Raw genomic sequence first — 55,255 nt, forward strand, 5'->3', positions numbered from 1 at the left:
GAAGGTCTGGTTCACCTCGTCGAGGTGGTTCATGCGGTAGTTATCGCGAATCACCTGGCCCAGGTGCGAACTGCATTTACCCACCAGACCGTCGTTGGCAGTGCTGCCGAAGGTCAGGGAGGAGGCGCCTAGCAAGAGGTCGCTAGGGTCCAGCGCGTTGGTCAATGGGCTGGTGCCGCCCCACGAGTAGTAGCGCACGCCGTTGACGCTGTAAGCCCCTTCGCCGCACGCACTGGTGGGAATGCCTTGTGGGTACTTGGCATTGAACCGCGCTGCGCCTGCGCTGTTCAGCGACTCCAGGCTGCCCAGGGCGTTTTGCGGGGTGGTGCTGGAGCTGGCGGAGAGAAAGTTGATCAACGTGCCCAGGCCATTGACGATGCCAGCGACGATGGTTTCCCCGGCCGAACCCGGTGGGATCTGGCGCAGGAAGTCAGCGGTGGCCGAGCCTTTGTGCGGCGCACCGACGCTGGTCGCCGAGGCCACCAGATCCGGGCGCACGGCGGCCACGTAGCGGATGGTCGGGCCGCCGTGGCTGTGGCCAATCAGGTTGACCTTGGGTTTGCCACTGATGGCGACGATCTCTTCCACTTGGGCCAGCAATTGTTCGCCGCGTTTTTCCGAGGTGTCGAGCTGGCTGACTTCGGTGATGTACACCTTGGCGCCGTCGCTGCGCAGGGCTTTGGGTATGCCGTACCAGTAATCGACCCCCAGAATGCTGTCGAAGCCAAGCATGCCGTGGGCCAGCACTACCGGGTATTTGGTCTGGGTATAACCGGTTGCTGCATCGACCTGGTTGGAAATCAGCAAACCAGAGGCGAGGCAGAGGGCGAGCAGAGTTTTATTGTTGTTCATATGCGCTCTCGCAAGGGATGAATAAGGCAATTGTCGCCATCCAGGGCAAGCCCCAACGCCCGTCCCGGGCGTGTACAGCAGCGCAAGCGGTAGTACAGGATTCATGCCACTACAAGCGTAACGCCCGGGTGCGCTCTAGCTCGGCGTGTTGCCGCGATGTTGTAGACATTGTCCGACAATTTGCGCTGTTTCCCCTGTTACTGGCTGAAACGGATGGCGCGGTGATTGGCCACTTATGCCTCTCGGCCACAGGCCCTGAAAAGCCAAGCGGCGCTGAGAAATTTTCTCGCTAACGTAGGCAACCTAACCAAAGGATGGGTTGGCAGCCGGCAAGGCCCAGGGTTGACAGCCTGGCGCCCGCTTCCCTAGGATTGCCGCCAGCGCCGATTTAAACAGCTACTTGCGGGGCGCTCAGCGAAGCCAGATGCACCTGAACAGGGGCCTGCTTCGAAATACCGCTAAAGCGCTGGTTCGGTGCCGCCTCTCACCGCTTCCTGCGAAGCTTTTGAGGCGAGAGACCCGTACATGAATGCTTCTACGCTGTTGACTACGCCTGCATCCCTGGCCGCCGCGCCAACTCCTGCTGCCCCAATCAATCTTCGCCCATTGCTGCGTCTGGCCCCGATTACCAGCGGCCTGGCATTGCGCAATCCAAAAATTCTGCTCGGCGGCAACCACCAGCCCACCTTGTTGCGCTACCTGGAAGGCTGGCCGAAACGCTGGGGCAGGCCGCGTACGTTCCAGGTTCAGTTCGTTGGCAGCGACGAGACGCTGCAGCGCTTTGCCCGCGACAGCTTCGACCTGGCCGTGGTGCAGGCGCCAAAGGCTGAAAACCTGGAAAGTTGCGTGCGTGAGTTGGTGCGGGTGGCGCGTCAGGGGTTGATTACTCGCCGTTGATACCTCGTCGTTTCCGTGTAGGCGGCGGTTTGCACTCCAGCGTTTTGAGTGAGATCGCGCAAGCCAGAACATTCTGGATTCCCGCCTGCGCGGGAATGACGGTAGTCAGGTTGATAACCTCAGTCAGCCGCTGACCGAATACGTCAACCGCCCTTGAGCACATGCGTCATTGAGCCCTTAACCGAGCGGCGCCTACCCTGCGGAACAATAAATTCGCAGGAAGCCACCTCATGCAACGCATCCATTTCGAAACCGAGCACAACCTGTTTCGCGAAGCCTTTCGCGCCTTTTTGCAAAAGGAAGTTGTGCCCCATCAGGACGCCTGGGAAGAGGCCGGGGTGGTCAGCCGCGAAGTGTGGCTCAAGGCGGGCGAAATGGGCTTTCTGCTGCCCTGGGCCGATGAGGAATACGGCGGCAGCGGCCTGAAAGACTTCCGCTACGAGCAGATCATGTGCGAGGAGCTGGCCAACATCAACGAGGCCGGTTTTATGCTGCCGCTGCACTCGGCGCTGTGTGGCCCTTATATCGCCGACTACGGCAACGCCGAACAGAAAGCCCGTTTTCTGCCGGGCATCATTCGCGGCGAATGCATTCTGGCCGTTGCCATGACCGAGCCCAGCGCCGGCTCTGACCTGGCCGGCATGCGCACCACCGCTGTCGACAAGGGCGACCACTACGAGCTCAACGGCTCCAAGGTGTTTATCTCCAACGGCCTGCTGGCTGACGTGGTGATCGTTGCCGCCAAAACCGATCCGGCCAACAAACACGCCATGGGCCTGTTTTTGGTGGAGCGCGGCATGGAAGGCTTCGAGCGCGGGCGTAACCTGAAAAAACTCGGGATGAAAAGCCAGGACACCGCCGAGCTGTTTTTCAACAACGTCAAAGTGCCCAAGGAAAACCTGCTGGGCGATGCCAAGGGCGGCTTCTTCTACCTGATGAATATGCTCGCCCAGGAGCGCCTGACCAACGCCTGTGGCGCGGTGGGCGGTGCCGAGGCAGCGCTGCAGGTGACCATCGATTACGTGAAAGAGCGCAAAGCGTTCGACCGGCCGATTTCGCACTTCCAGAACACCCGCTTCAAGCTGGCCGAAATGCGCACCCAGGTGGACGTGGCGCAAGTGTTTGTCGACCGCTGCGTGATGGACCACAACCAGAAAAAACTCACCCCCGAAGTCGCCGCCGAGGCCAAACTCTTTACCACCGAATTGCTCGGCAAAGTCGTCGATGAAGGCGTGCAGCTGCATGGCGGCTGGGGTTACATGTGGGAATACCCGATCTGCAAGATGTACGCGAACGCCCGTATCCAGCGGATATTCGCCGGCACGTCGGAAATCATGAAAGAGATCATCAGCCGCGGTATGAAACTCTGACACCCGCAGGAGCGTTGCATGAACGCCATTGACGCCTGGGCGCAAATCGCCACCGGCCGTACCCACATCGAGTTGCCGGAAGTGGCGCGCCTGTTCGAGAAATCCGGCTCGGCGCAGTTGCTGAGCCGGCATCTGGACCCGGCGCAAACCGTGGCGCTGATGGACCAGGGCGGCGTCGACAAACTGATGCTCGCTGCCTGGTGCCGCCCCGAACGCTGGTTGTGCACCAACGATGAAGTGGCCGTGTTTACCCGCGCCTATCCCGAGCGTTTTGTCGGCGTGGCGACGGTGGATTTGAGCAAGCCGATGGCTGCCGTGCAGGAGTTGGACAGGGCGGTCAACGAGCTCGGCTGCAAGGCCCTGCGCATTGTGCCGTGGCTATGGAAACTGCCGCCCAACCACCGCCTGTATTACCCGCTGTATGTGAAATGCATCGAGCTGGATATTCCATTCTGCACCCAGGTGGGCCACACCGGGCCGCTGATGCCATCGGAAACCGGGCGGCCAGTGCCGTATCTGGATGAAGTGGCGCTGGACTTCCCCGAGCTGCGTATCGTCGCCGGCCATATCGGCCACCCGTGGACCGACGAGATGATCGGGCTGGCCTGGAAGCACGACAATATCTTTATCGACACCTCAGCCTACCTGCCGCGCTACTACCCGCCGCAGTTGCTGCACTTTGTGCAGACGTATGGGCAGGACAAAGTGCTGTTTGGCAGCAACTTCCCGCAGCTGTCGCTGGAAAAATGCATGAGCCAGGTGCAGGACCTGAACCTCAGCGAGGAGGTGCTGGCCAAGTTCCTCCACGGCAATGCGCGCCAGGTGTTCAAACTCTAGGCTTGGCCCACGAACAATAAAAAAGGAAACGTCATGAAAGGCCCGCTCTCGTCCCTGAAAGTCCTGGATTTTTCCACGCTGCTGCCCGGTCCCTTTGCTTCGTTGCTGCTCGCCGATATGGGCGCCGAGGTGCTGCGGGTGGAGTCGCCCAGCCGCATGGATTTGGTACGCGTATTGCCGCCCCACGACAACGGCGTGGCCGCCAGCCATGCCTACCTCAACCGCAACAAGCGCGCGATTGCCCTGGACCTGAAGCAGGCAGCGGCGGTGGAAGTGGTCAAGCAACTGGTGCAGGACTACGACATCGTGCTTGAGCAATTCCGCCCGGGCGTGATGGACAAACTCGGCGTGGGCTATGCCGCGCTCAAGGCTATCAACCCCAAGCTGATTTATGTGTCCATCACCGGCTACGGCCAGACCGGCCCCTACAAAGACCGCGCCGGCCACGACATCAACTACCTGGCACTGTCCGGCATCGCCGACCAGACGGGGCGGCTGGACAGCGGCCCGTTGCCCCTGGGTATTCAGGCGGCCGACATTGCCGGTGGTTCGCTGCACGGCGTGATCGGCCTGCTCGCCGCGGTGATTCAACGCCAGCACACGGGGCAAGGGCAGCAGGTGGATATCAGCATGACCGACTGCATCTTTAGCCTGCACGCCATGGCCGGTGCAGGTTACCTGGCCTGTGGCGAGCAGCCGAAGATGGAGAGCCAGGCGCTCAATGGCGGCAGCTTTTACGACTACTACCGTACCCGCGACGGCCGCTGGTTTTCGGTGGGCAGCCTGGAGCCGCAGTTTATGCAACCGTTCTGCGCCGCCATCGGCCGCCCGGAACTGGCCGCCCACGGGCTGTCGCCCAAGCCTGAACAACAGCGCGCCTTGAAACAGCAGATTCAGCTGGAATTCGAAAAGCGCAATTGCGCCGAATGGAGCGAGATCTTCGCCGCGCTCGATGTCTGTGTTGAACCCACGCTGTCCCTGGCCGAAGCGGTCGAGCATCCGCAATTGCAGGCACGCGAGCTGGTGGTGGAGGTGCCGCGCGAAGGCCTGGCACCGCAACGGCAGATCGCCAGCCCGATCAAGTTCTCCAGCGGCTCCCCGGAGTACCGGCATATCGGTGCGCCCCTTGGCGCGCATACCGCCGAGGTCCTGGCTGAGCTGGGATACAGCGCCGAGCAGATTGCTGCGCTGCGCGCGGGCAAGGTCGTGGCCTGATCTAGCGCCCTGTGCTAAAAAGCGGACCTCGTAGGGCGAATACGCTTATGCGTATCCGCCGTTTCGCTATTCTCACGGAGCAACACATGGGCAAGCAATCACGGACAGGCATCGCGCTGGCACTGCTGTTAAGCACCGGCCTGGCCTGCGCCGAAGAGCCGGCAGGCGAGGGCAGCACCCTCAAGGAATCGGCCAAGGCCGCCGTGTCGACCGCCATCTCCGCCGGCAAGAACCTGCTGGGCGGCGCTTCCGAAGGCGTCACCGAGGGCCGCGAGGCAACCCAGGGCGCCGATGGCGCGCTGATCATCTCCCAGTACGAGCAGTTGGCCGACAAGGTGGACGTCAAAGTGCTGAAGGCCGAGGCGGTCGAGGGCAATCTCAGCGTGCTGTTCGGCTTCAAAAACCTGACCGACAAACCGGTACGCCTGATCAACCTCTGGGACAACGGCGCCTTGCTGGCCATCGACCAGGAAGACTACGCCAGCGGTCTCGCCCCCGACAGCGCCAACCCCGAAGAAGTGACTGTGCCGGCGAAAATCGGTGTGCGGCAGAAATTTATTTTCGAAGGGCCGGTAGAAGGGCCCAAGGCCGTGCGCCTGTGGGGCAAGGATTTTCCCCTGAACAAATGACAGGGAGGGCAAATGACAGACAGGGCGAAAACGATGGTCACGTGTTATCTGCGCTACGTGCTGGACCCCAACAAGCTCAAGGAATTCGAGCACTACGGCAAACTGTGGATACCCCTGGTCGAGCGCTTTGGCGGCCAGCACCACGGTTATTTTTTGCCGTCTGAAGGCGCCAACAATATCGCCCTGGCGCTGTTCACCTTTCCGAGCCTGGCCAGCTACGAGCAATACCGCCACGACTCCCGGCAAGACCCGGAATGCCTGGCCGCGTTTCAGTACGCGCAAGACACCCAGTGCATTCTCAGCTACGAACGCAGCTTTTTCCGGCCGGTGTTCGAGTAGGCAGCAAGCAGCTGTCGCAGGCTTGGAGGCTCAGGCCTCAACGCCTATAGCGCTCACACACTTAGGTTGATCAACTCGTCCTCAGTGTCGCCATGATCAGCGCGGTACTCCTGCGTATTTTCATGCACCTGCTGGGCAAACAGCGTCTGCACCTTCTCGGCAATGCCGGCTTCCACATTCTGCCGCGCCTCTGGCGTCATATTCGCCAGGTCCTCCTCGGTAATGCCCAGTTCTTCAAGGATCGAGGCCCGCAGCTTTTCGCCGGGCGTCATGCTCATCCACTCATGGAATTCTTCCGAAGCGCTCTTGCACGTCCTGGCGCTATCGCTTGCGCTCATTTCACTGTCGCTGCTGTCAGAACCAGAGGTGATGGCATTCAGCGCCACCTTGAGTTTGGCAAAGGCTTCTTCGTCATAACTGCTGCCAGAGTCGGCCACTACCTTGGCATCGACCGTGGCGCTGGCCTCCTTGGCCGCCTGCTTTTCAGCAGCGAGTTCGAACTGCTCTTGATTGGTGGGGTTGGCGCGGGTGTGCCATAGCTGGGCGGCATAGCTGCCGAGGGAACCGATGGTGCTCATGGGGCATGTCCTTCGCGTGGCCATTCGATTGAGTCCGTATAGGAGCAACGGCCGTGCCAGCAGATCGTGTGAAAACTACTGCGCTCGGTTTAGCTGCGTTAAAAACAGTCGGAAAATGCTCATTGACTACGTGTCAACTCCGCTTTTCCGCCTGTTTTTGCCTTGCTAAACCTTCGCTCGCTACGTTTTCACACGATCTGCCAGGTATCTGATTTGTAAAGAAAACGAAAAAAATCGCAGCGGCATCGAGCGGCAAGCACTGGCCGGTAACCGGCGAACACTTGCCGCCCGCACAGGACAAAATAAAAGGGGAAACGAATGGATTATCTCGACCTACTGCAATGGCCCGTCATGATCGTCACCGTGGCAGCCGCCTGGCTGATCGGCGCGCAGAGCGCCCGGCGGCGGATGGTCGGCTTTTGGGTTTTTATTCTGAGCAACGTGCTGTGGGTAATCTGGGGGCTGCATAGCCATGCCTACGCGTTGATCCTGCTGCAGTTCTGTTTGTGTGCGATGAACTGTCGGGGGTTGAAGAAGAATGCGGATACGGTGAGTGATAAGTAGAAAAAGTGAGTGCTGGCGGAGCAAGTAGGCGGGCTTTATCGTGAAGTCGGCCAAGCGCCGCCATGTAGTGCCAGGGGGCTTGGAGTAAAGGTTTGGAGAGATCTTCATAAATATTTGACGGTGTCAGCACATTCCTAGATAACAGGCCCGTAGCCCAGGAGGGCAAGCAGATTTTGCAATGAAATCTATGCCTGACTTGATGGGCGTTATCTGATGGACCAGAGGACTTCATGTCTCCACATTCTTTCCTGCAAGGCGCAAAAGCGCTGCTTTTTGCTTTGATTTTTGTCCCTCCTGCTTTCGCTGACGAGGCCTTAAATGGCCCCGGGGTAAATCGCGACTTCGCCGGAAATGGGCTGTTCGATTCGATCAATCCTTTTTCAGGCTCTCTTAGGATCGTCACGAAGGATCTCAAGTTGCCGGGTAACGGCGGGCTGGATGACGCACGTTGTCGAGCCGGGTGCTGCCATTGATCGTGGTAAAAACTTAAATGAGCTGATTCATCGAGGAACGATGAAAGATGGTCGGCACGCAGATTTCAGAGTGAAGAAGATGACTGCTAAAACGTTTATTGTTAGTGATATGCGAGAGCTGATGGTGATGCAACGTGTCTTCAGGGAGGCAAAGTTTTGCACTGTTCCCGATGATGATGAAATCTCGGATAGCGATATAGTGGCTGCACTGTTTTCTCGTCTTATGAATGCCTTAATTGAGGTTGAGGTTGAGGTTATGGGAGAAAGTGCTCGCGCGGATTGGCAAGCCTGGTTAACGATGGATGATCCTATGCGAAGTGAATGGAGCGCGGTACGTCTGCGCGCGCAAAGGAAAAAAACTTGGCCCGTAATGAGTGATATGGAACGAAATGAGTACGTTAGGCTTTTGTTCGCTCCTTTTATTATGTCTCAAAAAGAAATTGATCAGTTTGTTGGAGAGGTTAATGGAGAGTAAGCCTGTAAAAAGTTGGTGATCAGGTTCTTTGGTTTTTAACCGCTTTTTACGATTTAAGCTGGTTCGTAAAAATGGAACATTTGGCGCAGGCTAATGTATATATTGTATTGCGTCCATTGCCTAAATGGTTGCGATTTGGGATTGATGCAGGTTCCGAATGAATGAAGAAAAACTATTCAATTGAACAGTGTGTCGGCCTATCTATTGAGGGGCGGTTCTTTGACCTACATAATTGCTTTGATTTCAAAGGCTTTGATTTTCATGTCGAGGATAGGCGGGTTTGCCTTGTTTTTGAGATAAATGGGATTTTTCGACCGAGTGTGATATAGCGGTTTTGTGGATCAAGTTTGATGAAGTTAGCCTGTTCGAGTTAAGTGATAATTTTTTCTCTTGTGTTTCAGATTTCTTGGTTGAAATTGGGCAGATCAATATGATTGGGCGTTTTTCCACTTCTATCGCTTGCCGCCAGAAAAAGTGGAAGGCGTGGACGATATCGAGTTAATCAAATCGTCGGAGCTAACCGTTCGCCTAGTTGATGGCGAGTATTTTTATGTCTATTCATATGACGTTAGAGTTTTGGATGAGATTAGGAAAAAATATTCTGTGACGGAGTTATTCTTTTCGAGCTTGAATGACTTGGATATACCCTATTAATTTGGGTTTTTGAAATTACGATTTGTTCTTCGGAAGAACGCACAGGGCGGCGACGTCTATATTGTGGACCTGACAGCGAAAAAGGGGGGGGCAACCTCTACCCTTTGGTGTTGTACTCACTAACCGTCAAACGAAATTTCTGGAGGGGCATGATGGCTCACTCAAGCTTTACTTACGAGCAGTTCTTGGAGTCCAATTCAGGGATGAGAAAGAACGGATTTGACTACTTGCAATTAGTAAGTAAAGCCACGTCATTGCCCGCAGATTTCTTCCGTTATTTGGCCATTTTGTTTTCGCCCGAGTTTGTAATGCGGGATGAAAAAATATACTTATTAGAAACTTTTGATGATCAGGCTTATGCTGAATATAAGCAAAGTGGTATGCCTGATGCAGAGTTGCAGTTTTGGATGAACTTAGTTGAGATTACTGGGGTTTTTGATGTGCTAGGGACTGACGATGCGCTGCATTTCGCCGGCACGCTAGCAAAGGCTTGGAATTTAAAGTTGACGTCTGAGTTTGGGGAGGGCGTCGAAAAAGCGAGGGTTATTCATGACGAGGATACTGGCGAGGTTTTCGTGACTATCGGTTTGCATAAGGCAGCTAAGTGAGTAAACCTAAATTTGATGATCCGCTGTTAGGCGTCTACTGCTGCTGACATCTGTTTCGCCGGGAACGACCGGTGTTTTTAGTCGTTCGCGAGGGTGGTGACTGGCAGTTTTTGTGTGGGGGCATGGATCACAATGATCCAAATGAGCTTTATCACGTAAGTATTGGTGCTCTTATCGATGCCGACCTGACCTTGCACCAAATCTCAGATCTTTCGGCGGAGAGGGAGGCGGAGCGTACAGAAATTGACGGTGAGTGGATTAGAACGCTAGGAATTCAGTAGTAGCGAGATGTGCCCCACGTTCCAAATGCAAAGCCTTGACCTCCAACCCAGCCCCTCGCTATCAGCAGCTATAGTCATGTCTTACTGCCGAAACAAACGAGGTCCGTCTTATGGACTGGCTGGTCACCTATAAATACGAGAATGTCGAACGCCACCTCAAGCTCCAGGCCCGTACGGTGCCCAATATTCAGGTGGTGGCTTTTCGGGCGGTGATGGAGGTGTTTGGGGAGGCGCCGCCGGTGTCCAAGGTGGCCGGGCAGCCGGTGCTGGAGTGGATGCGCGCGTGTGGGGTGGATATCACTGATGTGATTCTGTTGCGCCGCACCAGTCGCCGGGCCAGCGAGGGAGAAGAGGGGCACGCCCCTTAAAGCCGCTTTGGCCTGCGGCTATTGAGCGGGCTGTTGGCGCCCCGTCTCCCCAGCCCCCATCCGGTTACGCCACACCATGGGGTTTACCCCTTCGGTCTTGGTGAACGTCCGCGAGAAATGGGCTTGGTCGCAAAACCCGCATTCGGCGCTGATTTGCGTCAGGGTCATGTCTGACTCCTGAATCAATCGCTTGGCCTGTTCAATTCGTTGCCGGTGAATCCAGTCCTGTGGTGACAACCCGGTGCTGCGTTTGAAGGCGCGGGAAAAGTGGCTGCGGCTCAGGGCGCAAGCCTGGGCCAGTTGCGGCACGGTGATTTTCTCGCCGAGCAGGGTGTGGATCAGCTTTTTCGCCAGGCGTTCGCGCCAGGGCGTCAGGCCACCCGTTACCAGGTGTTGGGTATCGTTTTCGTCGTCATGCGCAGGGGCGCAGCGGGGCATCCATTGATAGCCGGCCATGTTCTGTCCTCTGTCCAAAGCTGCGATTGATTCTCGCAGCCGCTTCGCTTGGGACAAAGGCGCAACCAAGGCCCATACCGGCCAACAGGGTGCGCAATACGGACATGTCTAGAACGGACGTTCTAGCCAAACTGTTGGCGGTATTGAATTGGCGTCAAGCCCAGTTTTTCGCTGAAGAGAACCCGCATATGCCGGGTGCTGCCCAGGCCGGCGCGGTAGGCCACCGTTTTCAGGGGCAAATCGGTGGACTCCAGCAGGCTGCGGGCGCGGTCGATGCGGGCGTGCTGGAGAAACTCCATGGGCGTCATTTGTGTTTCGCGGCTGAAGACGCGGGCGAAGTGGCGTGCGCTCATGCCGGCCATGCTGGCCATGCGTTCCACCGGGAATTCTTCGTCCAGGTGCGCGAGTACGTAGGTCTGCACCTTGTTGATCGGGGTGTCTTGCTCGGCCAGGGCCGCGAGCATGGGGCTGAATTGCGCTTGGCCGCCCTGGCGTTTCATGGCTACCAGCAGCACTTTGGCAACGTCTACGGCGACGGCTTTGCCGTGGTCTTCGGCCACTACCGCCAGCGCCATGTCGATGCCGGCCGTCACGCCGCCGGACGTCAGCAGGCGGCGGTCTTTGATAAAGATCTGATCGGTGCCGATGCGTGCCAGTGGATAGCGTTTGGCCAGGCGGTCGGTGTAGTTCCAGTGGGTGGTCACCTGGTGGTGGTCGAGCAAACCCGCTTCGCCAAGAATAAACGCGCCGGTGCAAATGGAGCCGTAGAGCGGGCTGCGTTGCACGGCGGTTTTCAGCCAGCGGGTAACGGCAGGGTAGCGCTCGTTGTAGGCGCCGGGGCCGCCGGGAACCAGAAGCAGGTCGTACGGGTCGCAACCATCGTCGATGCTCAGGTTGGTTTGCACCGTTATGCCGTTGGAGGCGCGAATCTGGCGCTGATCGCTGCCAATGGTCAGCACTTGATACCACTCGTTTTGCGGTAGAAAACGATTGGCCACCGAAAACACTTCAAAGGGGCCGGCCATGTCGAGCAATAAAAAATCGGGGAACAACACCATCGCCACGGTTTTCATTGATTAACCCGTTGGGTAGTTAACATGCAGTAAGGCGCTGGTATCGCATGAAGCCGGTTGTTTTTAAAGAGAAAAGTTAATTATGTGCAAGCGCGTCGTCGAGATCTGTGCGCTGGCTTGAAAACGTCGGAGGAGGGAGTGCCGTGGTGGCCGGCAAAGGCGCGCATACTCAGGGCTTGTGCTGGCTACCTGTCAGCGCACGACACAAGGAACATCCCATGAGTCAGCGCACTTTTGCCCATCATCTGGTCTGGAACGCGGCGAAACTGGTCGGTAAGGAGCCCCAGGCTTTCCTGGCCATTCGCCGGCAGAAAGGCGGCGAGGACGCGGTGTATCACCGCATCCTGGCCGAACAGCGTTTCGAGTACAAAATCGATGCGGAAACCGCCGCCCTCGCCGAACTGGCCAAAGTGGTCAGCATCGACAAGGACGACAAGCCGGTGTTCTGAGCCGGTGTGGTTATTCGCTTAGTGTCATGAGGATGTCCGAATACCAGGCGCAGTTCAGGCCCAGGGCTTCGTCTATTTCCAGGTCGCGGTTTACGTCCAGGCGCGAGGAGTGCACGCCCAGCAGCAGCCAGGGCAGCTCGCGGGTGTCGTCGGCCGGCAGACGCATCACGATCGGCGCACCACTGGAACCGCGGTGGGTGCGCGCATCGGTCAGAAAATACCCTTCACCCTTGAATCGCAGGCCAAAGGCCGAGGCGATGCTGGCCTGCCGCGCAACGGGCATATGGTGCAGGGTGTCGTGGAAACCCAGTGGGAAGCCAACGACCAGCAAGGCGCTGCCAATTTCGATGCCTTTGTTCAGGTCGGCCAGGTGGTCGGGGGTGAAGGCTTGGTACACAGTGGTTTCGGGCAGGGCGCTGCGGTCGATTTCCACCAGGGCGATATCGATTTCGCCACCCGAATCGGTGCCTTGGCGCCACAGGCTTTTGCCGTCTTGAAATAACGGAATATTGAAACCGGTGGATTCGGCCAGGTTGTCTTCGTTGGTGTGCAGCTCTATCTGCAGGTGGCTGGGGTGATGGTCTGTGGGTTCGTCGACCACCACATGACGGCTTGTGACCAGAAACAGACGGTCGTCGCGCGCGAAGAAAAAGCCGCTGGCGTTGGTCAGCGGGCGTTCGAGGTCGAAGGTGGATACGCGGGTGGCGGCGAGCAGAAGAGGTTCCAGCATGGTGCGGTACGTCCTGTAAGGGAGGGGCGGCGGTGTTAGTTAAGAAGGCCGTCCTGGCTGGAAGGTTCGAGGGGAATTTTTCGGCTCTGCGCGGCGATGTAGGGCGAATACCGCCGAGGGCGGTATCCGCCGTTGCGAAGGTTGGGCGCATACCGAGTATCGGCGGATATCCGCTATGCGGATATTCGCCCTACGACACCCAACAAAGCGGTTATTTGTCGACGACGGGCCGGTGCATATGAAAGCGTTGGGCTTCACTGATGCTGAAGTAATCGGTAGGGCCACCGCCGCGCATGATGGGCTGCGCCAGCACGGTGTTGTATACCCCATCTTCGAGCATGGCGGTGTCGATATGCACGGCCACCACTTCACCGAGTACCAGCCAGGTGTCGATTAGCCCACCGTTGGCGTTTTGCAGCTGCACGATATCGCTCAAGCGGCATTCGAATGACACCGGGCTCTCCAGTACCCGCGGCGGTTTTACCAGGCGCGAAGGCGCGGTGGCCAGGCCCGCCAGTTCGAATTCGTTCACCTCAGGGGCCACCAGCGCCGAGCTGGTATTCATCTGCTCGGCCAGTGGGCGGCTGGCCAGGTTCCAGACGAATTCCTTGCTGGCGGCAATATTGCGCACGCTGTCCTTCCAGCCGATGCTGGAAAAACCAATGATCGGTGGTGTGTAGTTGAAGGCGTTGAAGAAGCTGTACGGCGCCAGGTTGAGCACGCCCTCGGGGCTTTGCGAGGAAATCCAGCCAATCGGGCGCGGGGCGACGATGGAGTTCAGTGGGTCATGCTTGAGGCCATGGCCCAGCTTGGGTTGGTAGAAGTGAAATTCACGCATCAGGGTAGGCCTCGGTAGGGCGAATATCGCTGCACGCGATATCCGCCGATTCGGCGATGGTTCGTTAACTGTTAATGACGCGGTAGCAGGGCACATACGCCGCGCCGCCTGGCAACTTCATCCGGTGCTGCTCCACAAAGGCTTGCAGCAGTTGGTCGAGCGGCTTCATCACTTCGTGGTCACCGTGAATTTCATAGGGGCCGAATTCTTCGATCAGGCGAATGCCCGTGGCCTTGACGTTGCCGGCGACAATGCCGGAAAACGCCCGGCGCAAATTGGCCGCCAGCTCGTGGGGCGCGATGCTGCGGCTGAGTTGCAGGGACGCCATATTGGCGTGGGTCGGCTCGAACGGGCGCTGAAAGCCTTCGTCGATTTTCAGCAGCCAGTTGAAGTGAAACGCATCGGCGCGCTCGCGGCGGAATTGCTTCACTTCTTTCAGGCCGGCCACCATTTGCCGGGCTACTTCGGCCGGGTCGTCGATGATGATCTGGTAATGCGCCTGTGCGGTTTCGCCCAGGGTCGCGCCGATAAACGCGTGCAACTGTTCGAAATAGGCCTTGGCGCTTCGCGGCCCGGTGAGGATGACGGGGAAGGGCAGGTGCTGGTTGTCCGGGTGCATCAGAATACCCAGCAGGTACAGAAATTCCTCCGCGGTACCGGCACCGCCCGGGAAAATGATGATGCCGTGGCCTACCCGTACAAACGCTTCCAGACGTTTTTCGATGTCCGGCAGAATCACCAGCTCGTTGACGATGGGGTTCGGCGCTTCGGCGGCGATGATGCCGGGCTCGGTCAGGCCCAGGTAGCGGCCGCCGGTGATGCGTTGTTTGGCGTGGCTGATGGTGGCGCCTTTCATCGGGCCTTTCATCACGCCGGGGCCGCATCCGGTGCAGACGTCCAGGCTACGCAGGCCCAGCTCGTGGCCGACCTTCTTGGTGTACTTGTATTCCTCGGTGCTGATGGAGTGGCCGCCCCAGCACACGACGATTTTCGGCTCCACGCCCGGGCGCAGGGTGCGGGCGTTGCGCAGCAGGTGGAAAACGTAGTCGGTGATGCCCTGGGAGGTTTCCAGGTCGATACGTTGGCTGTCGAGTTCGTTCTCGGTGTAGACGATGTCGCGCAGGGCGCTGAACAGCATTTCGCGGGTGCTGGCGATCATCTCGCCGTCGACGAAGGCATCGGCCGGGGCGTTCAGCAATTCCAGGCGCACGCCACGGTCTTGCTGGTGGATACGCACTTCAAAATCCTTGTACGCATCGAGAATGGTTTTGGCGTTATCGATATGGGCGCCGGTGTTAAGGATGGCCAGGGCGCACTGGCGGAACAAGGCGTAGATGCTGCCGGAACCGGATTCGCTGAGTTGCTGCACTTCGCGTTGGGACAATGTCTCCAGGCTACCTTTGGGGCTGACTGAGGCGTTGATTACTTGTCTGTGGCGCATTCTGACTTCCATGAATGAGGTGCGATGGGCCGCAGAACTGCGGCGCCGTATTGAGAGGATAGTGTGCCGTGCGGGAGGGTGGGATGTCACAGCGATTGTGAACAACAGACCGAGGCACGGCGGGGTTGTTCCGTTGGCGTAGGCCGGGCTTGGCCTGCGCAATCTCACGCTTTCGCATTTTTTGACTTTGCAGTCATGGTCGCGTAATCCCTTTCGTGCTTAACTCTTGCGCCCTTAGTAACCAATAACCTCAACCATAAAAAGGAATCCGTTCATGGCCCAAGTAACCCTGCGAGGCAACCCTGTTCAAGTCACTGGCGAGCTGCCGCAAGCTGGCCAGCAAGCCCCGGCGTTCAGCCTGGTTGGCGGCGATCTGAGCGACGTAACCCTGGCCAGCCTGGCCGGCAAACGCAAAGTGCTGAACATTTTCCCAAGCGTTGACACCCCGACCTGCGCCACCTCGGTACGCAAGTTCAACGCCGAAACCAGCAACCTGGCCAACACCGTGGTGCTGTGCATTTCCGCCGACCTGCCGTTCGCCCAAGCGCGTTTCTGCGGCGCTGAAGGCCTGCAAAACGTGGTGAACCTGTCCACCATGCGTGGCGCCGAGTTCCTCGCCGACTACGGCGTGGCAATCGCCAACGGCCCATTGGCCGGCGTTGCCGCCCGTGCCGTCGTGGTGCTGGATGAAAACGACAAAGTGCTACACAGCGAGCTGGTTGCCGAAATCGGTAGCGAGCCGAACTACGAAGCAGCCGTTTCCGTATTGAAATAAGCCCGTAGGAGCGAGCTTGCTCGCGAAACAGGCGACGCGGTCCGACATTTAAGTTGCGTCATCGTTCTTCGCGAGCAAGCTCGCTCCTACAGCCTATCGCTTTGGATTCACGTAATACCCCGCAACACATGAACGGCCCGCTTAGGCGGGCCGTTTTCATTTACGGCTCAGACGGTTAGCAAATAGTCAGAGATAGGTAAAAAGCCGGTAAAGAGGCTTTCCGTTCGTCGTGGCAGTGCTTATCGTGCGGGCTCGAATTGCAATCGATGATGCCCCATGACCTTTCGTACCCTTCGCCCTTGGTTGATCACTGCCGCTGCCTTCGCCGGTGTCGTGCTTCTGGTTATCTGGTTGTCTGCTGCCAAAACCACTGGCGCGCCCGATGGCAAGGTGCGTGGGCGCCCCGGCATGGGGCCGCCGGGTGCTGCCGCCGGCATGACCGTCAGCGTGGCCAAGGTGCAACGCGCTGACCTTGACGTGCACTACCACGCCCTGGGCACCGTGACCGCCTTCAGCACCGTCAACGTCAAGCCGCGGGTCAATGGTGAGCTGGTCAAAGTGCTGTTCACCGAAGGCCAGGAAGTGAAGGCCGGCGACTTGCTCGCCGTGGTCGATCCCCGTCCTTACAAAGCCGCTCTGGCGCAAGCCGAGGGCACCTTGCAGCAAAATCAGGCTCAGCTGAAAAACGCGCAGATCGACCTTGATCGCTACAAGGGCCTGTACGCCGAAGACTCCATCGCCAAGCAAACCCTCGACACCCAGGCCGCCTTGCTCAACCAGTACCAGGGCACGCTGAAAACCAACCAGGGCCAGGTGGACGACGCCAAGCTCAACTTGGCCTTCACCGAAGTGCGCGCACCCATCAGCGGGCGCCTGGGCCTGCGGCAGGTGGATGTCGGCAACCTCGTCACTTCCAGCGACACCACGCCGCTGGTGGTCATCACCCAGGTGAAACCGATTGCCGTGGTATTCAGCCTGCCGCAACAACAGCTGGGCACCGTGGCCGCACAACTGGGCCAGGCCAAGGCAGCGCCGGTGGAGGCGTTGGACCGCAACAAGGACGTGACCCTGGCCACCGGCGAGCTGGTCACCCTCGACAACCAGATCGACACCACCACCGGCACCGTAAAGCTCAAAGCCAAATTCGAAAACGCCGATCGCTCGCTGTTCCCCAACCAGTTCGTCAACGTGCGCCTGCTCGCCGAAACCCTGCACGACGTGCTGCTTATTCCAGCCAACGCCGTGCAGCGTGGCAACGACGGCACTTACGTGTATGTACTGGGCGAGGGCGACAAAGTGGCTCAGCGCGCCGTCACCCTGGGCACCAGCGAAGGCGAGAAAGTGGTGGTGGAGAAGGGCCTCAGCGTCGATGAGCAAGTGGTGGTAGAAGGCACCGACCGCCTGCGCGACGGCATGGCCGTGCGCATTGCCGCGCCCGAGCAAGTGAAGAAGGAAGTGGGGGAAGAAACCGGGCAGAAACCCTTCGGCCAGGGCGACGCTGCGCCGCAAGGCAAGGACGGAGCCGCGCAATGAACCCGTCGCGCCCGTTTATCCTGCGCCCGGTTGCGACCACGTTATTGATGATCGCCATCCTGCTATCGGGGATTATCGCCTACCGCTTTCTGCCGATTTCGGCGTTGCCGGAAGTCGATTACCCGACCATTCAGGTGGTGACCTCGTACCCCGGCGCCAGCCCGGAAATCATGACCTCGTCGGTGACCGCGCCGCTGGAAAACCAGCTGGGGCAGATTGCCGGTCTGAATGAAATGTCTTCCAGCAGCTCGGGTGGCGCCTCGGTGATCACCCTGCAGTTCACCCTGGAAAGCAACCTGGATGTGGTGGAGCAGGAGGTGCAGGCCGCCATTAATACCGCCAGCAGCCTGTTGCCCAATGACCTGCCGTACCAGCCTTCTTACAGCAAGGTGAACCCGGCCGATGCGCCGATCCTGACGTTGGCCATCACCTCCAGCAACCTGCCGTTGCCGCAGGTGCAGGACCTGGTGGACACGCGCTTGGCGCAGAAAATTTCGCAGATCTCCGGCGTTGGCCTGGTGAGCATCAGCGGCGGCCAGCGCCCGGCCGTGCGGATTCGCGCCAACCCGTCGGCACTGGCGGCAGCGGGGCTTAACCTCGACGACCTGCGCACCACGGTGTCCAACAACAACCTCAATGGCCCCAAAGGCAGCTTCGACGGCCCCACGCGTGCCTCGACCCTGGACGCCAATGACCAACTGAAATCCGCCTCGGCCTACCGGGACCTGATCGTTGCCTATAAAAACGGTGCGCCGCTGCGTCTCAAAGACGTGGCCAGCGTGGACGATGCCGCGGAAAACACCCGCCTGGCCGCCTGGGCCAATGAAACGCCGGCCGTGGTATTGAACATCCAGCGCCAACCGGGGGCCAACGTCATCAAGGTGGTGGACAGTATCAAAGCCATGCTGCCGCAATTGCAGGCCAGCCTGCCGGGCAGCCTGGACGTGCAGATTCTCACCGACCGCACCACCACCATTCGCGCCTCGGTCTCCGACGTGCAGTTCGAGTTGGTGCTGGCCATCGGGCTGGTGGTGATGGTGACCTTCCTGTTTCTGCGCAGTTTTTCCGCCACGCTGATTCCGAGCCTGGCAGTGCCCTTGTCGCTGATCGGCACCTTTGGCGTGATGTACCTGGCTGGTTTTTCGGTGAACAACCTGTCGTTGATGGCGCTGACCATCGCCACCGGGTTTGTGGTGGACGATGCCATCGTGATGGTGGAAAACATCACCCGTTATCTGGAGGAGGGTGATAGCCCGTTGGAGGCTGCGCTCAAGGGCTCCAAGCAGATCGGCTTCACCATTATTTCCCTGACTTTTTCGCTGATTGCCGTGCTGATTCCGCTGCTGTTTATGGGCGATGTGGCGGGGCGGTTGTTCCGCGAATTCGCCATCACCCTGGCGGTGGCTATCCTGATTTCCGGCGTGGTGTCGCTCACCCTCACGCCGATGCTGTGCGCCAAGCTGCTCAAGCATATTCCGGAAGAAAAACACGGTCGTTTCGCCCAAGCCACCGGCCGCGCCATCGACCGCCTGATCGCCGGCTATGGCCGCGCCTTGCGCGTGGTGCTGCGCCATCAGCCGCTGACCTTGCTGATTGCCCTCGGCACCCTGGTGCTTACCGCCGTGCTCTACACCTTTATGCCCAAGGGCTTTTTCCCGGTGCAGGACACCGGCGTGATTCAGGCCATTGCCGAAGCGCCGCAGTCGATCTCGTTCCAGGCCATGGCCGAGCGTCAGCAAGTGCTGTCCAAAGCCCTGCTCAGTGACCCGGCCGTGGCCAGCCTGACGGCCTTTATCGGCGTGGATGGCAGCAACGCCACGCTGAACACCGGGCGCATGCTGATCAACCTCAAGCCCCATGGCGAACGGGATGCCAGCGCCAGCGAAGTGATCCGCCGGCTGCAACCGACCCTCGACCAGATTCCCGGCGTGCGCCTGTACCTGCAACCGGTGCAGGACCTGACCATCGAAGACCGCGTGGCGCGCACCCAATACCAATTCACCCTGCAGGACTCCGACCCCGATGTCCTGGCCAAGTGGGTGCCGCTGTTGGTAGAGCGTCTGCAGCAATTGCCGCAATTGGCCGATGTCGCCAGCGACTGGCAGGACAAGGGCCTGCAAGCCTTCGTGAATATCGACCGCGACGCGGCTTCGCGCCTGGGCGTGTCGCTGTCGGATGTCGACAGCGCGCTGTACAACGCCTTCGGCCAGCGGCTGATTTCCACCATCTTTACCCAGGCCACCCAGTACCGCGTGGTGCTGGAAGTGGCGCCGCAATTTCAGATCGGCCCCGAGTCGCTGGAAAACCTGTATGTGAGCAGCAGCGACGGCACGCAGGTGCGGCTGTCGTCGCTGGCCACCATCGAAGAGCGCAATACGCTGCTGGCCATCAACCACATCTCGCAGTTCCCGGCGGCCACGCTGTCGTTCAACCTGGCGCCGGATGTGTCGCTCAGCGAAGCGGTGACCGCCATTCGCCAGGTGGAGCAGCAGATGCAATTGCCGGTGGGCGTGCAGACCAGTTTCCGCGGTGCGGCGCTGGCGTTTGAAAGCTCGCTGTCGAGCACCTTGCTGCTGATTCTGGCGGCGGTGGTGACCATGTATATCGTGCTCGGCATTCTCTACGAGAGCTTTATCCACCCGGTGACCATCCTTTCCACCTTGCCTTCGGCGGGCGTGGGTGCGCTGCTGGCCTTGATGGTGGCAGGCGAGGAGATCGGCATTGTGGCGATCATCGGCATCATTCTGCTGATCGGCATCGTGAAGAAAAACGCGATCATGATGATCGACTTCGCCCTCGACGCTGAGCGCAACCAGGGTATGAACGCCGCCGATGCGATTTACCAGGCGTGCTTGCTGCGTTTCCGGCCCATTCTGATGACCACGCTGGCGGCGTTGCTCGGTGCCTTGCCGTTGATGCTGGCGGCGGGGGCAGGTGCTGAATTGCGCCGGCCACTGGGTATCGCGATGGTGGGCGGTTTGCTGCTGAGCCAGGTGCTGACGTTGTTTACCACGCCGGTGATTTACCTGGCGTTCGACCGCCTGGCGCAGCGCTGGAATGGCTGGCGCAAGCAGCGTGGGCTGGATATGCCGGTGCAGTCATGAGTTTTTGTGTGATGGCTGGCCCTCACCCCCGGCCCCTCTCCCGCAAGCGGGAGAGGGGAGCGCACCTCGTTCTCGCGGCTGACTCCATCGGCCCCCTCTCCCGCGTGCGGGAGAGGGTTGGGGTGAGGGCGGTGCAAAGGGTGATCTCAGCATGAGCCTCTCCACCCCCTTCATCCGCCGCCCAGTCGCCACCTCGCTGCTGACGCTGGCCCTGCTGCTCGCCGGCTGGCTGTCGTTCAACCTGTTGCCCGTGGCGCCGCTGCCGTCGGTGGATTTTCCCACCATCATGATCAGCGCCTCGTTGCCTGGCGCCAGCCCGGAAACCATGGCCTCGTCGGTGGCTACGCCGCTGGAACGGGCATTGGGGCGCATCGCCGGCATCACCGAAATGACCTCCAGCAGCTCGCTGGGCTCGGCCACGGTGATCGTGCAGTTCTCCCTGGAAAAAGACATCGACGGCGCCGCCCGCGAAGTGCAGGCCGCCATCAACGCGGCCAGCAGCCTGCTGCCCAGCGGCATGCCGAGCTTGCCGTCGTACCGCAAAGCCAATCCGTCCGATATGCCGGTGATGGTGCTCACCCTTACCTCGGACAGCTATACCCGCGGCGAGATGTACGACATGGCGTCCACCCTGGTGTCGCCGCGCCTGGCCCAGGTAAAAGGCATCGGCCAGGTGAGCATCGGCGGTAGTTCGCTGCCGGCGGTGCGCGTCGACCTTAACCCGGACGCCCTGAACAAATACGGCATAGCCCTGGACACCGTGCGCACTGCCATTGCCAACACCAACTCCAACGGCCCCAAAGGCGCCATCGACGGCGCCAGCAAGCAATGGCAAGTGGATGCCAATGACCAGTTGCGCAAGGCCAGCGAATACCTGCCGGTGATCGTGCACTACAACGCCACCACCGGTGCAGCGGTGCGCCTGGGCGATATTGCCGAAGTCACCAACGCAGTCGAAGACGTGCGCAACGCCGGTTTCTCCGGCGCCAACCCGGCGGTGCTGTTGATCGTTACCCGCCAGCCGGGCGCCAATATCATCGAAGCCACCGATGCCATCCATGCGTTGTTGCCCGAGATTCAGGAGCTGATCGGGCCGAAGGTGCAACTGTCGGTGATGGATGACCGCAGCCCGAGCATTCGCGCTTCCCTCGATGAAGCGGAAATCACCCTGATCATCTCGGTGCTGCTGGTGATTCTGGTCGTCTATATGTTTCTGCGCAGCCCGCGCGCCACGCTGATTCCGGCGCTGGCGGTGCCGGTGTCGCTGGTGGGCACCTTTGCGGTGATGTACCTGTGCGGCTTCTCGCTGAACAACCTGTCGTTGATGGCGCTGATTGTGGCCACCGGCTTTGTGGTGGACGACGCCATTGTGGTGGTGGAGAACATTGCGCGGCGGATTGAGGAGGGTGAGTCACCGCTGGAGGCGTCCATACATGGCGCCCGCGAAGTGGGCTTTACCGTGCTGTCCATGACCCTGTCGCTGGTGGCGGTGTTTATCCCCATTCTGCTGATGGGCGGGATTATCGGGCGGCTGTTCCGCGAGTTTTCCGTCACCTTGTCGGCGGCCATTCTGGTGTCGCTGGTGGTGTCGTTAACGCTGACGCCGATGCTTTGCGCGCGGCTGCTCAAAGCACGGCCCAAGGATGCACCGGAGCAACAGCCCAAGGCCGACAGCAAGTTGTTCTTGAACCTGATGGCGCGCTACAAGGCCAGCCTGGAATGGGCGTTGGCGCATTCGCGGCTGATGGTGGTGATCATGCTGGGCTGCATCGTGCTCAACCTTTACCTGTTCGTGGTTGTGCCCAAGGGCTTTCTGCCGGCACAGGATTCCGGCCGGCTGCGCGGTTTTGCCATTGCCGACCAGAGCATTTCGTTCCAGGGCTTGCAGGAAAAAATGGGCAAGTTCCGGGCGATTCTCGGCGCCGACCCGGACATCGAAAACGTGGTGGGTTTCCTCGGCGGTGGGCGCTGGCAGTCGAGTAACACCGGCTCGTTTTTCGTCACCTTGAAACCTATTGGCGAGCGCGACGACGTTGACACCATTCTGGCCCGGTTGCGCCCCAAACTGGCCGAAATCCCTGGCGCTGCGCTGTACCTCAATGCCGGGCAGGACGTGCGCCTGGGCGGCCGCGACAGTAACGCCACCAACCAATTCACCCTGCGCAGCGACGACCTGAACCTGCTGCGCGAATGGGCGCCGAAAGTAGAGGCGGCCATGCGCAAGGTGCCGCAGGTGGTGGACCTCAACAGCGACTCGCAAGACAAAGGCGTGCAAAGCCGCCTAGTGGTGGACCGCGACCGCGCCGCTACGCTGGGGGTGAACATGTCGCTGGTGGACGAGGTGTTGAACAACTCGTTCGGCCAACGGCAGATCGCCAACATCTACAACCCGCTGAACCAGTACCACGTGGTGATGGAAGTGGGCGCGCAGTACCAGCAAAGCCCGGAAATTTTGCGCCAGGTGTATGTGATTGGCAGCGACGGGCAGAGCGTGCCGCTGGCCGAATTCAGTCACTTCGAGCCGAGTACGGCGCCGTTGTCGGTCAACCACCAGGGCCAGTTCGCGGCCACCACGCTGTCGTTCAACCTGGCGCCCAAGGCGCAGATCGGCCCGACCCGCGAAGCGATCATGGCGGCCATCGAGCCGCTGCAATTGCCGCTGGATATCCAGGCCAGCTTCGAAGGCAATGCAGGCGCCGTGCAAGACACGCAGAACAATATGCCCTGGCTGATTCTGCTGGCCCTGGGCGCTGTGTATATCGTGCTCGGCATGCTCTACGAGAGTTACGTGCACCCGCTGACCATTCTTTCCACCTTGCCCTCGGCAGGAGTCGGTGCCTTGCTGGCGTTGATTCTGTGTGGCAGCGAGCTGAGTCTGATTGCGCTGATCGGCATCATTTTGCTGATCGGCATCGTCAAGAAAAACGCCATTCTGATGATCGACTTCGCCCTTGAGGCTGAACGTCGTTTGGGCATGACGCCGCGCGAGGCGATTCTGGAAGCGTGCGTAAAACGCTTCCGGCCGATCATGATGACCACCCTGGCCGCGCTGCTCGGCGCGCTGCCGCTGATTTTCGGCGTCGGCGGCGACGCCGGGCTGCGCCGCCCGCTGGGTATCACCATCGTCGGCGGCCTGATCGCCAGCCAACTGCTGACCCTCTACACCACACCGGTGGTGTACCTGTACCTGGATCGTTTGCGCCACTGGGTTAACCGCCGCAGAGGCGTGCGCACTGATGCTTCGTTGGAGACTTCGTTATGAGCCTGTATTCCCGCAGCCTGCTGCTCGCGGTGGCCGTGGCCGTGGCTGGCTGCGCCGTTGGCCCGGACTATAAGCAGCCCGATGTGGCAGTGCCCGCCAGCTTCAAACAGCAAGCGGGCTGGACGCAGGCCGAACCCAGCGATGCGTTGCACCGCGGCGCCTGGTGGGAGCTGTATGGCGACCCCACGCTGAACCAGTTGCAGCAGCGCCTGGAAACCTCCAATCAGACCCTGGCCCAGGCCGAAGCCCAATACCGTCAGGCACAAGCCCTGGCCCGTGGTGCACGCGCTTCGTTTTTCCCGAGCCTGAGTGCGGCGTTCAGCAAAACCCGCTCCGGGCAGGCGTCGGGTGGTGGCGGCACGGTGTCGTTGTCGGATGGCTCCACCGTCAGCAGCGGCAGCAGTGGCGGTATCAGCAACAGTTACCAGGCGAGCCTCGGCGTAAGCTGGGAGCTGGACCTGTGGGGCAAGCTGCGCCGCCAACTTGAGTCCGACAGCGCCAGCGCCGAAGCCAGCCAGGCCACCTTGGCCGCTACCAAACTCAGCCAGCAGTCGGAACTGGCGCAGAACTACCTGCAGCTGCGGGTGATGGACGCGCAAAAACGCCTGCTCGATGACACCGTCGCTGCCTACGAAAAAGCCTTCAAACTGGCGGAAAACCAATACCGCGCTGGCATCGTCACCAAGGCCGACGTGGCCCAGGCGCGCACGCAAGTAAAAAGCACCCAGGCCCAGGCCATCGACCTCAAATACCAGCGCGCGCAACTGCAGAACGCCATTGCCGTGCTGGTGGGCGAGCCGCCGTCCACCTTCAGCCTGGCGGAAACCAACGACATTCCCGGCTTGCCGCAAGTACCGGCCACCGTGCCCTCGCAACTGCTGCAACGGCGCCCCGATATCGCCTCGGCCGAGCGCGACGTAAGGGCTGCCAACGCCCTGATCGGGGTGAACAAGGCCGCCTACTACCCGGACATCACCTTGAGCGCCAGCGGCGGCTTCCGTAACGACAGCCTGTCACAGCTGCTGACCACGCCAAACCGCTACTGGTCCATCGGCCCCGACTTCGCCATGACCCTGTTCGACGGTGGCTTGATCCGCTCGCGCGTGGAACAGGCCGAAGCCAGCTACGACGCCACCGTGGCCGCCTACCGCCTGAGCGTGCTGACCGGGTTTCGCGAGGTGGAAGACTATATGGTTCAGCTCGATGTGTTGAAAGAAGAAAGCGGCGTGCAACAGGAAGCGCTGGATTCGGCACGCGAGTCGCTGCGCTTGATGCTTAACCAGTACCGCGCCGGTACCGTCGACTTCTCGGACGTGGTCACCGTACAGACCACGGCGCTGTCGAACGAACGCACCGTACTCACCCTGTTGGGTAGCCGGTTGACGGCGAGTGTGCAGTTGATTGCGGCGATGGGTGGGGGATGGCAGGTGGAGCAGTTGGGGCAGAAGGAGTAGGGCAACAGCGGCCCTCACCCTAACCCTCTCCCGCTAGCGGGAGAGGGGATTGAACTACGTTAGTTCGGCAATCGCGTTTGTCTCCCCTCGCCCGCGTGCGGGAGAGGGGCCGGGGGTGAGGGCAAAGGCAAACCTCATTCCACCCAGAAACACTCAGCTCTGCGGCTGCCCCACATAATCCATCTTGCCCACCTCAACGCCGTTATGACGCAGCAGCGCATACGCGGTGGTTACGTGGAAGAAGAAGTGCTGCAGGCCGTAAGTCAGCAAATACGACTGGCCAGTGAATTTGCGCTCTTTCGGCGTACCCGGGCGGGTAACAATTTCACGTTCCTCGTTGCCATCTACCTGGGCTGGGGTAAAGGTCGCCAGGTACTCCAGGGTTTCCTTCAGCAGCGCTTGCAGCTGTTCAAACGTGGTTTCCACGTCTTCATGCTTGGGCACGTCCACGCCGGCCAGACGCGACGGTACGCCGCGGGCGAAGTCGCAGGCGATCTGTACCTGGCGGGTGAGGGGGAACATGTCGGGGAACAGGCGCGCTTGCAGCAGGGCGGCAGGGTCGATGTTCTTGGCGGCAGCGTGTTCTTCGGCTTTTTTCAGCACAGCGCTCAGGCTGGTGAGCATTTGCTTGAAAACAGGAACGGACGCGGCGTACAGAGAGATAGTCATGGCAGGTCTCCGGTTTAAGGTGGCGCGAGTATACGCGTGCAGGCCAACCTGCGCTGCCTGCCGCTATGGTGCTATCGGCCACTGATGTTGGCCATTTAGATCCCCTTTTGGCCGCTGCCAGCGTTCTCCATTTAACTGCCTTGTGGCCACAATGCCGGCACAAGAACACTGATGAGGAGCGCCCCATGTTGACCGTCTACAGCGACGACCACCGTCTGCACCATGGCCAGACCGAACTGGTCGATGGCCAGTTGCAGCCCTGTTTCGAAATGCCCAGCCGCGCCGATACGGTGCTGGCACGGGTCAAGCAGCAGAAACTTGGCGAGGTGATCGAACCGAAGGATTTCGGCCTGGCGCCCATTGCCCGTGTGCACGACAGCGGCTACCTCAGCTTTTTGCAAAGCGCCTGGGCGCGCTGGGCTGCCGAAGGCCACAGCTGCGACCTGCTGCCCTCGTGCTTTCCCGCGCGCCGTCTGCGCCGCGACGGGCCGATTCCCCGCGCGTTGATCGGCGAGTTGGGGCATTACTGCTTCGATACCGAGGCGCCGATTACCGCCGGCACCTGGCAGGCCATCTACAGCTCGGCGCAGGTCGCGCTCACCGCCCAGGACCATATGCGCCAAGGCGCTCGCACGGCCTTCGCCCTGTGCCGGCCGCCAGGTCACCATGCCGGCAGCGACTTTATGGGCGGCTATTGCTTCCTCAACAACGTCGCCATCGCCACCCAGGCGTTTCTCGACCAGGGCGCCAAGCGTGTGGCGATCCTCGACGTCGACTACCACCATGGCAACGGCACCCAGGAAATTTTCTACCAGCGCGGCGACGTGCTGTTCGCCTCCATTCACGGCGACCCGCTGGACGAATACCCGTACTACCTCGGCAATGCCGACGAAACCGGCGAAGGCGCGGGCGCGGGCTGCAACCACAACTACCCGCTGGCCCTGGGCAGCGGCTGGCCGGTGTGGAGTGCAGCGCTGGAAGATGCCTGCGGCAAAATCGCTGCTTATGCGCCGGATGTGCTGGTGATTTCCCTGGGCGTGGACACCTACAAGGAAGACCCGATTTCCGAGTTCAAACTCGACTCGCCAGACTACCTGGCCATGGGCGCGCGCATTGCCGCGCTGGGCCTGCCCACCTTGTTCGTGATGGAAGGCGGTTACGCGGTAGAGGCCATCGGCGTGAATGCCGTCAACGTATTGCAGGGCTACGAAGCAGGTGCCAGCCATGCTTAACAAATCGACGCTGGGGTTGCTGTTCGGCGCCTCGCTATTGGCCAGCGCTACGTTACTGGCTGCCGAGCCGGTGGTGCGCATCTACAACTGGTTCGATTACATCGGCCCGGACACCCTCAAAGGCTTCAAAGCGGACACCGGCATCGAGCCGAAATACGACGTATACGACAGCAACGAGGTGCTGGAGGCCAAGCTGCTCTCCGGCCACTCCGGTTACGACCTGGTGGTGCCCAGCGACAGCTTTCTGCCCAACTACATGAAGGCCCAGGTGTTCCAGAAACTCGACAAGAGCAAATTGCCCAACTGGAAAAACCTCAACCCCGAACTGCTCAAGGTGCTGGCCGCCAAAGACCCTGGCAACCAGTACGTGGTGCCCTATATGTGGGGCACCAACGGCATTGCCTATAACGTCGACAAGGTCAAAGCCATCCTCGGCGACGATGCACCGCTGGACTCCTGGGACCTGCTGTTCAACCCGGAGATTCTCGCCAAGCTCAAACAGTGCGGCGTGGCGTACCTAGATGCGCCCACCGAGGTCATTCCCGAGGTACTGCAATACCTCGGCCTGTCGCCCAACAGCCACAACCCCGAGGACTATAAAAAGGCCGAGGCGCACCTGAACAAATTGCGCCCGTCGATCACCTATTTCAGTTCCTCGAAGTTTGTGACCGATCTGGCCAATGGCGATATTTGCGTGGCGCTGGCCTGGTCGGGCGGCGCCATGCAGGCAGCGGCGCGGACCACTGAGGCGAAAAACGGCATCAAGATCGAATACCGCATTCCCAAAGAGGGCACGGCGGCGTGGTTCGACGTGCTGGCCATTCCGCGGGATGCGCAGAACATCGAGCAGGTACACGCTTTTATCAACTACCTGCTGCGCCCGGAGGTGGTGGCGCCGATCTCCGATTATGTTTCCTACGCCAACCCCAACCAGGCGGCGGACAGCCTGATCAGCCCGGCGTTGCGCAATAACCCCAACGTGTACCCGCCGGCTGAGGTGCAGGCCAAGTTGTACAGTGTGGAGATGCTTCCGCCAGCGCTGGAGCGGATTCGTACGCGGACGTGGACAAAAGTAAAAACCGGCAAATAAAGTCAAATGCCGTGCACCCCTCTCCCGCGTGCGGGAGAGGGGTCGGGGGTGAGGGCTGGCCGTTACGCAATCCCATGCCCGGCTCAATACCGCTCCCTCACCCTAACCCTCTCCCACAAGTGGGAGAGGGGACGTTAGCCGAGTATCCCGCAAGAGAGAGGACTTGCTTGCACGTTCCCTGTGGGAGAGGCTTGAGCCTCGATGCTGTTGATCTTCCTCTTACCCCAGGAACCCGATCATGCCCAAGGCCTACCAGGACTACCCAGCCGCCTACCAAGTCAGCAAAGGCTCTGCCTTGCAGGTCAACGAGGCCTTTTACCAGCGCATTCGCGAGCAGCAGAACGCGCGCACGCTTATCGAGCAATTCCAGATTCCGATCCGTACCGGCCGCGCCTGGAAGGTGCCGGCCGGCCATGTTTTTCGCATCACCACACCCGTGGGCCCGCAAGTAGGTGACCTGAATATCTGGAACGCCCACGACCCCCGCGAGCGCCTGTGGGCCGCCCGTACCCGGCAGTTGCAGGGCGCGCACGTAACCACCTACGACCGCCTGTGGTCGAACCTGCCGTTTCTGCGTCCGCTGGTGACCATCACCGACGACAGTCTGGCCGGCTACGGCATCGATGAGCATGGTGGCCGCGTGCACGACCTGCTTGGCACCCGGTGCGACCCCTATGTAAACAAGATGCTCACCGGTGAAGACTTTCATCACCACTGCCACTCCAACCTGACCCGCGCTGTGCTGCCCCACGGCCTGACCGAGTTCGATGTGCATGACGTGCTCAACGTTTTCCAGTGCACCGGCCTGAACGACGACGACCTGTATTTTATGAAAGCCTGCCCGGCCAAGCAGGGCGACTACCTGGAGTTCTTTGCCGAAATCGACCTGCTCTGCGCGCTGTCCACCTGCCCGGGTGGCGACCTGTCGCTGCCGATGTGGGGGCCCGAGGCGCAAGATCCGTTGAGTGTTTGCCGGCCATTGGGCGTCGAAATCTATACACTCCAGCCCGCCTTGCTGGAAGGCTGGCGGCAACCCGAGCGCGCCGCCTACAACGGTCAGCACGGCCTGCAGATTGTGGCGCCGGCCTGGGAGCAATAGGAGCGAGCATGGTGTTGTTGAATTGCGATATCGGTGAAAGTTTTGGCGCCTGGACCATGGGCCTGGATGCCGAAATAATGGCGCATATCGACTGCGCCAATATCGCCTGCGGCTTCCATGCCGGCGACCCCGGCACCATGCGCAAAACCGTGGCCCTGGCGTTGGAGAACCAGGTACGTATCGGCGCCCATCCTGCCTACCCCGACTTGCAAGGCTTCGGTCGCCGCTCCATGGCCCTGGCGCCCCAGGAAGTCATCGACCTGCTGCATTATCAGATCGGCGCCCTGGCCGGTATTTGCCGGGCGCAGGGCGGCGAAGTCGAATACGTCAAACCCCACGGCGCGCTGTACAACGACATGATGGGTAACGCTACGTTGCTGCGGGCGGTGTTTCAGGCAGTGGCCAGTTATGGCGGCGTGCGCCTGATGCTGTTGGGCCGCGCCGACAACAGCGTGGCGCAAGCCTTAAGCGATGAATTTGGCGTGCCACTGTGGTTCGAGGCCTTTAGCGACCGCGCTTATGACGGCGCCGGTAACCTGGTAGCGCGCAGCCTGCCGGGCGCGGTGCACCACGAACCGGAACGGATCGTCGCCCAGGCGTTGGACCTGGCGCAGGGCAAACCGCTGATCGCCAGTGATGGCAGCGCTTTGCAGCTGCAGGTCGATACCCTTTGCGTACACGGCGACAACGCCGCGTCGGTGGCGGCGGTGCGGCGTATTCGCCACGCTCTCGATGAGCTGAAAACGGCATGAAGGTGCGGGTCGAGGTGGTCGCCATGGACTGCCTGATGCTGCGCCTGTTCGATGACATCGACGAAGCCCATATGCCCTGGTTGCTGGCTGCGGTGCAGCGATTGCGCGCGGAGTTCGGCCCGGGGCTAATCGACCTGGTGCCGTCTTACACCACGCTGATGCTGCACTACGACGTGCAACGTATTGGCGCCGTACAGGCACGGGAGCTGATTGCTACGGCGCTGGAAAACCTGCAGCCGGCGGGTGAGGGCGGTGGTCGCTTGCATGAGATTCCGGTGTGGTACCACCGGCAGGTGGGGCCGGAGCTTGAGTTGTTGGCGGCGCGCAGCGGGTTGTCGGTCAGCCAGGTCATCGAGCGGCATAGCGGCCATGCGTACCACGTATTTGCCCTCGGCTTTGCGCCGGGTTTTGCTTATATGGGGCTGGTCGATCCGCAATTGGCTGCGCCCCGTCTGGCCACGCCACGCAAGCGCGTCACCCGCGGCAGTGTGGCCCTGGCGGAGCGGCAGACGGCAACCTACCCGCAGACCTCGCCCGGCGGCTGGAACGTACTGGGGCGTACGCCCACTGCATTATTCGACCGCGCGCTTGACGGCTACAGCCTGCTGCAGCCGGGTGATCGCGTGCGGTTTATGCCCGTCGACCATGCCGAGTTTTTGCGCCAGGGCGGGGATGACACGCCATTGGAGGCGCTGGCATGAGCGGACTGCTGATCGAGCAAAGCACGCCATTGATCCAACTGCAGGATGGCGGCCGCTTTGGGGTGCGCCACCTGGGCGTGAGTCAGGGTGGCGCGGCGGATTGGCTGTCGATGTATTGGGCCAATTGGCTGTTGGGTAATGCGCTGGATGCAGCCGTGATCGAAATCACCCTGGGCGGCCTCGGTGTGCTTATTCAGCAGGACGGTTGCCTGGCGCTGGCCGGTGCGGATCTGGCTGCAACGCTGGATGGGCAGGCGCTAGAACCCTGGCAAAGTTTTACGGTGCGCGCGGGCCAGCGTTTGCGCTTTAGCCATCCGCAACAGGGTTTGCGAGCGTATCTGGCTGCACCCGGTGGCTTTGCCTGCACGCCAACGTTGGGCAGTTGCAGCACCGTTAGCCGCGAAGGCCTCGGCGGTTTGCACGGCGAGGGTCAGGCGCTGGTCAGCGGCGATACGTTGCAGTGGCCGGGCACGGCTGAGCCTCGGCAGCTGCCGCGCGAGCTAATCCCGGACTTGAGCCTCAAGCAGCCTCTAGACCTGGTACTGGGCGCCCAGATTGGCGACTTCAGCGGCCAATCGCTGTTCGACCTGTTTAATCGCCCCTGGCAACTGGACAGCCGCGCCGACCGCATGGGCATTCGTCTGCTTGGGCCCGCGCTTGAGTATCAGGGCGCGGCGCTGATTTCCGAAGGCATTCCGCTGGGTGCGATTCAGGTGCCGCCTGATGGCCAGCCGATCGTGCTGCTCAATGACCGGCAGACCATCGGCGGTTATCCGCGTGTGGGTGCGTTGACGCCTGAAGCGTTGGCGCGCCTGGCGCAGGCGCAAACGGGGGACTGTGTGCGGTTCAGGCCAGTGTTGGAGCAGCAAGCGCAGGCCCGTCATCTACAAATACTGGCCGGCTTTTAAGCCGGCCAGTTGAGAGCGCCTGTTACACCGGAACCTGCTGGGAGGCCGTCAAGGTGCGCAGGTAGTCGGCAAACCCGCCGGCCATCCGCACCTCCAGTCGTGCACTGGTGACCACCTGGGGCATGGCGGTCCAGGCGATGCTGGCGCCGCTTTGCTGAAACCGCGCCACCAACTCCACATCTTCATCTACCGCCAAGGGTTGAAAGCCGCCAGCGCGGATATACGCCAACGCGCTAAACCCCAGGTTGGCGCCGTGGATATGCCGGTGGCCATCGCCGTTGTGGTAGCGGCCTTGGTACTCGGCTTGAACCTCATCCGGAATATCGCCCCAGTCTGCGATCTGCACAGTGCCGCACACCACGTCGGTGCCCTGGTGCAACTGCGCCACCAGCCAGTCTTCGGCCACCTGGCTGTCGGCGTCGGTGCAGGCCAGCCAGCGCGCGCCCTGGTCCACTAGCAGGCGCACGCCGGTGGCACGCGCTTCGCCCACATTACGTGCATCCACGGCAATGGAGGCCACGCCATGGGCCAGGGCGATTTGTGCCGAGGCGTCGGTGCAGCTATCGAGCACCACCAGAATATGCACGGTTTCGCCGTTCAGTTCCGGGTGCGCGGCGGCGCGCTGCAGGGCTACCAGGCAGTTGCCCAGCAATTTTTCTTCGTTGTGTACCGGGATGATCACACCAATCATGTTGCTCTCCTGATCAGGCCTTCTTGCTCGGCTACCGAGGTGGCGTCTTCGCACCACACTTCCAGCAGTAAATCGGCTTCCTGGTGCCAGACCAGGCGCGGCATGCGTAATAGATGATGAAGCTCGGCGTGCACCTGGTCGCCCGTGTGCGGGCAGCCGTCGATGGTGGGCCGCCAATGGCAGGCGAGCACCGTGCCGCCGGGGGCGAGGGCGTAGCGCATGCTGAAAATAAGTTGAGTCAGATCGGTGCTGTCCAGGTAGTAACCCAGCTCGCTGAAAACGATCAGGTCAAACTTGCCGGGCGGCCACTCCTTGGGCAGCCGGCCTTGCCAAAACTGCACATTGGGCCGCTGTTTCAGGCGCGCCTGGGCCAATTCCAGGGCGGTGGTAGAGGTGTCGCAGCACAGTAGCCGGCCGCTGCGATTGGCCAGCTTGGCGCTCAGCTCACCGTTGGCGCAGCCCAGTTCCAGCACGCTTTTGTATTCGTGCTGCGGCAGGCAGGCGAGGGTGAGGCTACGCTTGCGCCGTTCGTACCAGCGGGTGCGCATCGCCCAGGGGTCGGCGTCCGCGCGGAACATGCCTTCGAAGTAGCTATCGGCCACGCTCATGGCTCGCCCTCACACAAACATCAGTTCAAAAGGTTGCTGCAGGCGCTCCACGGCGCAGGCGGGCAGAACGGGGGGCAAGTCGGCTTGCGGGTCGGCGTGAATCTGGCTGGCAAAGGCTTGAATCGCGTGGCGTTTGCGCGCTTGGGTGAAGATGTCGAGCGGCAGTTTGCGTGCCCGCTCCCAAGGAATGCGCGCGTCTTCCGGATCAGCCCAATGCCAGGCCCAGATCGGGATTTCCCGCAGCGGTACCTGGGCGTGTTCGCACGCGGCGATGCAGGCACGGGCGGTGGCTTCGTGGTCGCTATGGCCGTCGTTACGCCAGGTGGTGAACAGCACGTCGTTAGGCAGCATATAGCTGAGCAGAAACTGGGTGAGTTCGTCCTCGTACACGTGCACCTGAGTGTCCGGGTAGCCGGCGTGCAGCCATTTGTATTGGCTCTGGTCCAGGCCCAGACGGCGCAATGCCTGGGCGCTTTCCAGCGGCCGGGCGATGCTCAGGCGCTGCGGTGTCCAGTAGTGCGAACCCATATTGCTGCCGGTGCCGGCGGTGACCGAAACCAGCAGCAGTGGAATGTTTTGCCGAGCGAGCAATTGCATCAACCCGCCGCAGCCAAGCACTTCGTCATCTGGATGCGGTGCGACAATTACCGCCCGCGAGCCTGCTGGCAGCAATGCGTCCAGGCCGATAGGCTGTACATCGCCCAAGCGCCGGGATTGGTTCCAGGCCTGCAGCGGCGTGCCGATAAGTTGGCTATTGATCAAATTCGGTTTCATAACATCCAGCTTCCTTCTGGTTCTTCGGCAACCCGCTCACCTTGAGCGGCCAGGTCGCGTTCTGCATGGCTCTGTCTTACATAGACCGGGAGGTCTGCCAGCAGTTGTGCAAATTTTTCATCGCGACAAAAAGGAGCGGCGCCCAAGGCCCGACCGACGTGTTCAATGGCCTGCGCAGCGGCCAATTCGCATTGGCTGCGTAAGCGCCGAACCAGCCGTTCTGCGCTGGCATAGGGGTGCTCGTCTATCCAGGCAGCCCCTGCGCGCAGGCTGTCGGCGGTACAGCTCAGGGCGGTGTCCAGTGCACCCAGGTGTGCCAGGGCATGGGGCTCGGCGCGCTTGTGGCAGTGGCTGCGCAAGGCTTCGCCCAGCGCCTGTGCAGCGCCAAACCAGCAGGCGCCGATGCCGGCACCGCCTTGCCAGAAACCGGGACGGGACAGGTAGGCGCCCGGCGGGCCGATAAGGTGCCCCCGCGCCTGGTCAAAGCGCACTTCCACGCTGGCGGTGGCGGCCATGCCCACGGCGTTCCAGCCTTGATCGGTAACGTCGATACCCGGTTGTTGCAGGGCCACGGCCACCAGTTGCTGCTGGCCTTCTTCGTCCCAGCAGGTCAGCAGTGCATGGCTGATTTCCTTGGCGCCGGAGCACCAGGCTTTAAGGCCGTCCAGGCGCACATCCTTGGCCGAAGTACGGGCATTGATATGCACCCTGGCCTGCGGCGGTTCAGCCGCCCACATCCCCCAGGTGCTGTCGGCCGGCATGGCGTAGTCGGCCTGCACCTCGGCAATGATTGCCAAGGCGTCGGTATGGCCTTCGTAGAGTTTGCACAGGCTAAGGTCAGTCGCAGCCACGCTGGCCAACCCGCGCCAGCGTTGCAAGGTGGAACCGCCGCCCGGGTAGGGCAGACGGTCCAGGCCTTCATTGACGACTTGGCTAAGCGCCGCGCCGGGCTTGCGCACCGGCACGGTCAAGGTGCGCAGGAAAGCCTGCAGATCGGCATCGCTGAAGCGGCGTTCCATGCTGTGGGCTCCTCATGCGCTGGTGTCGCGCTGAAGCTCGAACAGCAGGAGCGAGCGACCGGTAACGGTGAATTCGGCGTCGAATTCAAACGATTCCTTGCTGTGGTCTTCCGGCCGGTTGCTGTCCAGCAGGCAGGTCCAACCGCGGCCTCCGGCTACTTCCGGCAGGGTGAAATTGACCACGTCACTGTGCGAGTTGAGGATCAGCAACAACGTGGCATCGGCGCCTTTACGGCGAATGCCGGTGGGTTGCGCGCGACCGTCCATCAGCATACCCAGGCAGCGAGCGTGCGGGTCTTCCCACTGCTCGGGCGTCATCTCGTTGCCGCAGGGCGACAGCCAGGTGACGTCTTTTACGCCCAGTTCCTCGTTGTATTGCCCAACCAGAAAACGCCCGCGACGCAAGATCGGAAAGGCCTTGCGCAGGCTGATCACTCGGCGGGTGAAATCCAGCAGGCTTTTGCCTTCCTCGTCGAGGTTCCAGTCTACCCAGCCGATTTCATTGTCCTGGCAATAGACGTTGTTATTGCCGCCCTGGGTGCGGCTGAATTCATCACCGGCCACGATCATTGGCGTGCCCTGCGACAACAACAACGTGCCGAGCATATTGCGCATCTGGCGCAGGCGCAGCGCTTTGATTTCCGGGTCGTCGGTGGGGCCTTCGGCGCCATGGTTCCAGGAAATGTTGTTGTCGTTGCCGTCGCGGTTGTCTTCGCCATTGGCGTCGTTGTGCTTGTGGTCGTAAGACACCACGTCGCGCAGGGTGAAACCGTCGTGGGCGGTGATGAAATTCACCGAAGCGAAAGGCCGGCGGCCGCGTTGGTTGAACAGGTCACCCGAGGCCGTGAGGCGGCTGGCAAGTTCGGCCACCTGGCCTTCGTCGCCGCGCCAGAAGGCCCGCACGTTGTCGCGGTAACGGTCGTTCCATTCCACCCAGCCCGGCGGAAAACCACCGACCTGATAGCCGCCGGGGCCGCAGTCCCAGGGTTCGGCAATCAGCTTGGTCTTGCTCAGCACCGGGTCCTGGCGGCAGGCCACCAGGAAGCTGTGGCGCTCGTCGAAGCCGTCGGCGTAACGGCCGAGGATGGTCGCCAGGTCAAAGCGGAAGCCGTCCACGCGCATTTCGGTGGCCCAGTAGCGCAGCGAGTCGGTCACCATCTGCAGCACGCACGGGTGGCTTAGGTCCAGGGTGTTACCGGTACCCGAGTCGTTGATGTAGTGGCGCTTGTCGCTGGGCAGCAGGCGGTAGTAACTGGCGTTGTCGATGCCGCGCATGCTCAGGGTCGGGCCCAGCTCGTTGCCCTCGGCGGTGTGGTTGTAAACCACATCCAGAATCACCTCGAGCCCGGCGTCGTGCAGGTGGGCGACCATCTCTTTGAATTCGTTGATATGGCCGCTGGCGGAGTAGCCGGCGTGGGGCGCAAAAAAGGCGATGCTGTTGTAGCCCCAATAGTTGTTCATGCCTTTTTCCAGCAGGTGTTTGTCATCGACAAAGCCGTGGATAGGCAAAAGCTCCACGGTGGAAACGCCGAGCCGCTTGATGTGTTGCAGCAGGTCCGGGTTCATCAAGCCGGCGTAGGTGCCGCGCAGGTTTTCGGCCACCGAGGGGTGGCGCATGCTGGTGCCGCGCACGTGGGCTTCGTAAATGATGGTGCTGTCCCAGGGTACCCGCACGTTGGGGCGCTCGCCCCAGGTGAAGGCCGGGTCGATCACCTTGCTCTTGGGTACGAATTTGGCGCTGTCGCGCTTATCGAAACTGAGGTCGGCATCTTTGTGGCCGATGGTGTAGCCGAACAGCGATTCGGACCACTTCAGCTTGCCAACCAACTGTTTGGCGTACGGGTCGATCAACAGTTTGTTGGGGTTGAAACGATGCCCGGCCGAGGGCTCATAGGGGCCGTAAACGCGGTAACCATAGATTTGCCCCGGGTGCGCATCGGGCAGGTAGCCGTGCCAGATTTCGTCGGTGTACTCGGGCAACACAATGCGTTCCAGCTCGGTTTCACCGGTGCTGTCGAACAGGCACAACTCCACCTTGGTGGCGTGGGCGGAGAACAGCGCAAAGTTGACGCCCAACCCGTCCCAGGTAGCGCCCAATGGAAATGGGTTGCCTTCGGAGATGCGCGATTGCCGCACGACTTGCGGTGCCGAGTTCGGCGATTTATGCGGCTTGGTCATGGTGGTGATTCCTTCGTCTCAGTCGATTCAATTCGTTGGGTGCAGATCAGGCTTTCGGCGCCTTGGCGGCTGGTTTTTTCGGCGCAGGCTTCTCTGGCGCTACCGGTTTTTTTGCCGACGGTTTGGCAGGTTTGCTGACCGCGGGCTTGGGCGGGGTGGTGGCCTTGGGCGCAGCCGGTTTGGCGGCAGGCTTTTTCGCGGCTGGCTTGGCTGGTTTGGGTTCAAGCAGCGCCGGCTTTTCAGCCTTGGCCTTGGCCGGTTTTTTTGCTGCGGGAATGGCCGGATTAGGCGCTGCCAGGCTTTTGCCTTTTACCGTTTTATTGGCCGCCGGCACGCCGGCTTCAGAGGCCGCCAGCTTGATTGCCATTTGCCAATGGCGCTCGGCCTGGCCTTCGGGTTTGCCTTCGGATTCCCAGATCTGAAAGGCGAATTCACGTACGCGTTTTTCATCGATGCTCATGGCCGAGGCTCCTGAAAGGGATGTAGCAGGTTTACCGGGAAGTCCCGCAATAAGTGGGCGAGGTCGAGGCGACCATCGACCGGGGTATGGCGGCTGGAAGTAAAGGCACTTACCAGCGTGTGATGGCTGAGGCGTGGCGGCAGCAGCAGCTGCGTGTCGCCCCAGGCGTCATCGGGTATCAGTGGGGTGGTTTTGCCGTCCAACAGGCCTGCGGCCAGGCGAGGCACCACCACGATGGCGAAGCGCTCGCCGTCCAGGTGTCGGGCAAATGCGAGTATCCGCGCGGCCTGGCTACCAACGACCTGCAACGGCAGGTACTCACCACGGGCGAACAACTGCGGCTGCGCGGCTCGCAGGTTCAGCGTGCGCTGCACCAGCCATTGTTTGAGTTGGCCGCCGCGCCAGTGGTGAATCAGTTCGGCCACCGGGCGCGGATGGTCCAGCGCGGTGCGCCGTGCGGCAAAGTCCACCGGGCGGCGGTTGTCCGGGTCTACCAGGCTGAAGTCCCAGAACTCGTTGCCTTGGTACAGGTCCGGCACGCCGGGCGTGGTCATGCGCAGCAGCGCCTGGGTCAGGCCGTTAAGCGCGCCGCTGGGGGCCAGCGACTCGGCGGCGGCGGCAATCTCGCTGCGCAGTTCCAGGGCCTCGGGGTTTTGCAGCAGGCCTTGCAGAAAGCGCCGGCACGCGCCTTCGTAGCTTTCGTTGTTGGCACTCCAGCTGCTGCGCAGTTTGGCTTCGCGCAGGGCTTTTTCCTGCCAGCCGAGCAAGCGTTGCAAGTAGTCATCCAGGCCCGCCTGGTTGCTGCTGGTCAGGCCCAGCGGCCAGCTGCCGAGCAAGGTTTGGTACAGCATCAGCTCATCGCCGGGGCTGGGTGCAATCCCGTCGGCCAACTCTTCGCGCAGCGGCGCGGCCATGCGCCACCAGCTGTCGACGCGGTCGGCCAGCCAGGTGGAGCGCTCGCTAAGCACGGCCATGCGCGCGCGGGTGTCTTCGCCGCGTTTGTGGTCGTGGGTGGCAGTGGTCAGCAGGTTGTCGGGGAAGGTTGCCAGTCGCTGTTGCCAGTTGGCTTGCAGCTCGGCAAGCGGGGCGCTGAAGTGCTGTGGGTCAAAGCCCACGTCGTTGCGCGACAGGAGCACGGCACTGCGATAGCAGGCGGTGTCTTCCACCGCTTTGGCGGCAGCGGGCGAGGTCAGTTGCTGGAAGCGTGTCAGCAGTTTTTGCCGCTGTTTGCGCGCCGGCCCTGGCGGCAGGTGACGCAGCGGCTCACCACCGAGCCAACGGTCGAGGTACGCGAGCAGCGGCCAGTCGGCTTCACCCAGGCTGCTGTGGGCGGCCTCCAGCGCTTGCTGGAAGAAGTGCTGATCTTGCGCGCTGCGGCCATGGGCCCCGGCGTAGGTGCGGTACACCGGAAAGTGCACGATCAATTCCAGCAGGGCGCGGCGAATGGAGCCCAGCGTCAGGTCGCGGGTGGCGATATCGTCACGGGCCACCAGCAACAGGCCCTGGGCCAGTGCTTCGAGGTCGCCGGCCAGCGTGCCGTTGAGCACCAGTTGCCGAGCCTCGCGCACCTCATCCATAAAGTTGGCGGTACGCCCGCTGCGTTCTTCCCACAGGGCCGACAGTTGCAGCTGCCCAATGGGGTCGTGTTGCAGCAGCGACACCTCGTTCATGAATTCGTAGCCGGTGGTGCCATCCACCGACCAGTTGCCGAGCAACTGCTCGCCGGCGCCGAGGATTTTTTCCACGTAGATCGGGAACGGCTGGTCCAGTAGCGCGCCAGGGCGCTTGCTGAGCAAACCGTTGACCCGCCGCCGCAGCTTGCGGCAGTAACTGCCTGGGTTGGCCAGGCCGTCGACATGGTCGATGCGCAGGCCGTCCACCAGGCCTTGCTGAATAAGCTGGAAGATCTTGCTGTGGGTGGCTTCGAATACCCGGTTGCGTTCAACCCGCAGGCCGCCCAGCTCGTTGATATCGAAAAAGCGCCGCCAGTTAATGTCGTCTGCCGCCGTGCGCCAGCTGGCGAGGCGGTAGTACTGGCGCTCCAGCAACTGGTGCAGGTTATTGAAGGCGTGCTGATCCAGACTGCCTGCATCATCAATGCTGCCGGCCACCACTTCGAAGTGGCTCATGGCATCGGCCAGCGCCAGGCCGACTTCCGGCACCTGCGCTACTTCGGCCAGCTCATTACGAATTTGCCGGGCGCTGTGCCAGGCCAACGGGTCCACATCCAGGCTTTCGAACCGTGCAGCAAAGGCTTGCAAGGTCGGGTCGTCGCTGGTTTTCAACACATCGGCATAGGTGGGCGGGCAGAGCGGAAAACGGTGCTCGTAATGCTGGGCGTAGAGGCTGCCGGTGTCGGCATCGAATTTCAGCAGGATCTCGCCTGCGGCCAGCACTTCGCCGTAGTCGCTGCGCAGAAAGGGCACCAGCAACTGACCGACCATCAAGGGGTCGTGGGAGCGCCACTGGATATCGAAGAAGTTGGCATAGGGGCTGGTGGGGCCCCATTCCAGCACGTCGAGCCACCAGGGGTTGGCGTCGCCGCCCACGGCCATATGGTTGGAGACGATATCCAGAATCAGCCCCATGCCATGGGCGCGTAACTCGCCCACCAGGCGCACCAGTGCGTCTTCGCCGCCCAGCTCCGGGTTGATGCAAGTCGGGTCGACCACGTCGTAGCCGTGGGTGGAGCCGGGCCGCGCCTTGAGAATGGGCGAGGCGTAGACATGGCTGATGCCCAGCTTGGCGAAGTAGCTGACCAGGGGCACAGCATCGTCAAGGGTGAAGTCTTTATGAAATTGCAGGCGGACGGTGGCCGTCAGCGGGCGCAGTGGCTTAGTCATGGCGGGCCCTCACAGTGGGCGCCAGGTGGTCGCGGGCGCGGCGGGCCTGGTCTAGGCGTTGCAGGCGTTGGCTGGGTTCGAGACCGTCGAGCATGTCTTTGGCATTCACCGACCAGCGTCGCCGCCAATTGGGGTGAATGTCGCCGGGGCCGGGCAGGTTGGGTTGCTCGAATTCGCCCATGGCATCCTCCAGTGGCAGCAGCACCAAGGGTGCCGGGGTGCTGCCGAGGAAGGAGGCGCTGGCGTCCAGTTGTTCGGTAATGCTGTTGTCGCGAATCGGCAGCAGCGCGCAGTCTTGCAGGGCTTTTTGCAGGCAGTGTTTTTCCCACTGGCGGTGGTTGTGGTCGTTGGCGCTGTGCTCGGGGCTGATGTGCCCGGCCTGTTCGCGCCATTGGATATCGCGCCCCTGCATCCAGCCGTGCAGGGTGGGCAGGTCGTGGGTGGTGGTGGTCGCCAGGGCGTCGTCCGGCCAGTGAGGGGCGGGAATAAAACCGCTGTCATGTTGCTCGAACAGCAGCACGCGCATCCCCAGCAAGCGGTGGCGCGCCAACTCTTCGCGCAGGCCTTCGGGCACGGTGCCCAGGTCTTCGCCGATCACCAGCGCGCGATTGCGCCAGGATTCCAGGGAAACCAGCCGCAGCAAATCTTCCAGTGGGTAGTTCAGGTAAGCACCGTCTTTGGAGTCGGCGCCCTGCGGTATCACCCACAGGCGCTTGAGGCCCATTACGTGGTCGATGCGTACGCCGCCGACATGGGCCAGGTTGGCCTGCAGCATTTCGATGAAGGCGCGGTAACCGTGGCGGCGCAGGCCGTCAGGGGAAAATGCTGATATGCCCCAGCTCTGGCCCTGGCGGTTGAGGATGTCAGGGGGTGCGCCGACGGTTAGGCTTTGCAGCAGTTCGTCCTGCCGCGCCCAGGCCTGGCTGCCGGCGCCGTCGGCACCCACGGCAAGGTCGGCGATCAGGCCGATCTTCATGCCGGCGCCCAGCGCAGCGGCCTGGGCGCGGTCCAGGCCACGGGCGATCAGCCATTGGCAGAAGGCGTGGTAGCCCACTTCGCGGGCGTGGTCGGCGGCAAACAGCTCCACATTGGGGTGGTGCGGGTCGCGGTAGTGTTCGGGCCAGGTGCGCCAGTCGCCGGGCATCTCGTGGCGCACCATAAAGCCTTGCAGGGCTTCGAAGCGGCAGTGCTGCAGCAGGGCGTCGCCGCCTTTGAGCAGGAACTTGTCGAAGTCCGGCGTCAGCGCATTGTGTTGATCGCTAAAGCGGCTGTATAGCTGGCGCAGCAAGCGCTGGCGGCTGTCGGTAACGCCGGGCCAGTCCACCAGGTCGAGGCTTTCCAGGTGGTGTAAACCGGCTTGCAGACCGCACACCTGAATCGCGTCTTGCACCGCCGCATCGCCCAGCAATACATCGGGTGCGGCGTGCAGCGAATTGAACAGCAGCCGGCTGGAGGGCGAGTAGGGGCTGTACTGACCGGGCCATGCATTGAACATGGCATGCACAGGGCTGATGGCCAGAGCATCGGCGCCATGTTGGGCGGCGCTGCGGGCCAGATCGGCGAGGGCACGCATATCACCCAGGCCGCCGTCGCCGGGGCGCCGCAGGGAATACAATTGTGCGGTCAGGCCCCAGATATGCTGGCGTTGGCCATCGGTGAGTTCTTCCACGCTCAGGCACGCGGGCGGCGCGACGGCTACGGTGAGCTCACGCTCGCCGATATGCAGGCGGTGGTAGCCGCATGGGTCGATGGCAGGCAGGCAGGCGTTGCCGTCGAGACGGCCGCTTACCCGACGACCATCTTCGAGTTCGAGGCTGTAGGGGGTGTCGGCGCGAAATTCGCTACCCAGTGCCAACGGTGCATGGCGCACGTGGGTCAGCAGCGGCGGCAGTTCGCGCGAGTTGTGTTCGTGTTGCAGGTGGGCAAGGCTGGCGCTGATCTGCTCGGCGCTCTGGGCGCTGTAGCCCAGGCTTTCGATCAGCGCGCGCTGGGCGTCAACGCTAACCTGCTGCGCTCGCCCGTTGGCGTCGACCCAGTCGACACTCAGCCCTGCCGCGGTGGCCAGCCTGGCCAATTGCTCGTCGCTCATGCGCTTTCCTCAAGTGATGCCAGGGCACTGAACGGCCCGCGCAGGCCTTGTTGCGCGGCGTGCAGGTCAATTCGATTGCCAAATACCACCCGCGCTGCCGACCCCAAGGGTGGGGCGGTTACCGGGTCGGCGCTGAGGTTGATGTCGATGCGCAGTTTGCTGCCGTCGGCCAACGTCCAATTGGCGCTCACAGCCTTGTTGCCAAGCACCTGCACATGGCCGGCATGGCTGCCGGACAAGCGCGGTACGATCAGTTGCTGACGCAGTTCCAGCAGCTTGCGGTAGTAGATGCGCCAGGCTTGGTGGGTGGGGTCGATATCCGGGGCGTAGTCGGGCAGCGAGCTCTTGAAGGTGCCGAGTTTGTTCGGGTCGGGAATGCTGTCGCGGATGGCAGCGTCCTGGAACACGGCAAAGTCTTTGAACTCGTTGCGCCGGCCATCGCGTACGGCAACACCGAGCTCATCGTGGTGGTCGGTGAAGAACAGAAACGCTTGGCGCGAGCCCCACTCCTCACCCATGAACAGCAGCGGGATCATCGGTGAAAGCAGCAGCAATACCGTTGCCGCCTTGAGTGCATCGGGGTCGCACAGGCAGCTCAGGCGCTCGCCGAAGGCACGGTTGCCGACCTGATCGTGGTTCTGCAAAAACAGCACGAAGGCGGTGGGCGGCAGATGCCCGCTGGGTTCGCCGCGGGCGTGGCCATGGCGGTTTTTTTGCCCTTGGTAAACAAAACCTTCCTGCAGGCAGCGGGCCAGTTTTTCCGTGGGTTGTTGGGCATAGTCCTGGTAATACCCTTCATGCTCATCGGTGAGCAGTACATGCAGGGCGTTATGGCCGTCGTCGTTCCACTGGGCATCGAAGCCGGCCTGCAGCAGTTCGGCACTGTTGTGTTCGTTTTCCAGCACCAGGTGCAGATGGCGCTCCAGCGGCACGGCGGCGCGCAGGCGTTGGGCCATTTCAACCAGAAAGTCTTTTTCACTGATGGCGTGTACCGCGTCGAAACGCAGGCCGTCGACCTTGTAGTCCAGTACCCACATCAAGGCGTTTTCGATAAAAAAGTCCCGTACCTGGGGGCGGCGAAAATCGATGGCCGGGCCCCAGGGGGTGGAGATGTCTTCGCGAAAGAAATCCTTGGCATAAAGGCCGAGGTAATTGCCGTCGGGGCCGAAGTGGTTGTAGACCACGTCGATAAACACCATCAGGCCCAGCCCATGGGCGGTGTCGATCAGATGACGCAGCTGGTCCGGCGTGCCGTAGGTATTGTGCGGCGCGAACGGCAGTACGCCGTCATAACCCCAATTGCGTTCGCCGGGGAACTGATTCAGCGGCATCAGCTCGATGGCCGTAACACCCAACTCGCGCAGCTCGGCCAGGCGCGCCTCCACGCCGGCGTAGCCCCCGAGCAAGCCGACATGTACTTCGTAGAGCACGGTTTCATGCCAGGGGCGGCCGTGCCAGTCAGTGTGTTGCCAGGTGTAGGAGTCGGCGCTGGTGAGCAGGCTGAAGCCGTGCACATCGTTCTGTTGGGCACGAGACGCCGGGTCTGGCACCTGCTGCTCCCCATCGATGCGGTAGGCGTAGGCGCTGCCCAGCGGGCACGGCAATTCACGGCGAAACCAGCCGTCCGGTTCTTTATTCAACGGCTGGGTATAGCCGTCGCCGAACACCACCTCGACGCTGTTGGCGGCGGGTGCCCAAAGGGAGAAGCGGGTACTGCCCTCGTCGAGGTAGAGGGCGCCATGTGCCGGCCGTAAGGTCGGCAAAGGCATCAGTAGGTGCCTCGCGCGCGACCGGCTCGCTGTTGCAGCAGCGACTTGTACAGGCGGTCGTAGGGTTCTACCGACTGTTTCCAGTACAGCGGCGATGCCATGGCGCGGTAGCGCATGGCATTGAGCAGGTCAGGGTATTTGAAGACATTCAGGGCGCGTTGTACGGCGTCCACATAGCTGTCTTTGGTGGCGCGGCGAAACAGAAAGCCGGTGACGCCATCTTCAATAGTGTCGGCCAGGCCCCCGGTTTTACGCGCGATGGGCAGCGAACCGAAGCGCTGGGCATACATCTGGCTCAGCCCGCAGGGTTCAAAGCGCGAAGGCATCAACAGAAAATCGCTGCCGGCAAACATGCGCCGCGCATCGGTTTCGTTGAAACCCACACGCACGCCCACGCGGCCGGGGTAGCGTTTGGCCATTTCCAGCACAGCCTGCTCCAGCTCTGGCTCACCGCGACCGATGATTGCCAGGCGACCGCCGCCCTGCACGATGGTGTCGACGACCTCTAGCGTCAGGTCGATGCCTTTCTGCTGCACCAGGCGCGAAACCACGGCGAACAGAGGGCCGTCTTCAACGTCGAGGCCGAACAGCTGTTCGACATAAGCGGCGTTGCGTTTTTTGCCGTCCAGATTGGTGATGCTGAAACCGGCGACCAGATGTGGGTCGGTACGTGGGTCCCAGCTTTCGTCGATGCCGTTGATGATGCCGCTCAGATGACCCTCGTGGGTTTTGGCCTGCAGCATGCCTTGCATCCCGCAGCCGAAGGCTTCGGTGGTGATTTCTTCGGCGTAGGTGTGACTAACGGTGGTGATGTGGTCCGCGTAGGTGATGCCGGCCTTAAGCAGGGACAGCTGGCCGTAGAACTCCATGCCTTCCTGGCCCAGTGCTTCTGGCGGCAGGCCCAACTCCGGGCTGCAGTGCTTGTCGATCATGCCCTGGTAGGCGAGGTTATGAATGGTGAACACGCAAGGCGTGGCCTGCTTTTGCCATTTCATATACGCCGGAGTGAGCGCCGTGGGCCAGTCGTTGGCATGCACCAGGTCCGGTACCCAGCTCATGCTGGCATGGCCGGCGGCGATTTCGGCAGCGGCCAAGCCCAGGCGTGCGAAACGAATGTGGTTGTCCGGCCAGTCGCGGCTGTTCTCGTCGCCATAGGGCGTGCCGTCGCGCTCATAGAGCTCGGGGCTGAGCAGCACGTACACCACCAGACCGTCGGGCAACTCCATACGGCCGACCTTGCACGGTGGCAGGGCGGCATGGCCGGCGATTTCACCGATTACGCGCATGGGGTTGCCGCTGTTGAGTACCTGCGGGTAGCCGGGGATCAGCACGCGAATGTCGTGCTGGCCGGACAAAGCCCGTGGCAGGGCAGCGGACACATCGCCCAAGCCGCCAACCTTGATCAGGTCTGCCAGCTCGGAGGTGACAAAAAGGATTTTTTTCTTATTGGGATAGATCGTTTGAGGCTTGTGGCTTTCCACGGGTGTTTGAGCCTTTGGGGCGACAATTGAAGCGAAATTGTCCAGCCGGTCCATCGCTATTGCAGTTCCCATACTTTCCTCCCATTGCGCTACCCGGTTGGGTCAGCGCGCGTTCCGCTCAGGCAGTCGCGTAAATGTCTCCCCGCATTGGCCAGGCCAATGCGACAACAGGTTGTGTGTTGGAGTGGATTGGCTTTTGTCGGCCAGGTCGTTGCCCCTACCTAACTGCTGACTGGCTGGACTTTGAAAAAGTTTCTACTTTTTTTGCCGCAGCAAAGGCAACGAGCTCAGGTGGCGCAAGGGGCGGGAGGGCGTCAGACCGGTGGTTGTCGTTCCGGTTCTGCAATGGGTTCGTGGCGGTGCGGGTTGACCACTTCGGTGGTCGGGCTGGTCTGGAAGGCGGCGCGCAATTGCGGCAGGCAGTCGGGGTGTTTGTGGCTGATAAAGTTGATCAGGTTTTCCCGAATGTAGCAGCGCAGGTCCCAGCCGCTGGAGGAATCGCGGGAGCTGACCAGTACCCGCAACTGAATGGCCCGGTCACTGGTTTCCACCACTTGCAGCACGCTGACGCGGCCGTCCCACAGTTGCGGGACTTCTTGCAGCAGGCGCTCGAGCTCCTTGCGCAGCGGCTCCAACGGAATGGCGTAATCGACCCAGAAGGTAACGGCGCCAGTTAGCGACGACGAAACGCGGGTCCAGTTCTGGAACGGGTTTTCGATAAACCACTGCAGCGGCACGATCAACCGGCGGTCGTCCCAGATGCGCACCACCACGTAGGTACCGGTGATTTCCTCGATACGCCCCCACTCGTTTTCCACAATCACCACGTCGTCCAGGCGAATGGGCTGAGTGATGGCAATCTGCAAACCGGCGATCAGGTTGCCCAGCACCGGCTTGGCCGCAAAACCGACGGCCAGGCCGGCAACTCCGGCCGAGGCCAGCAGGCTGCCGCCAAATTGGCGGGCGCTGGGAAAGGTCATCAACATGGTGGCCAGGCCAAACAGCAATACAAAGAAGCTCAGGGTGCGTACCAGTACGCGGGTTTGCGTCTGGATCCGGCGGGCGCGCAGGTTGTCGGCAATGTCCACCGGGTGATGAACCAGGATCATTTCCTGCACTGCCGCCACTGCCCGCAGCCCCAGCCAGGTAAAAGTGCCGATGATTGCCAGGGTGGTGACGTGGCGCAGCGCGCCGATCAGCATCAGGCTGTCGTCGGCGGCCGTCCAGACCGTTTGCAGGCCTAGCAGGGGCAGTAACAGGCACACCGGTTGGCGCAACTGGCTGACCAGTTCGCGTAAAAACGGTACCGGTTTGGCGAGGCGTTGCAGTACGCGGGTAATCAGCCGCGAAGCGATCATCAGCACCAGAACGGTGATGGCGGCGGCGAGCAAGGTTTTCAGTTCGGCAACCGGAATATGACTGCGAATCTCGTCGAGCATGGGAACGTCCCGGTTTGGCGAATGTTTTTAGTGACCGGGGCAGGGCGGTGGGGTTCAGGCTGTTGAGCGTGCAGTTTGCATGATGGCCTTTAGGTCGGTTCGTGCAGATTGCCATCGCCTTGAGCTTGATCTGTTTTATAAAGCATTGAAAAACATAGATAAAAATTAATTTCTGAGCTTGGCGTTCATCTTGCAATTTCTCTCCTGAGCCTCACCAAAATATTCAGGAGCACACCATGCAGCCGCTTACCGATCTCTATGTTTCCGCCTTTCCAGGTCATGATGTTTCGCTGCAACCGCGCCCGGACGGTACCTTTGTGTTGGCACTCAAACGCGCCGACAACGAAGCCATGATCAAAGTGATTGCAGGCAAGGCCGGCTACAGCCAGGCCGCTGCCAACGACGAAATTCTCAGCCTCAAGCGTGAAGTGTTGATTCGCGATAACGCTTTGAGCGGCAACAGTGCCCATTGCACGGCCCACAAACTGCCGACCTACAGCGGTCAGGAACTAAGCCTGCGCGCGATGCAGTCTCTGTTTAACCGCCGTCGTATTTCCATCTGAACCTGAACGGCCGCAATCAGGAGGCGACCATGAACGCATCGACCAAAGTGTTGGAAAGTTTTTTCAGCGACCGCCTGGCCGGTCAGGAGTTTGTCGTGTGCCTGCCAGAGCTTTACGCCCAGGTGCCTGACGAGCAGCCACCGGAGGTGCCGGACGACGTTCCGCCGGAGTTGCCGCGCGGTGAGCCAGGCGAAAATCCCGAACTGCCGCAACCGCAGGACGCGCTGTAATACAAAACGCAAACACGGAACGGACACCGCCCAAGCGGTGTCCGTTGCTTATACCTAAGCAAACAAGGAGAACGTAATGGTCGCTTTCGAAGCGTTGGCCCGTGAGCTAGAAGCTCATCCGCAAAATGTTCAAGGCTGGGAACGCGCAATCTGCATTACCAGCGGCGTGGCCATGGTAGGCACCGGTTTGCGCCACGGCGGGTTGCTTGGCACTGTCCGGGCGGCGCTGGGCAGCGTGGTGCTGCTGCGTGGGTTGACTGGCCGCTGCCCGGCTAAAAGGGTAATCGCCGAGCGCCAAGGCGAGTTGCTGGCAGTAAAAGCCAAACTTGAGGCGGCGGCTGAACAACTGGCAGCCTTGCATGCTGCTGGAACCAAGAAGAGCAAATAGACGCTATCTCCGCTGATGCTTGAACGCCGGCGCCACCTTGACAGTGGTGCCGGCGTTTTGCGTTAACCGGGCGAATGGCGCAGGCGCTGCTAGGCTAAATGCCTGGCTTTAGGAATAACTGCCATGAACACCACGCGTGTTGCTTCGTTGTTTCTGCTTTTTGCATTGGTCATTCAGTGCACAGTGCCAGTGCAGGCCGACTGGCTGGAAGTACCCGATGGCCGCCGGGTAAGCGGCCAGGACTCCATCGAAGTCATCAACCTGCTCGACGGCACCCTCAAGTTCGCGCTGTGGGCGGCCGGTCGCGACGACCTGGCCTGCCGCGTGCGCGGCGTCGCGAAAAAGCAGGGCCCCGGTGTATACCTCTATGAAGAAGCCAGCAGCCAGTGTGTGCTGCGCATCTTCGCCCAGGCCGACCGACTGGTTGCTGAGGACCAAGGCGACAACTGCCGCACTCTCTATTGCCCACAAACTGCCAGCATTGGCGTGCGCAGTTTTGTACTGGGTAAACCGATGCCGTTGACGGGCCAGATTAATGAGGGGTGGTGAGTGGTCGAACGCGGTGTGGTGCGCTTGCACCCACTCGTCTCGGTAATCTAGGCCCTCGTTTTTAGCCGTCTAATTCTTCCCTTCATGCTCCCTTTTTAACGACCTGTCCGAAATGCCGCTGCAATCCAGCCGGCAGGACGGCTCGTGCGCGCGCGGCAGGCTAGGCGTGGGCTGATAAATGGATCATCAGCGTTTCATATTGGTATCATATAGGTTACTATTGCCATGCCTAGAGTGGTTGAGTACATACGCAAGGATGATTCCAGTCCCTATAAACGGTGGTTTGATAATTTGCCCGTACAGGCGGCAACCAAGGTGGCTACCGCGCAGCTGCGGATGGAGTTGGGTAACACGTCGAACATTAAATGGTTTTCAGGAATAGGCGAGTATCGAATTGATTGGGGGCCGGGTTATCGCATTTACCTGGCCCAGGATGGCGACACGTTGATTGTGCTGTTTGGCGGCGGCACCAAGGCCACACAGCCGGCCGATATCCGCAAGGCGCAGGCGCTGTTCGCTGAATACAAAGGGCGTAAGGCCGAACTGGCAAAGGGTTCGGTTAACACTGAGGAGACGCTTTCATGGCGCTAACCCGAGATTTCAAGCAAACCATCGTGGAACGCGTTGCGCGTGAGCCCAAATTCGCCACGTCGCTGCTTGATGAAGCGGCCTCGCTGTTTCTCAATGGCGAACCGGATGTGGCTCGTCTGATTCTGCGTGATCTGGTCAACGCCACTATCGGCTTCGAGCAACTGGCGAGCGAAACCCACAAAGGCAGCAAAAGCCTGCACCGCATGCTGTCCTCCACCGGCAACCCGAACATGGACAACCTGGCAGCCATTTTCAATGCGCTGCGCAATAGCCTTGGGCTACAGATCGAGGTGCGCGCCGTTCCGGCGGGGGCTGACGCGTAGGGCGAATATCGACAACGCGGATCTCCGTCGTTTCAGTGTGAGGCTCGGCGGATACCGTCTGCGGCGGTATTCGCCCTACAGGGTCGGCAGGTTGAAAAAAGCCCGCGCGCACGCCGTTGTATGCGCCGCCAGATGCTCCGGGGTTTCCTGCCGGTGCTTGGCCACTTCATTGAGTACCTCCGGCAAATACGCAGGCTCGTTGCGACCATTTTTGGGTTTGGGCCGCAAGGTGCGCGGCAGCAGGTAGGGCGCATCGCTCTCCAGCATCAGCCGGCCGACGGGAATCTCTTTCATCAGCGGATGCAGGTGAGTGCCACGCCGTTCATCGCAGATCCAGCCGGTTATGCCGATATGCAGGTCCAGATCCAGGTAGCTGAACAGCGCGCGCTTCTCTCCGGTAAAACAATGCACTACGGCGGCGGGCAGGCGGTCGCGGTAGTCGCGCAGCATTTCCAGCAGGCGCTGATTGGCATCGCGCTCATGGAGAAACACCGGCATCTGCAAGTCCACCGCCAGCGCCAGCTGTTCTTCCAACGCTTTTTCCTGCTGCGGGCGCGGGGAGAAGTCGCGGTTGAAGTCCAGCCCGCACTCGCCGACGGCCCGCACCGTGTCTTCTTTTAATAGGGCGCGTAACTGTGCGGCAGTGGCGCTGGTCCAGCTGCTGGCATCGTGTGGGTGAACACCCGCTGTACTGAATAGCCGATTGCCGTGCTCATCCGCCTGGCGGCACAGCTCCAGCGCCTTTTCGCTGCCGGCAAGGCTGGTGCCGGTCAGCAGCAGTTGGCATACGCCGGCCTCGTACGCGCGGGCGAGTACTGCTTCATGGTTCTGGGCAAAGCTGTCGTGGGTCAGATTGACGCCGATGTCGATGAGTTGCATGGTGCTACCTCACTGCGAAGCGGTGCAGCTTATCATCTCTGGTTGCGCTTCTATAAAGTCATAAAATACAGCCGCTTATCGCTTACTGTTAAAGCGGTTGCACACTTTGGCTGGCATCCTGCAGCCAGCTGTGCAAACCTTCGCGCCCCGTTTTGCCAGGGAACTAGTCCCTCGGCCCGCCACTCCGAGGCGATCGGAATTTTACGACGACCCCGCCAGCCGCTCTGGCGCGGCGCCTGGAGAGTGAATGTCGCGAGCGTTGCTGCTTTTTCTATGCCTGGTGCTGCTGCCCTTGCCGGCGGCTGCGCGTTTGGCCGGGCCGCAAGAGGGTTGGCAGCACCCAAGTGACGTGCGCGACTTGAGCAAAATTCGCAGCAGCGGTGTGCTGCGGGTGCTGGTCAACCAGAGCCGCAACAGCTCCGGCGAGGTAAAAGGCGAGGCCATCGGGCTGGAATACCACCGCCTCAAGGCCTTCGAGCAGTACCTGAACCGTAACGCCCGTGATGGTCGACCCCTGACCGTGAAAATCATCCCCAAAGCGAAAGACCAATTGCTCAGTGCCTTGCAGCGCGGCGAGGGCGATTTGGTGGTGCCCGGCGAACTGCTTAATGCCCGCAGCGGCCAGGATGTAAGCCCCAGCATGGCCATCCGTGCCCACGTGCCGTTGGTTCTGGTGGGCAAACAGGGCAACAAGCGTTATCAACACATCGAGCAGTTGGCTGGCCGCAGTCTGGCGCTGCCGGCAGGCAGCGCGGCCGCAGAGGCCCTTGAAGAAATCAACCAGCGCCTGGCCCTGCGCAAGCTGGCGCCGATCAGCATCGAATGGGTCGACCCAACGCTGGCGGTGGAAGACGTACTGGAAATGGTCGAGGCCGGTATATTTCCGTACACCGCAGTGGAACTACCGATTGCCGAGCGCTGGATAAAGGTGATGCCCAAGCTGCGCATCGAGCGCCAATTGGTGCTGAGCGAGCAGGGCGACATCAACTGGTTTGTCCGCCCCGACGCCCCGATGCTGCGCGCAGCTATCGACCGCTTTCTCAGCGGTTACAGCAGCCCAACCGACCAGGATGTGGCCTTTCAGCGTATCTACCGACGTTTGTACAAAGTGCATTACCCGTTGGCGCGCGGCGACCGTCAGCGCCTCGAAAAAGTGCGCCCGGTGCTGCAGCGTTTTGGCGATGAACAGAACATCGACTGGCTGGCTCTGGCGGCACTCGCCTTCAAGGAGTCCACCCTCAATCCGGCCGCGCGTGGCACAGGTGGTGCCACTGGGTTGATGCAAATCACGCCCGCCGCCGCCCGCAGCGTGGGGGTGAGCGATGTAAAAGGCGTGGAAGGCAATGTGCAGGCCAGCGCCAAGTACCTAGCCCGTATTCGGCGAAATTTCTTCAATAGTGCGCAGATCAACGAGCGTGAACGCATGGCGTTCGTGCTGGCCGCGTACAACCTGGGGCCGCAACGGGTGCAGGGGTTTCGCGCCGAAGCCAAACGGCGCGGCTTGAACCCCAATCAGTGGTTCTTTCAGGTAGAAAGAATCGCCATGGAGCAGGTAGGAATGGGCGTAGTCAGCTACGTTAATGCGGTGAACAAGTACTACCTGGCCTACGACCGTGAGCGCGAGCAGTTGGTGCCCAGCGCAAAAGCCAAGCTAACTAAGAAGTGATGGGAGCTAATAGATCTAACTAATCGATATAAATAAGCGGAAAATGTCGCTAGTCCTATCGAATTGTTTATTTAGACTACGCCCACCAACACCTACCAAGCCTCCAACAAGGAACGCACCATGAACAAGCTGATCAACACCGTACTCGCTACCCGCGCCGGCTTCGGCATCACCATTTTGCGCGTTATTACCGGCCTGACTTTCGCCTCCCACGGCTCGCAAAAACTGTTCGGGCTGTTCGGCGGCTACGGCCTGGCAGGCACTGGCCAATGGATGGAAAGCATCGGCATCACCCCGGGCTACCTGATGGCTTTGCTGGCTGGCAGCGCCGAATTCTTTGGCGGCCTGGCGCTGGTGATCGGCCTGTTGGTGCGCCCGGCGGCGGCGTCGCTGATCGTGGCCATGCTCGTCGCCATCTTTGCGGTGCATATCGGTAACGGCTTCTTCATGGCCACCAACGGCTTTGAATACGCTTTGATTCTGGCCACTATCAGCGCCGCGCTACTGGTTGAAGGCGCAGGCAAATTCTCGCTGGACCGCAAGATCGCCGGCTGATCCGAGCGCACGAAAAAGCCCGCTTAGTGCGGGCTTTTTTTCGTCCAATTTTTTGTGCAGACGTGCTGGCCTACTCTTCGCGTTGCTCGCCGCTGAACACCAAGGTCGCCTTGCAACTGCGGCAGTAGTAGCGCCGCCCTTTGCGTACCAGGGTGTGGCGTTGGGCGGAGAAGGGGAAGTCGCGGTCGGGGCACGCGCAGCTGTATACGTAGCGGGTAACGCTGCGGCGCTGAATTTCATAGGTGTGGCAACGGTCGGGAGGCAGTTCGTAAACGCCCTGCATGATCAGTTGCCATTCCTCGCCATGGGGCTGGATATGCGGGCCGAACATTTCGCGGGCGATCATGTGCGCGACCTCATGGGCCACGGTCTGCTTTAAAAAATGGTCCTGGTTTTCGCGGTACAGCTGGGGGTTGAAGCGCAGCAGGTTTTCATCGAGGTGGGCCACCCCGGCTTTCTGGCCTCGCAACTTGAGGCTGACTTCGGGGCGGGTAAAGCGGCGTCTGAAAAACGCTTCGGCTTGTTGATAGCAAGCCTCGACACGAGCATTAAGCAGTTCGGGCATCGAGTTCCTCCGGATAACAGGCGCGATTATGCCCAAGCGCGCCGCCGACCACTTGCCTAAAACAACGAAACCGCCAAACGGCGGTTTCACTGTGTCGCTTATGCACTGGGGTTAACTGCGGTAAATCGGGCCCACGCCCATCTCCCAGAAAATCACCGACATGGCAATCATGGCCACCAGCACCACAAGGCCCACCGCCAGCACCGAGCTGGAGAACAGAAAACCTTCGTCCTGGTGAATGTTCATAAAGGTCGGTATGCCCACATACAGCAGGTACACCGTGTAACAGATCGCGGCCGTGCCAACGAACATGGCGAGCCACAGGTTAGGGTAGAGCGCGGCCAACCCGCCGATAAACAGCGGCGTGGCGGTGTACGCGGCAAACACAATACAGCGGCCCATGTCCGGCGTCGCATCGTAGGTGCGGGCCATCCAGTTGATAAATGCGCCCATTACCGCGACGCCGCCGAGCATGGCCAAGTAAGTCATGGCCGTCATCCACAAGGCGCTGGCTTCGGTCAGCATGACCGGCGAGCCATTGCCCACCGTCCAACCGACCTGGGTTGTTCCTATATAGGCAGACACTGCGGGAATCGCGGCCAGAATCAACACATGGGTCAGATACATGTGACTGATGCTTTCTTCTTCACCGCGGATCTCTTGCCACTCTTGGTCAGGATGCGCGAAAAGCCCCCAAACGTGATGGATCATACGAGACACCTCCTCTTGTTATAACGGTCGCCCCCCAGCGTACCGCCCGGTACGCGTGAGTAGCGCTGTCGGGTGCAGGGCCGAACCAATGCGACCGTATGTCGCAGTATAGGCAGGGGCTGGAGGCCGCGTGGAGCGTGGTTTTAGAGCAAATCAGTCTCTAAAGCTCAGCGGTAATAGCGAGCAAGAATTTCCATCGCCAAGTTGATGGATTGCAGCCGAGAAGTGCTACCGCCGCGGTCCGGATGATGTTCGCTGACCAGTTGGCGGTAACGCTGTTTGATAGTGGCGAGATTGAGCGTTAGGGCGCTTGCATCGAGTTCGAACAATTCCAGTGCCGCGCGCTTTTCGTCACCGCCTTGCATGCGTTTCCAGAAGCTGGTGAGAAGTTTCACCACATCACCTTCATTGGTGTCGCGTAAATGGCTTAAATCCAGGTAATAGGCGCGCAGGGGATCCGCTTCACTCAATTGCGCCTGCCCTGCGGAGTAGGGCTGCAGTTGAATGCACAGGGGGCTGATCGATAAATGACCACTCTGGCTATGCCAAAGGCGATCGCGCAGCACATACAGGGCGTGAAACAACAGAAAATGAGTGCGAAACAGCACCAGCTTGTCGGTGAGGCCCAGATTGGGGATATGGCTGGAGTGGCGTTTTTTCAGGTGCTGAATAAGCAGGTATTCACTGCAACCTTGCGGCGATTCAGCCAGTAATTGCAGCACTTGGGCGCTGAGATCCAGGCAATTGTCTAAATCGGCAGGGGAGGCAGGTGCGGGGTTCACTGTCATTGCGCCAGCCTAGCACAGCTATCCCAACGGCCTGTGTGGCGGAACTCGCAAGGTTCAGGCCTGTCCCACGCAGCAGACAACGGCCCCTGAGCCGTCATGGAGAATCACCCTATGCGCCGGTTGCGCACCTTTATTGTTATTGCCTCACTGCTGTTCGCAGGCTTTGCCCAAGCCGCGCCCTCCGCCGAACCCTGGGATATCTGGAACGCCAGCGACGAAAGCCGTGCGGCCCATATCGACCATAGTGCCTGGCAGGAACTGCTCAATCGCTACCTGAAAGTCAGCCCCAAAGACGGCATCGCTCGATTCGATTACGCCCATGTCGACTCGGTGCACCGCCGCTTGCTGGACGTGTATATCGACCAGCTCAGCGACCTCGATCCACGTCAA

55 protein-coding genes (2 of these 55 only partly in view) are annotated in these 55,255 nt (G+C 60.9%); 32 read left to right on the plus strand and 23 right to left on the minus strand.

Translation table 11 applies throughout. The features are described from left to right. On the minus strand, positions 1-852 hold the 5' portion of the coding sequence (gene lipA, locus PKE98_RS14190) for a triacylglycerol lipase (protein WP_271195950.1). 81 nt of this gene lie to the left of the window's left edge; only the first 852 of its 933 coding nucleotides appear in the window; the start codon lies at positions 850-852; the stop codon falls past the left edge of the window. Between the two features lie 525 nt (positions 853-1,377). Here lipA and PKE98_RS14195 point away from each other — a divergent pair. The 6 genes from PKE98_RS14195 to PKE98_RS14220 all read left to right on the plus strand — a co-directional run bounded on the left by PKE98_RS14195 (position 1,378) and on the right by PKE98_RS14220 (position 6,139). Further along, on the plus strand, positions 1,378-1,749 hold the full coding sequence (locus tag PKE98_RS14195) for a class I SAM-dependent methyltransferase (RefSeq protein ID WP_271195951.1): 372 nt from the start codon (positions 1,378-1,380) through the stop codon (positions 1,747-1,749). Between the two features lie 230 nt (positions 1,750-1,979). Continuing rightward, positions 1,980-3,119 carry an acyl-CoA dehydrogenase family protein gene (locus PKE98_RS14200; RefSeq protein WP_271195952.1) on the plus strand — a complete coding sequence of 380 codons (1,140 nt, stop codon included), beginning with the start codon at positions 1,980-1,982 and terminating at the stop codon, positions 3,117-3,119. Positions 3,120-3,137: 18 nt separating this feature from the next. After that, the gene (locus tag PKE98_RS14205; protein WP_271195953.1) at positions 3,138-3,956 is read left to right on the plus strand and encodes an amidohydrolase family protein; all 819 of its coding nucleotides are present in this window, start codon (positions 3,138-3,140) and stop codon (positions 3,954-3,956) included. 33 nt (positions 3,957-3,989) lie between these two features. After that, a complete protein-coding gene (locus PKE98_RS14210) occupies positions 3,990-5,171 on the plus strand; it encodes a CaiB/BaiF CoA transferase family protein (RefSeq protein ID WP_271195954.1) in 1,182 nt (393 codons plus the stop codon). Positions 5,172-5,257: 86 nt separating this feature from the next. After that, complete coding sequence (locus tag PKE98_RS14215; protein WP_271195955.1) at positions 5,258-5,800, plus strand: hypothetical protein; 543 nt, start codon at positions 5,258-5,260, stop codon at positions 5,798-5,800. 33 nt (positions 5,801-5,833) lie between these two features. Next, the gene (locus PKE98_RS14220) at positions 5,834-6,139 is read left to right on the plus strand and encodes an NIPSNAP family protein (protein ID WP_271195956.1); all 306 of its coding nucleotides are present in this window, start codon (positions 5,834-5,836) and stop codon (positions 6,137-6,139) included. A gap of 53 nt (positions 6,140-6,192) precedes the next feature. Here PKE98_RS14220 and PKE98_RS14225 read toward each other — a convergent pair whose 3' ends face one another. After that, complete coding sequence (locus tag PKE98_RS14225) at positions 6,193-6,717, minus strand: hypothetical protein (protein WP_271195957.1); 525 nt, start codon at positions 6,715-6,717, stop codon at positions 6,193-6,195. A gap of 318 nt (positions 6,718-7,035) precedes the next feature. On the opposite strand from PKE98_RS14225, the gene PKE98_RS14230 reads away from it, so the two are divergent. From PKE98_RS14230 to PKE98_RS14250, 5 genes are all read left to right on the plus strand, one after another. Beyond that, on the plus strand, positions 7,036-7,281 hold the full coding sequence (locus tag PKE98_RS14230) for a hypothetical protein (protein WP_271195958.1): 246 nt from the start codon (positions 7,036-7,038) through the stop codon (positions 7,279-7,281). Positions 7,282-7,511: 230 nt separating this feature from the next. Beyond that, positions 7,512-7,754, plus strand: coding sequence for a hypothetical protein (locus PKE98_RS14235; RefSeq protein ID WP_271195959.1), 243 nt, complete (start codon positions 7,512-7,514; stop codon positions 7,752-7,754). Further along, a complete protein-coding gene (locus PKE98_RS14240) occupies positions 7,720-8,229 on the plus strand; it encodes a hypothetical protein (protein ID WP_271195960.1) in 510 nt (169 codons plus the stop codon). Before PKE98_RS14235 ends, PKE98_RS14240 begins: the two co-directional genes overlap by 35 nt. An 806-nt stretch (positions 8,230-9,035) precedes the next feature. Further along, the gene (locus tag PKE98_RS14245) at positions 9,036-9,491 is read left to right on the plus strand and encodes a hypothetical protein (RefSeq protein WP_271195961.1); all 456 of its coding nucleotides are present in this window, start codon (positions 9,036-9,038) and stop codon (positions 9,489-9,491) included. 391 nt (positions 9,492-9,882) lie between these two features. Beyond that, positions 9,883-10,140, plus strand: coding sequence for a hypothetical protein (locus tag PKE98_RS14250; protein WP_271195962.1), 258 nt, complete (start codon positions 9,883-9,885; stop codon positions 10,138-10,140). A gap of 18 nt (positions 10,141-10,158) precedes the next feature. Here PKE98_RS14250 and PKE98_RS14255 read toward each other — a convergent pair whose 3' ends face one another. Both PKE98_RS14255 and PKE98_RS14260 read right to left on the minus strand, forming a co-directional pair. Beyond that, positions 10,159-10,596 (minus strand): helix-turn-helix domain-containing protein, encoded by a 438-nt coding sequence (locus PKE98_RS14255; protein ID WP_373877858.1) that lies wholly within the window; start codon positions 10,594-10,596, stop codon positions 10,159-10,161. A gap of 122 nt (positions 10,597-10,718) precedes the next feature. Beyond that, on the minus strand, positions 10,719-11,669 hold the full coding sequence (locus tag PKE98_RS14260; protein WP_271195963.1) for a GlxA family transcriptional regulator: 951 nt from the start codon (positions 11,667-11,669) through the stop codon (positions 10,719-10,721). A 218-nt stretch (positions 11,670-11,887) separates the two neighbouring features. Here PKE98_RS14260 and PKE98_RS14265 point away from each other — a divergent pair, with 218 nt between their 5' ends. Continuing rightward, entirely contained in the window at positions 11,888-12,118 is a 231-nt protein-coding gene (locus PKE98_RS14265) for a hypothetical protein (RefSeq protein WP_271195964.1), read from the plus strand. 10 nt (positions 12,119-12,128) lie between these two features. On the opposite strand, the gene PKE98_RS14270 is transcribed toward PKE98_RS14265, so the two are convergent. The 3 genes from PKE98_RS14270 to ppnN all read right to left on the minus strand — a co-directional run bounded on the left by PKE98_RS14270 (position 12,129) and on the right by ppnN (position 15,127). Continuing rightward, positions 12,129-12,848, minus strand: coding sequence for a S1 family peptidase (locus PKE98_RS14270; protein ID WP_271195965.1), 720 nt, complete (start codon positions 12,846-12,848; stop codon positions 12,129-12,131). Positions 12,849-13,059: 211 nt separating this feature from the next. Next, positions 13,060-13,686 (minus strand): flavin reductase family protein, encoded by a 627-nt coding sequence (locus tag PKE98_RS14275; RefSeq protein ID WP_373877859.1) that lies wholly within the window; start codon positions 13,684-13,686, stop codon positions 13,060-13,062. Between the two features lie 64 nt (positions 13,687-13,750). Further along, on the minus strand, positions 13,751-15,127 hold the full coding sequence (ppnN, locus tag PKE98_RS14280; RefSeq protein WP_271195966.1) for a nucleotide 5'-monophosphate nucleosidase PpnN: 1,377 nt from the start codon (positions 15,125-15,127) through the stop codon (positions 13,751-13,753). A gap of 274 nt (positions 15,128-15,401) precedes the next feature. Here ppnN and tpx point away from each other — a divergent pair, with 274 nt between their 5' ends. From tpx to PKE98_RS14305, 5 genes are all read left to right on the plus strand, one after another. Continuing rightward, complete coding sequence (tpx, locus tag PKE98_RS14285; protein ID WP_271195967.1) at positions 15,402-15,902, plus strand: thiol peroxidase; 501 nt, start codon at positions 15,402-15,404, stop codon at positions 15,900-15,902. A 276-nt stretch (positions 15,903-16,178) separates the two neighbouring features. Then, positions 16,179-17,435 carry an MdtA/MuxA family multidrug efflux RND transporter periplasmic adaptor subunit gene (locus PKE98_RS14290; RefSeq protein ID WP_271195968.1) on the plus strand — a complete coding sequence of 419 codons (1,257 nt, stop codon included), beginning with the start codon at positions 16,179-16,181 and terminating at the stop codon, positions 17,433-17,435. After that, positions 17,432-20,539, plus strand: coding sequence for an MdtB/MuxB family multidrug efflux RND transporter permease subunit (locus tag PKE98_RS14295; protein WP_271195969.1), 3,108 nt, complete (start codon positions 17,432-17,434; stop codon positions 20,537-20,539). The genes PKE98_RS14290 and PKE98_RS14295 overlap by 4 nt, the downstream gene beginning before the upstream one ends. A 151-nt stretch (positions 20,540-20,690) precedes the next feature. Continuing rightward, complete coding sequence (locus tag PKE98_RS14300) at positions 20,691-23,801, plus strand: multidrug efflux RND transporter permease subunit (RefSeq protein ID WP_271195970.1); 3,111 nt, start codon at positions 20,691-20,693, stop codon at positions 23,799-23,801. Then, positions 23,798-25,255 carry an efflux transporter outer membrane subunit gene (locus PKE98_RS14305; RefSeq protein WP_271195971.1) on the plus strand — a complete coding sequence of 486 codons (1,458 nt, stop codon included), beginning with the start codon at positions 23,798-23,800 and terminating at the stop codon, positions 25,253-25,255. Before PKE98_RS14300 ends, PKE98_RS14305 begins: the two co-directional genes overlap by 4 nt. A gap of 153 nt (positions 25,256-25,408) precedes the next feature. Here the strand turns inward: PKE98_RS14305 and PKE98_RS14310 are convergent, their stop codons facing one another. Continuing rightward, positions 25,409-25,924: a DUF1993 domain-containing protein gene (locus PKE98_RS14310; RefSeq protein WP_271195972.1), complete on the minus strand. Its 516-nt coding sequence runs from the start codon at positions 25,922-25,924 to the stop codon at positions 25,409-25,411. A gap of 185 nt (positions 25,925-26,109) precedes the next feature. On the opposite strand from PKE98_RS14310, the gene PKE98_RS14315 reads away from it, so the two are divergent. From PKE98_RS14315 to PKE98_RS14340, 6 genes are all read left to right on the plus strand, one after another. Next, positions 26,110-27,156 carry a histone deacetylase family protein gene (locus PKE98_RS14315; protein ID WP_271195973.1) on the plus strand — a complete coding sequence of 349 codons (1,047 nt, stop codon included), beginning with the start codon at positions 26,110-26,112 and terminating at the stop codon, positions 27,154-27,156. After that, complete coding sequence (locus PKE98_RS14320) at positions 27,149-28,246, plus strand: polyamine ABC transporter substrate-binding protein (RefSeq protein WP_271195974.1); 1,098 nt, start codon at positions 27,149-27,151, stop codon at positions 28,244-28,246. Before PKE98_RS14315 ends, PKE98_RS14320 begins: the two co-directional genes overlap by 8 nt. 238 nt (positions 28,247-28,484) lie before the next feature. Then, entirely contained in the window at positions 28,485-29,345 is an 861-nt protein-coding gene (locus tag PKE98_RS14325) for an urea carboxylase-associated family protein (protein ID WP_271195975.1), read from the plus strand. An 8-nt stretch (positions 29,346-29,353) separates the two neighbouring features. Next, entirely contained in the window at positions 29,354-30,097 is a 744-nt protein-coding gene (locus tag PKE98_RS14330) for a 5-oxoprolinase subunit PxpA (RefSeq protein WP_271195976.1), read from the plus strand. Beyond that, on the plus strand, positions 30,094-30,798 hold the full coding sequence (pxpB, locus tag PKE98_RS14335; RefSeq protein ID WP_271195977.1) for a 5-oxoprolinase subunit PxpB: 705 nt from the start codon (positions 30,094-30,096) through the stop codon (positions 30,796-30,798). The genes PKE98_RS14330 and pxpB overlap by 4 nt, the downstream gene beginning before the upstream one ends. Continuing rightward, positions 30,795-31,706: a 5-oxoprolinase subunit C family protein gene (locus tag PKE98_RS14340; protein ID WP_271195978.1), complete on the plus strand. Its 912-nt coding sequence runs from the start codon at positions 30,795-30,797 to the stop codon at positions 31,704-31,706. The genes pxpB and PKE98_RS14340 overlap by 4 nt, the downstream gene beginning before the upstream one ends. A 22-nt stretch (positions 31,707-31,728) precedes the next feature. On the opposite strand, the gene PKE98_RS14345 is transcribed toward PKE98_RS14340, so the two are convergent. From PKE98_RS14345 to PKE98_RS14395, 11 genes are all read right to left on the minus strand, one after another. Beyond that, on the minus strand, positions 31,729-32,397 hold the full coding sequence (locus PKE98_RS14345) for a glycosyltransferase family 2 protein (RefSeq protein WP_271195979.1): 669 nt from the start codon (positions 32,395-32,397) through the stop codon (positions 31,729-31,731). Continuing rightward, positions 32,394-33,005, minus strand: coding sequence for a class I SAM-dependent DNA methyltransferase (locus PKE98_RS14350; RefSeq protein WP_271195980.1), 612 nt, complete (start codon positions 33,003-33,005; stop codon positions 32,394-32,396). The genes PKE98_RS14345 and PKE98_RS14350 overlap by 4 nt, the downstream gene beginning before the upstream one ends. Positions 33,006-33,014: 9 nt before the next feature. After that, entirely contained in the window at positions 33,015-33,779 is a 765-nt protein-coding gene (locus PKE98_RS14355) for a PIG-L deacetylase family protein (RefSeq protein WP_271195981.1), read from the minus strand. Further along, complete coding sequence (locus PKE98_RS14360; RefSeq protein ID WP_271195982.1) at positions 33,776-34,798, minus strand: acyl-CoA dehydrogenase family protein; 1,023 nt, start codon at positions 34,796-34,798, stop codon at positions 33,776-33,778. Before PKE98_RS14360 ends, PKE98_RS14355 begins: the two co-directional genes overlap by 4 nt. 12 nt (positions 34,799-34,810) lie before the next feature. Further along, the gene (gene glgX / locus PKE98_RS14365) at positions 34,811-36,976 is read right to left on the minus strand and encodes a glycogen debranching protein GlgX (RefSeq protein WP_271195983.1); all 2,166 of its coding nucleotides are present in this window, start codon (positions 36,974-36,976) and stop codon (positions 34,811-34,813) included. 46 nt (positions 36,977-37,022) lie between these two features. Beyond that, positions 37,023-37,436: a DUF2934 domain-containing protein gene (locus tag PKE98_RS14370; RefSeq protein WP_271195984.1), complete on the minus strand. Its 414-nt coding sequence runs from the start codon at positions 37,434-37,436 to the stop codon at positions 37,023-37,025. Then, a complete protein-coding gene (locus PKE98_RS14375; protein WP_271196039.1) occupies positions 37,433-40,267 on the minus strand; it encodes a malto-oligosyltrehalose synthase in 2,835 nt (944 codons plus the stop codon). The genes PKE98_RS14370 and PKE98_RS14375 overlap by 4 nt, the downstream gene beginning before the upstream one ends. Before the next feature lie 4 nt (positions 40,268-40,271). Then, on the minus strand, positions 40,272-42,368 hold the full coding sequence (malQ, locus tag PKE98_RS14380; RefSeq protein WP_271195985.1) for a 4-alpha-glucanotransferase: 2,097 nt from the start codon (positions 42,366-42,368) through the stop codon (positions 40,272-40,274). Next, positions 42,365-44,137 carry a malto-oligosyltrehalose trehalohydrolase gene (gene treZ / locus PKE98_RS14385; RefSeq protein ID WP_271195986.1) on the minus strand — a complete coding sequence of 591 codons (1,773 nt, stop codon included), beginning with the start codon at positions 44,135-44,137 and terminating at the stop codon, positions 42,365-42,367. The genes malQ and treZ overlap by 4 nt, the downstream gene beginning before the upstream one ends. After that, positions 44,137-45,690: a glycogen synthase GlgA gene (glgA, locus tag PKE98_RS14390; RefSeq protein WP_373877860.1), complete on the minus strand. Its 1,554-nt coding sequence runs from the start codon at positions 45,688-45,690 to the stop codon at positions 44,137-44,139. Before glgA ends, treZ begins: the two co-directional genes overlap by 1 nt. Before the next feature lie 242 nt (positions 45,691-45,932). Then, positions 45,933-47,057 (minus strand): mechanosensitive ion channel family protein, encoded by a 1,125-nt coding sequence (locus PKE98_RS14395; RefSeq protein WP_271195987.1) that lies wholly within the window; start codon positions 47,055-47,057, stop codon positions 45,933-45,935. Positions 47,058-47,293: 236 nt separating this feature from the next. On the opposite strand from PKE98_RS14395, the gene PKE98_RS14400 reads away from it, so the two are divergent. The 6 genes from PKE98_RS14400 to PKE98_RS14425 all read left to right on the plus strand — a co-directional run bounded on the left by PKE98_RS14400 (position 47,294) and on the right by PKE98_RS14425 (position 49,701). Continuing rightward, on the plus strand, positions 47,294-47,620 hold the full coding sequence (locus tag PKE98_RS14400) for a hypothetical protein (RefSeq protein ID WP_271195988.1): 327 nt from the start codon (positions 47,294-47,296) through the stop codon (positions 47,618-47,620). A 29-nt stretch (positions 47,621-47,649) separates the two neighbouring features. Then, positions 47,650-47,850, plus strand: a complete 201-nt coding sequence (locus PKE98_RS14405) for a hypothetical protein (RefSeq protein ID WP_271195989.1) — start codon at positions 47,650-47,652, stop codon at positions 47,848-47,850. Between the two features lie 76 nt (positions 47,851-47,926). Then, the gene (locus tag PKE98_RS14410) at positions 47,927-48,238 is read left to right on the plus strand and encodes a YgaP family membrane protein (RefSeq protein WP_271195990.1); all 312 of its coding nucleotides are present in this window, start codon (positions 47,927-47,929) and stop codon (positions 48,236-48,238) included. 123 nt (positions 48,239-48,361) lie between these two features. Continuing rightward, a complete protein-coding gene (locus PKE98_RS14415) occupies positions 48,362-48,787 on the plus strand; it encodes a hypothetical protein (protein ID WP_271195991.1) in 426 nt (141 codons plus the stop codon). Positions 48,788-49,012: 225 nt separating this feature from the next. Further along, positions 49,013-49,378 (plus strand): type II toxin-antitoxin system RelE/ParE family toxin, encoded by a 366-nt coding sequence (locus tag PKE98_RS14420; RefSeq protein WP_271195992.1) that lies wholly within the window; start codon positions 49,013-49,015, stop codon positions 49,376-49,378. Next, positions 49,369-49,701 (plus strand): helix-turn-helix domain-containing transcriptional regulator, encoded by a 333-nt coding sequence (locus PKE98_RS14425; RefSeq protein ID WP_271195993.1) that lies wholly within the window; start codon positions 49,369-49,371, stop codon positions 49,699-49,701. Before PKE98_RS14420 ends, PKE98_RS14425 begins: the two co-directional genes overlap by 10 nt. A gap of 75 nt (positions 49,702-49,776) precedes the next feature. Here PKE98_RS14425 and PKE98_RS14430 read toward each other — a convergent pair whose 3' ends face one another. Beyond that, positions 49,777-50,580 carry a TatD family hydrolase gene (locus PKE98_RS14430; RefSeq protein WP_271195994.1) on the minus strand — a complete coding sequence of 268 codons (804 nt, stop codon included), beginning with the start codon at positions 50,578-50,580 and terminating at the stop codon, positions 49,777-49,779. 247 nt (positions 50,581-50,827) lie between these two features. On the opposite strand from PKE98_RS14430, the gene PKE98_RS14435 reads away from it, so the two are divergent. Together PKE98_RS14435 and PKE98_RS14440 are read left to right on the plus strand one after the other, a co-directional pair. Further along, positions 50,828-52,246: an MltF family protein gene (locus PKE98_RS14435; RefSeq protein ID WP_271195995.1), complete on the plus strand. Its 1,419-nt coding sequence runs from the start codon at positions 50,828-50,830 to the stop codon at positions 52,244-52,246. Positions 52,247-52,366: 120 nt separating this feature from the next. After that, positions 52,367-52,801, plus strand: coding sequence for a DoxX family protein (locus PKE98_RS14440; RefSeq protein WP_271195996.1), 435 nt, complete (start codon positions 52,367-52,369; stop codon positions 52,799-52,801). A 70-nt stretch (positions 52,802-52,871) separates the two neighbouring features. Here the strand turns inward: PKE98_RS14440 and PKE98_RS14445 are convergent, their stop codons facing one another. From PKE98_RS14445 to PKE98_RS14455, 3 genes are all read right to left on the minus strand, one after another. Beyond that, entirely contained in the window at positions 52,872-53,366 is a 495-nt protein-coding gene (locus PKE98_RS14445) for a SprT family zinc-dependent metalloprotease (RefSeq protein ID WP_271195997.1), read from the minus strand. 111 nt (positions 53,367-53,477) lie between these two features. Next, positions 53,478-54,077 carry a Yip1 family protein gene (locus PKE98_RS14450; RefSeq protein ID WP_271195998.1) on the minus strand — a complete coding sequence of 200 codons (600 nt, stop codon included), beginning with the start codon at positions 54,075-54,077 and terminating at the stop codon, positions 53,478-53,480. Positions 54,078-54,244: 167 nt separating this feature from the next. Then, positions 54,245-54,865, minus strand: coding sequence for a DNA-J related domain-containing protein (locus tag PKE98_RS14455; RefSeq protein ID WP_271195999.1), 621 nt, complete (start codon positions 54,863-54,865; stop codon positions 54,245-54,247). Positions 54,866-54,976: 111 nt separating this feature from the next. On the opposite strand from PKE98_RS14455, the gene PKE98_RS14460 reads away from it, so the two are divergent. Then, positions 54,977-55,255, plus strand: partial view of a DUF547 domain-containing protein gene (locus PKE98_RS14460; protein ID WP_271196000.1) — the beginning only. The gene runs 531 nt beyond the window's last position; only the first 279 of its 810 coding nucleotides appear in the window; the start codon lies at positions 54,977-54,979; the stop codon falls past the right edge of the window.

Origin of the sequence: Pseudomonas turukhanskensis, from assembly GCF_027922365.1 — a bacterium.
GTDB classification, from domain to species: domain Bacteria; phylum Pseudomonadota; class Gammaproteobacteria; order Pseudomonadales; family Pseudomonadaceae; genus Aquipseudomonas; species Aquipseudomonas turukhanskensis.

Excerpts from the sequence above, each read along its gene's own strand:
- PKE98_RS14240 (WP_271195960.1), top strand. The coding sequence starts at position 7,720 with ATGACGCACGTTGTCGAGCCGGGTGCTGCCATTGATCGTGGTAAAAAC.
- PKE98_RS14355 (WP_271195981.1), bottom strand. The coding sequence starts at position 33,779 with ATGAAACCGAATTTGATCAATAGCCAACTTATCGGCACGCCGCTGCAG.
- PKE98_RS14325 (WP_271195975.1), top strand. The coding sequence starts at position 28,485 with ATGCCCAAGGCCTACCAGGACTACCCAGCCGCCTACCAAGTCAGCAAA.
- PKE98_RS14320 (WP_271195974.1), top strand. The coding sequence starts at position 27,149 with ATGCTTAACAAATCGACGCTGGGGTTGCTGTTCGGCGCCTCGCTATTG.
- PKE98_RS14345 (WP_271195979.1), bottom strand. The coding sequence starts at position 32,397 with ATGATTGGTGTGATCATCCCGGTACACAACGAAGAAAAATTGCTGGGC.
- PKE98_RS14370 (WP_271195984.1), bottom strand. The coding sequence starts at position 37,436 with ATGAGCATCGATGAAAAACGCGTACGTGAATTCGCCTTTCAGATCTGG.
- PKE98_RS14235 (WP_271195959.1), top strand. The coding sequence starts at position 7,512 with ATGTCTCCACATTCTTTCCTGCAAGGCGCAAAAGCGCTGCTTTTTGCT.
- PKE98_RS14395 (WP_271195987.1), bottom strand. The coding sequence starts at position 47,057 with ATGCTCGACGAGATTCGCAGTCATATTCCGGTTGCCGAACTGAAAACC.
- PKE98_RS14425 (WP_271195993.1), top strand. The coding sequence starts at position 49,369 with ATGGCGCTAACCCGAGATTTCAAGCAAACCATCGTGGAACGCGTTGCG.
- PKE98_RS14405 (WP_271195989.1), top strand. The coding sequence starts at position 47,650 with ATGAACGCATCGACCAAAGTGTTGGAAAGTTTTTTCAGCGACCGCCTG.
- PKE98_RS14200 (WP_271195952.1), top strand. The coding sequence starts at position 1,980 with ATGCAACGCATCCATTTCGAAACCGAGCACAACCTGTTTCGCGAAGCC.
- PKE98_RS14265 (WP_271195964.1), top strand. The coding sequence starts at position 11,888 with ATGAGTCAGCGCACTTTTGCCCATCATCTGGTCTGGAACGCGGCGAAA.
- PKE98_RS14300 (WP_271195970.1), top strand. The coding sequence starts at position 20,691 with ATGAGCCTCTCCACCCCCTTCATCCGCCGCCCAGTCGCCACCTCGCTG.
- PKE98_RS14315 (WP_271195973.1), top strand. The coding sequence starts at position 26,110 with ATGTTGACCGTCTACAGCGACGACCACCGTCTGCACCATGGCCAGACC.
- PKE98_RS14430 (WP_271195994.1), bottom strand. The coding sequence starts at position 50,580 with ATGCAACTCATCGACATCGGCGTCAATCTGACCCACGACAGCTTTGCC.
- PKE98_RS14210 (WP_271195954.1), top strand. The coding sequence starts at position 3,990 with ATGAAAGGCCCGCTCTCGTCCCTGAAAGTCCTGGATTTTTCCACGCTG.
- PKE98_RS14450 (WP_271195998.1), bottom strand. The coding sequence starts at position 54,077 with ATGATCCATCACGTTTGGGGGCTTTTCGCGCATCCTGACCAAGAGTGG.
- PKE98_RS14350 (WP_271195980.1), bottom strand. The coding sequence starts at position 33,005 with ATGAGCGTGGCCGATAGCTACTTCGAAGGCATGTTCCGCGCGGACGCC.
- malQ (WP_271195985.1), bottom strand. The coding sequence starts at position 42,368 with ATGAGCGACGAGCAATTGGCCAGGCTGGCCACCGCGGCAGGGCTGAGT.
- glgX (WP_271195983.1), bottom strand. The coding sequence starts at position 36,976 with ATGACCAAGCCGCATAAATCGCCGAACTCGGCACCGCAAGTCGTGCGG.
- treZ (WP_271195986.1), bottom strand. The coding sequence starts at position 44,137 with ATGCCTTTGCCGACCTTACGGCCGGCACATGGCGCCCTCTACCTCGAC.
- PKE98_RS14220 (WP_271195956.1), top strand. The coding sequence starts at position 5,834 with ATGGTCACGTGTTATCTGCGCTACGTGCTGGACCCCAACAAGCTCAAG.
- PKE98_RS14310 (WP_271195972.1), bottom strand. The coding sequence starts at position 25,924 with ATGACTATCTCTCTGTACGCCGCGTCCGTTCCTGTTTTCAAGCAAATG.
- ppnN (WP_271195966.1), bottom strand. The coding sequence starts at position 15,127 with ATGCGCCACAGACAAGTAATCAACGCCTCAGTCAGCCCCAAAGGTAGC.
- PKE98_RS14330 (WP_271195976.1), top strand. The coding sequence starts at position 29,354 with ATGGTGTTGTTGAATTGCGATATCGGTGAAAGTTTTGGCGCCTGGACC.
- PKE98_RS14205 (WP_271195953.1), top strand. The coding sequence starts at position 3,138 with ATGAACGCCATTGACGCCTGGGCGCAAATCGCCACCGGCCGTACCCAC.
- PKE98_RS14275 (WP_373877859.1), bottom strand. The coding sequence starts at position 13,686 with ATGCGTGAATTTCACTTCTACCAACCCAAGCTGGGCCATGGCCTCAAG.
- PKE98_RS14250 (WP_271195962.1), top strand. The coding sequence starts at position 9,883 with ATGGACTGGCTGGTCACCTATAAATACGAGAATGTCGAACGCCACCTC.
- PKE98_RS14195 (WP_271195951.1), top strand. The coding sequence starts at position 1,378 with ATGAATGCTTCTACGCTGTTGACTACGCCTGCATCCCTGGCCGCCGCG.
- PKE98_RS14225 (WP_271195957.1), bottom strand. The coding sequence starts at position 6,717 with ATGAGCACCATCGGTTCCCTCGGCAGCTATGCCGCCCAGCTATGGCAC.
- PKE98_RS14260 (WP_271195963.1), bottom strand. The coding sequence starts at position 11,669 with ATGAAAACCGTGGCGATGGTGTTGTTCCCCGATTTTTTATTGCTCGAC.
- PKE98_RS14245 (WP_271195961.1), top strand. The coding sequence starts at position 9,036 with ATGGCTCACTCAAGCTTTACTTACGAGCAGTTCTTGGAGTCCAATTCA.
- tpx (WP_271195967.1), top strand. The coding sequence starts at position 15,402 with ATGGCCCAAGTAACCCTGCGAGGCAACCCTGTTCAAGTCACTGGCGAG.
- PKE98_RS14360 (WP_271195982.1), bottom strand. The coding sequence starts at position 34,798 with ATGGAACGCCGCTTCAGCGATGCCGATCTGCAGGCTTTCCTGCGCACC.
- PKE98_RS14455 (WP_271195999.1), bottom strand. The coding sequence starts at position 54,865 with ATGACAGTGAACCCCGCACCTGCCTCCCCTGCCGATTTAGACAATTGC.
- PKE98_RS14340 (WP_271195978.1), top strand. The coding sequence starts at position 30,795 with ATGAGCGGACTGCTGATCGAGCAAAGCACGCCATTGATCCAACTGCAG.
- PKE98_RS14435 (WP_271195995.1), top strand. The coding sequence starts at position 50,828 with ATGTCGCGAGCGTTGCTGCTTTTTCTATGCCTGGTGCTGCTGCCCTTG.
- PKE98_RS14290 (WP_271195968.1), top strand. The coding sequence starts at position 16,179 with ATGACCTTTCGTACCCTTCGCCCTTGGTTGATCACTGCCGCTGCCTTC.
- PKE98_RS14255 (WP_373877858.1), bottom strand. The coding sequence starts at position 10,596 with ATGGCCGGCTATCAATGGATGCCCCGCTGCGCCCCTGCGCATGACGAC.
- PKE98_RS14420 (WP_271195992.1), top strand. The coding sequence starts at position 49,013 with ATGCCTAGAGTGGTTGAGTACATACGCAAGGATGATTCCAGTCCCTAT.
- PKE98_RS14415 (WP_271195991.1), top strand. The coding sequence starts at position 48,362 with ATGAACACCACGCGTGTTGCTTCGTTGTTTCTGCTTTTTGCATTGGTC.
- glgA (WP_373877860.1), bottom strand. The coding sequence starts at position 45,690 with ATGGGAACTGCAATAGCGATGGACCGGCTGGACAATTTCGCTTCAATT.
- pxpB (WP_271195977.1), top strand. The coding sequence starts at position 30,094 with ATGAAGGTGCGGGTCGAGGTGGTCGCCATGGACTGCCTGATGCTGCGC.
- PKE98_RS14215 (WP_271195955.1), top strand. The coding sequence starts at position 5,258 with ATGGGCAAGCAATCACGGACAGGCATCGCGCTGGCACTGCTGTTAAGC.
- PKE98_RS14270 (WP_271195965.1), bottom strand. The coding sequence starts at position 12,848 with ATGCTGGAACCTCTTCTGCTCGCCGCCACCCGCGTATCCACCTTCGAC.
- PKE98_RS14410 (WP_271195990.1), top strand. The coding sequence starts at position 47,927 with ATGGTCGCTTTCGAAGCGTTGGCCCGTGAGCTAGAAGCTCATCCGCAA.
- PKE98_RS14295 (WP_271195969.1), top strand. The coding sequence starts at position 17,432 with ATGAACCCGTCGCGCCCGTTTATCCTGCGCCCGGTTGCGACCACGTTA.
- PKE98_RS14305 (WP_271195971.1), top strand. The coding sequence starts at position 23,798 with ATGAGCCTGTATTCCCGCAGCCTGCTGCTCGCGGTGGCCGTGGCCGTG.
- PKE98_RS14230 (WP_271195958.1), top strand. The coding sequence starts at position 7,036 with ATGGATTATCTCGACCTACTGCAATGGCCCGTCATGATCGTCACCGTG.
- PKE98_RS14445 (WP_271195997.1), bottom strand. The coding sequence starts at position 53,366 with ATGCCCGAACTGCTTAATGCTCGTGTCGAGGCTTGCTATCAACAAGCC.
- PKE98_RS14400 (WP_271195988.1), top strand. The coding sequence starts at position 47,294 with ATGCAGCCGCTTACCGATCTCTATGTTTCCGCCTTTCCAGGTCATGAT.
- PKE98_RS14440 (WP_271195996.1), top strand. The coding sequence starts at position 52,367 with ATGAACAAGCTGATCAACACCGTACTCGCTACCCGCGCCGGCTTCGGC.